The following is a 57,671-nucleotide window of genomic DNA, read 5'->3' on the forward strand; positions in this document are numbered from 1 at the left end:
CCTCAGCCAAGGCAGTCGTGCCAATCTTGATTTCTCCTAAGTCCATAAAATCTGTCAATTCTGAGAGACGATCCTGCAAATCCGTTTCAACAGCTGCTACATCAACCGTTTCGGGATAGTAAGCAGTCACCACGATTTCTTCCTGTTGCTCGACCTCAGGGAAAATCTCACCGAAGCGGTCCACATTTCCCACATAGTCCATACTGTCTTCGATTGCAACCCCTTGAGCGCCTAACTCGATCAAGAGATTAGAGACTAGCTCCTCACCCTCACGCTTCACTGTAACTTTTAACTCTTGCCATGTTTCCATCATTAAGATACCAAGCCCATCAAACACAAAGCCAAAATAGGAAACTCTCTAAAGACGTTTGTGTCTAAGAGAAGTTTATCTTTTTGGCACCGTGTTTAGGGCGGGTTCAGTTTAGAAATTTAACCGAACCATCCTTTCTATTTCTCTATCAATTTTTTCATGTAGACCATATCCATGCCTTCTTTTTCAGGTTCGATATGGGTTTGTTGGTAGCCATTCTTCTCGTAGAAGGCGACCATGCCTGCATCCTGTAATACCGTACACAAATCCCATTGTCTAACGGTTGAAAATTCCTCTTCTAGCAAGCGTAATCCTTCAGATCCATACCCTTTTCCCTGATACGGAGGCAAAATCGCTGCCGTTCCCAACCAAGCTTTCGTTAACTCGGCATTGGTCTGAACTCGTAAAAATCCGATGTTTTCTTCATCTTCTTTTACAAAGTAGTAATAGCTATTGGGACGCTCCACTAATTTCCACTTAATTCGTTCGCGGTCCTCGAGATAAGGGTCATATTCATCATGGTATTTTTCATAAACAGCCTTAAAGCTGGCTCTCTGAATTGCAATAATAGTTTCTAAATCCTCTGCTCCCGCTCGAACAAGTGTTATCATAAACTTTCCTCCATATAATCTCTCACTCTATCCTGCAACTGAGGGACAACTTGACTGGAACTAAGAAATTCCTCGACATTCATGAGCTGATAGCTCTGTCCTTCATCTCCAAAGGTGATACTGTCAAACTGATCCTGTGTCAACTGGCCGACTAGAAATACAGATTGTTTATCCGCAAAAAGCATACTTGGATAAAACTTACTCCAAAGCAGACAATCCTCAGTCAAATGAATTCCCAGTTCTTCATAAACTTCACGCGCCGCACACTCAAAAGGACTTTCATTACCTTCGCGTCCACCACCGGGCAGTTCCCACATATTGGGCCAGGGAATGCTTGCCTTATCATCGCGTAAGATAGTCAAGAGCTTATCCCCACAAAACAAAGCAATCTTGCAGCCTGTGAAATCAGAAATTTCTAGTTCCATATTAGACTCCTTCGGTTAATTCCTTTTCCAGCTCGGCTAACCAGTTTTGATAATAGCTTTTCTCATCCCGTAACATCCGGCTGCTATTCATTTTCTGTCTAGCAAGCTTCATAGCCTTGTGAGTTTGAACTACATCTTTCTTTACTTTAAATTGATACCAAGCTTGAATGACCTGCATATCTGCTGTTTTTAGAGATAAAAAGGATTTGACCCCTCGAATACTTGCATATTGGTCCGCTTTCTTATTATCTCCTTCTATCAGAGCAATTTGAAGAAGGTATAATTGAGAAATAGTTTTAGACATTGGATTATCTGTTTTCTCTAACACAGACTGAAGCAGTTGCTTTGCAAGCTCCATATTATCATCCAATATGAATACCAATCCCTGAAGAGTCTGAACACTTTCTGCAAAACTCCCTCTCGCCCGTTCATGAACAGGCATAATAAAGTCTTTCAAGTCATACTCTTGAGGAGCAAGCAAAGTTTGGGCAGAATGTCTCAATACCAAGTAGGCGTATTTGGTATTTTCAGGGTGTTGTCGCAATTCCCAAATTTTCGCTCCATCGGTGATCCCGACTGGCAAAGCATTGTTTAGGAAGAAAGACAAATTCAAAAAAATCCAAGTGCCTGCAAAATACCAGCTTCTTGTCAAAAATCCAAACAATATCGCCAATAACATCAAGCCGAGATGAACCAGCAAACCTCCTGATAGCATCAGGATGATTCTTTGATCGCTTTCATCTTCTTTCAGTCCAATATACTGAGCACCAACATTTTTCAGAACGGCTGTTCGACTAAGATGAAACCTACCTGACTTTTTGGTCAAAAGAAAATGTCCTAATCCAAAAGCCACCAGCCGATAGCCTGTCAAGTAGCCACAAAAAGCATGACCCAACTCATGAAGAATAAAGATTACATACATGCTTAAAAGAGCGAAGGCATAACCAAAAGTAAAGACTAAAACTGCGGAATACCCCAACTCTGCAAATGCGATGGTTCCACAAGCAAAAGCCAGCATAATAAAGACAAAAGCTAGCACATAGATCAAATAAGTCCCAATTTTTTTCATAAAATCTCCAACCAACTCCTAGTATCTCGGATAAGGATAAAACTCTCCCTCTTCCAAGCCAACTTTTCCTTCTTCAAAGACTTCTTGGTTCCATTCCATGACGAATTCTTCTGCTTCTGGGTCTTCCAAAAAGTCCATGAGGGCATCTAGTCCAACCTCGGCAGTGTCTTTAAGGAATAGAGCAAAATAAGCTAAAAATTCACGAGAAAAACCTTTTTTAGGTAGGTAAGGAATAACCGTCAAATAGTCTTCCTCATTGACTGTTGATTTGGCAGGATTGTAAAAAAGCACTGCTTCCTCAAAGAGAATGTCATCTGACGAAACCTCTCCGTCTTCATCTACCATCTCCACACCTGCAGCGTTTTGCGCTTCCAATAGAAAACTCACTTCAACCGCGTGGTTACGCTTGTCCCAACTAATCTCAAAGTCAAAGGGAAAATTCTTCTCCAACTCTTCCTCTAAAACATCTAAAAATCCGTATGTTGCCATTTTGTCCTCTTTCTATGCGACTCTTTAATCGCCCCGATTGCTCGGAAATATGCTAAAATAGATACTACCATCTTACCACATATACATCAGAAAATCCACGTTAGAAAGGACTGCTATGCCAGACAATCTCGCACTTCGCATGCGCCCTAAAACCATCGATCAGGTCATCGGTCAGGAACATCTGGTCGGACAAGGAAAAATCATCCGTCGCATGGTGGAAGCCAACCGCCTGTCCTCCATGATTCTATATGGACCTCCTGGAATCGGCAAGACCAGTATTGCTTCAGCCATCGCTGGGACTACTAAGTATGCCTTTCGAACTTTCAATGCGACAGTTGATAGTAAAAAGCGACTGCAAGAAATTGCGGAAGAGGCTAAATTTTCAGGTGGACTTGTACTACTCCTTGACGAGATTCATAGACTAGATAAAACCAAGCAAGACTTCCTCTTGCCTCTCTTGGAAAGTGGACTGGTCATCATGATTGGCGCTACAACTGAAAATCCTTTCTTCTCTGTCACTCCTGCCATTCGCAGTCGCGTTCAAATTTTTGAGTTGGAACCTCTGTCTAACCAAGAAGTCAAAGAGGCTCTACAGATAGCTCTAAGTAACCCTGAGCGTGGTTTTGATTTTCCAGTAGAACTAGATGAGGATGCGCTGGACTTCATCGCAACCTCTACAAACGGAGACCTGCGCTCTGCCTTTAACTCACTGGATTTGGCTGTTCTTTCTACCCCTGAGAATGATAAGGGCATTCGCCATATCACTCTAGACATCATGGAAAATAGTCTTCAGAGAAGCTACATCACTATGGACAAGGATGGAGACGGTCACTATGATGTTCTATCTGCCCTGCAAAAGTCTATCCGTGGCTCAGATGTTGATGCCAGTCTTCACTATGCTGCCCGCTTGATTGAGGCTGGGGATCTGCCAAGTCTCGCTCGTCGCTTGGCCGTTATCGCCTATGAAGATATCGGTTTGGCCAACCCTGAAGCCCAGATTCATACCGTGACTGCTCTGGATGCTGCCCAGAAGATTGGGTTCCCAGAAGCCCGCATTCTCATTGCCAATGTCGTGATTGATTTGGCCCTTTCTCCAAAATCCAACTCAGCCTATGTAGCTATGGATAAGGCACTTGCTGACCTCAAAACATCAGGGCACTTGCCTATTCCGCGACACCTGCGTGATGGACACTACAGCGGAAGCAAGGAACTAGGGAATGCCCAAGACTATCTCTATCCACACAACTATCCTGGAAATTGGGTCAAGCAAGACTATCTACCAGAAAAAATTCGTAATCATCACTATTTCCAAGCAGAAGATACTGGTAAATATGAACGGGCTTTGGCTCAAAGAAAGGAAGCTATCGACCGTTTGCGAAAAATCTGAAATCCTTTTCAAAAAATTGCACTTTCCTCTTGATTTTTTTTGAAAAAGTGGTATTATATAAACATAGAAACGCTGTGGTGTACGACTTCACACTTAAGTGTTGACCGACTATTTTTTGTATTATTAGGGAAACAAAAGTCTTCTAACAGCATGTAGGCCGTCTCACACGGAAACAGCTTCAGTTAGAGCGAGTTGCCCACCTGCTTAATTGCGCGGGTTCAATACAAACCGTGAAGTTTCGGCACCAATACAGCTTTTTTCTTTGCCTCCTTAGCTCAGCTGGCAGAGCAGCGGACTCTTAATCCGTGGGTCACAGGTTCGATCCCTGTAGGGGGCATCTAAATCAACAGGAGAAAGCCTTATTTAAAGGCTTTTTTTCTTATCTGTTCTACTTTTGTTCTACCAACGGATACTCACTTAAAAGATGTCGTATAATCTGATGTTCTTTTTCTTTCTTCTCTTTCAAAAGATGACCATACGTTTCTGTTACCTGTTTTATATTTTTATGGCCCATTACATGAGCAACTACCCAGATATCAATTCCTTTTGCAAGTAACATACTAGCATAAGTATGTCTAATACCCGTAGCTGTTAAATTATATGGAAAAATTTCTAGTTTTTTTAGTAGCGATTGCAAACTTTGATTTACTGCATTATTACTAGGAACTCCATACACAACATCATAGAAAAGGAAATTTTCTTTTTCCTTAATACCTTGATTCTTGTATACAAGCTTTTGTTCTTTCTTTAATAACTTCAAAACCTCAGATGTTTCTTCATCTATAGGCACATCTCTAACAGATGTATCCGTTTTGGGTGGTCTCCATTTATAATTATAGTATCGCCTATAAGTGTGGATGACTTGATTTTCAAAATCAATGCAATCCCAAGTTAAACCTAAAATCTCTCCGAAACGCATCCCTGTTTTAAAGGAAACAAACAAAAGATAAGGAATCACAGATTTACTGTAATTAAGATGACTTTTTAAATGAACTAAAATCTTATAATAGTCTTCAATATTGTCAATATATTTTTCGTCTGTTGTCTTGCTTTTCTTCATCCCTGAAATAATCGCACCATCAGTAAAATCAACTATATCTAATTGGTCACGTTGAGCAAACTGAATGACTTTTCGGATTTCTGAGTTTAGTCTTGCTACAGTATCTTTTGTAACCCTCTCAGCATATGAATTTAAAGCTCGTTGATATTGACTAAAACGAATAGAAGTTGCCGGTCTATCTTGAAAAAGTTCCTTTATCAAGTCTCCTCTCTTCTTATGCTTAAAAAGCGTTGATTCACTTTTTCCAAGTGGTCTTACAACAACATCAAACCATTCTTCCCATAACTCATATAAACTAGCTTGCGAATTAATTTTTGCACCTGACATCAACTTTAATTCAATAGCTAAAGCTTCTTTTTCTGCTTCCTTCTTAGTTCTGAAGCCACCTTTAAATGCAACAAGTTTTTTGTTATTATCTACAATTCTATAATCCCATGTGCCACCTTTTGTACGTTGTCTAAAAGTTGCCATTAGTTACCTCTTTCAATAGATAACCAAGGTTTTTGCCAAGGCTATTATACCATAATTTCTCTAAAGTTTTCTTCAAACCATTGTTTGGTTTTACTCGCCAAAAAGAAATAGCGTCCACCTTGGTTCTCAGGATATTTAACAAATCCGTTAGGATTTAATTCAACATCAATTTCTTTCCGAATTTTTGAGTTATTCAATACATTATCAAGTAACCACGGTCTTGAAACTGATAGAAGTTGTAGAACATCAGATAAGGACATATATCTACCTTGAGAAGAATTATGTTTTAAATTATCATATTCTTTTTTATCAACGATAATTTTATCTTCTGGCAATTGTATCTCTATATTGATTAAATCAACAGTAATTTTATTTATCTCAGTCATAGAAAATTCTCCTTTTTTATGAGATAATAGCTAGAGATGATGAAAATCATCCCTATACTATTTTTCAAACAATATTACTCTTTGTTTTTAGGTCGTTTCGGAGTGATATTGTTTTTTTGATAGAATAGCTTAAAACTATCTTCAAAATACTCTTTATAATTTAATTGAGAGAGTTCTGAGCTAAATTTGTTAAGCCATAGCTCAACATCTTGGTTTGGTATGTAGTTCCACTCATACTCTTGAATTAAACGAATAATAAAATGATTACGAGCTTCTACCCCCCATATTTCCTCAATCTTTTTTAACAATGGAAAGAAACCACTACCTTTCATAATATAAGAAACAGTAGCTAATAAATAGTTGTTTCTTGAAGAAAGAGATTCTAATTCAGGAAAATGACCTGAACCTACGAACAAATCTTTTGTAAAAGGAATAGGTAAACCATCTTCTGAATTGTAGAAACCATATTTATCAATCATCTTATTTACTATCAATTGACTAAGTTCATTTGCGTTACTAATAGTTAATAACAATGCCAAAATTTGATTACTATATGTTCCTTTATAGGAAGCTTCCATACGTATCCAAGAATCACACAGGTTCACAACGTGAACATAGCGTCCACGATTGTCAAGTTGTTCCTGGTATTTATTGTAAATGCGCAATAGAGTTTGTATATTTTTTTTCTTACTTCCTATATAGATAGTCTGAGCTACACCATTAACTTCTTGTGCAGAAATATTAGAGATGTTTTTTCTACCATTATGGTTTAAAATGAGAATTTGTTTATTTTTTATTCCTTGATAAAGCTCATTTACTGTCATATCGTAATTGAAATAATCTATTGCTAAGTCTATACGACTTAATCTAAGTTCCCAATACTCTTCATTTAGTAATTTAGCCATAATATTGACATCAATAGCCTCATTATAATATTCCTTATACACTTGCTTGTAGTGAGATAAAGCAGATGCAGAAAATTTTACAATAATACCCATTGTAAAATTTCTGTAATGCCAAGCTATAGAAAAGTAATACGGCATATTTTTAAAAGCAAAACCATCTGTATAACCTGCAGGTAGTCTTTGTTCTGGAGGCGAATAATCTCCTAGTAGTAATGGCAATTTAAGTTTTTCAGCGATTATCTCTGCAATCTGTGGAGCTGTTTGATTCCATCTTTCTGGATATTCACCTATTGTATCCTCGGTTGGTTTGATTACAAAGGTAACTTCATCAATACTGGTCATAATGACATTTCGTTTTGCATTGTCGGATAAAATTTTTTTAATTTCATAACTTGTGTACATAGTTATTCTACTTTCTATTTTTATACGGAACGTGGGTGATTACACTACCCACATTAAAGATATTTATCCAGTTGTCCCCACCTTCGCCTCACGGCTACAGTGAGACAACTGGAATTTTTTATTCAAAGTAACAATTGGATCGTTCAACTGCTTTTTTTATTAATCTCTCTATAGGTATTATCTTATAACTAGGCACTACTATAAGACGACTACTTTTCCCACCTATTTTCATATATCCTACTCCTCTAGGATTATTAGAGATTATGCTCTCTTTCTCATCTGAAAAAAGCATGGATATAGTTTCTTTAGATAGTTTCCCTAAAGCTATAACTGTGCCTATAGAATCTCTAGACAAGCTCAGAGAGTTTTTATGTGCATCTTGTTGGGCAACGACTACATAAATTTTAAACGAACGACCTAACTGTATCAGACGAGTATAATCTTTAATTGCTTGTTCACGAGCTTTTCTGTCCAGGCTGTTCTGCCAAGCATTAAATTCATCAAAACAAATCAAAATAAAATTACGAGAAATATCTTGACCTCTTTGTCGTTTCTCAAGAATCTCTAAACCCTTAAATAGGATTTCTGAGACAGTCTCAAACTTCTTAAAAGCTAGAGAACTTTCTAAGAACGCAAAATCTGAATCTGCCTTGTAATCAGCTATTAAAAATTGACTATCTGGGTAGGAATAAGCAAAGCTGGCGAGAAAAAGCTTGGTAGCAAATGTCTTGCCAGCTCCACTCGCACCAACTATCAAAGCGTGTGGGACTCTCTCTACAGGAATATCCCAATCAAATGAATATCCCTCGTCAAATAGTCTCTTGTCTTTAAAACACTTCACTTTTATACCACCTTTTAATTGTATAAGAACTCTAGTTGCAGATTGATATGATACTGATTGTTATATCGTAAAATATCTCCAAAAGTTGGATTGACTATCAGGCGGTGGTTCTTGTCTGACCATTGAGCCATGCAGTTTGTTCCCCTTATATACTTGTCAAGTTGAACTAAAAACACCTGCTGAATGTAGCCTTCTTCTTCGTTATCAGGCTTACTAGCTAGCATAATGGGAAAGCTCCAAACATGAGAATCTTGTGTTGCAGAACTTCCAATATTCCGAATATAGCGATTATTAAGCAGTAACTTCTGCCCTGATAAGGAAGCTGTCTTTTCTATAACCTGCTCTATGTCAGTTTCGATGTTACCTATATACAGATTGAGAATCTTTTCTTGTATATTCCTTTGCTGTACTTCAACGTATTTATAAAAAAGCCATAACAGACTGAGAATGATGGTGAATAAAATTGTATACATGGTTTACCTTCTTTCTGACAGAGGAAGTGAAAACTTCCTCTGTTATACTATAAATCAATGACCCCTTGCACTTCTGCATTCTTTGCTCTAATAGACAATACAGAGCGTGAACCCTGACTGTAAGCTGATACTGTGCAATCTGTCAGATCTAGTTCAATAATAGAATCAACATAAGATTCGAAATCTCGTGAATCAATGTTCTGAACCTTAATAGATTGCATTGCAAATCTACCGTTTGCAGTTCGAAAACCTAGGTCGAGAGTAGAACCAAATATCTCTTGTGTAGTATAGTCTTTCCATTCTCCGACACCTAGACATTGACCTTTAATTACCATTTTCGAAATTTCCATTTTTAAAAATCCTCAAAATTTCTATAGTTAGATGACAAAGCGAAATAATTTTTGTCAATATCTTTGCTACCTATTTCTTAGTACATGATAATCACCTACTTTCTTACTTGCTAAGAATCGAACAAGATTTTTTGTAAGAACTAGCTTACAGTATTATAGTAAATCATATAACCCATATCGTCACCCCTAACAAAAAAGCTTGATTTAATAGGCTTTTCAAAGCTTCCCTAATCGCTATTGACATTTCCTTTCAAAAATGCTACTGTGTGACAAATTTAATTTATTACAAGATTTTTTGTAAGAATTAGCTTACAGTATCATAGTAAATCATATAACCTGTATCGTCACCCCTAACAAAAAAACTTGATTTAATAGGCTTTTCAAAGCTTACCCTAACTGATATTGAAGTTGTCTCTCAAAAATGTTATCATGTGTACAATCTTAAATTATTAAGGAGTTCAATATGAAGAATAAAGAAGAATTATTAATCGCATGTGTTGTCTTGAATCTGGTAGAAGAACTAGATAGTTTTAAAGAATATCAAGAGTTAGAGGGAGAAACTGATACTTACCAAGCTGTCTTAAGATATGTAGAAGATGAATTGTATGGTGAAGTAGGTTTTAAAACTCTTGAAAAGATTTACTTTGGTATACCGACATCTGCTAAAGCATATATCAGTGAAAAATCTTATAATACTATCATGAAAAATGAAGAATTTGCTGAATTAGCTGAAAATATCTACCAAGCTATTCAAAAAAATGATTCTAAAATGATGGATAAAGTTTCAAACATCATTGAAAAACGTATTGAAAATAAAGAATTTCCTAAACTGCTAGAAAATATGAAAAAAGATAGCAATCGTCATTTTGCTTTACCTATGCTATTAGCAAATAAGAGCTTACTAACCAAAATTCTCGAATATCTACCTTTAGTTGAAAAGATCTTTGAATCCTTAGAGAACATTGAAATATTTTCTCAAGTAGCTAATCGTCTTGACACATTTAGGATTGCTGATGAGTACGAGGATTGGGATAATATAGAGAGCTTTATCAAGGACGTACGAGAGCGAAATGGATTTGATAACTACTTGAAATAGAATATAAAAAAGCCAAGTCATGCTATATGTGACTCGGCTTATTTTTCTATCTCATCTAGGAAATCAATCAAAAGTTTTGTGACCCTCTCTTGCTTACTAGGTGCTAATTTTTCCAGCTTAAACAATAATTGATTTATCAGCGGATTACTTTCTGTCAGAGAAATGTCAAAAAAACTTTCTATATTTGTATCCAGAGCATCCATGATTTTTTCAAGGGTCTTGATTTTGATATTTGGTTCAAGGTTTTCTAATTTATAAGTATATTTTAACGGTAAGTCCGCCAGCTCCTCTAGTTGCTGTTGGGTGATATTTTTTTGTAACCTCAATAGGCGGATTCGCTTGCTGATATAGGATTGTAGGTTCGTTTTTGTCATCTCAGTACCTCTTTAAATCCTATCATACTGAAATTTGTGTCCTTTAAAAACTACTTAAAAAGAGAAAAAACAGTTATATAGTTTTAAAATACTACAATGTGTGATAAAATAGGACTATAAAACTATCAAAAGGAGTTTATACGATGGAATCAAAGACACAAGGCCACGGAAAGAAATTACGCACAGGCGCAGTCGTTTCTACTTTAGCACTTACAGCTTTTGGGGTATCTACTGGGGTATCTGCTAGTGAGGTCGAAGTAGCAGTTAATGAACTTGCAACTAAAGTAGTTGCTAAGGACGAGGTAGTCCCTAAAGTTCCTAGCCAAGCTGATGTTGATAAGGCTAAGGCTGACTCAGATAAAGCTAATCAGGATGTAGCTAAGCAGAAAGAAGTTGTTTCAACTACTGAAGCAACGATTGCTAATGCTGAAAAGTCTATCGCTGATACTACTAAGAAAGTAGAAGAGGCTAAGTCTGTTACACCTGAAAAGGTAGCTGAGGCTAAGTCTGACGCTGACAAAAAAGCAAGTGAGCTTGCTACAGCTGAAAAGACTGTAGCTGACGCTGATAAGTCTGTATCTTACACTGCTGAAAAGGTTGCTGACCAAACTAAGGTAGTATCTAATGCTGAGAAAACTGCCACTGATACTGCTAACAAGGTAGCTGACGCTCAGAAAAAAGTAGATTCTCTTTCATCTACTACAGATGTTGCTCCCCTTGAAAAAGAGGTAGCTACGCTTACTAACAAAGTCAAAGATGATACTCAAGCCGTAGAGACTGCTCAGGCTAACCTTGATAACGGTAAAAAAGCTCAAACCGACAAAGTCCAAGCTATCAAAGACGCTCAAACTGGGGTATCTAGTGCTGAAGCCACTTTATCTCAAGCTACTACAGCCCTTGCCAACGCTAAAGCTGACCAATCTAACAAAGATGAGGTAGTCACTACAGCCCAAGCCGACCTTGACCGTGCCAAAGAAGAGCTTGCTAACACTGATGTTGCAGTCAACACTATCACTCTAAGCCAAGAGTATATGTCACTCCTTAAAGAGTACCTAACTACTGGCAAACCAGAAGCACTTTCTCAAAAATTGAAAGAACAAGGTATTAAGGAGTTGCAAAAGGCAGGTAAAGTAACTCTAACTAAAGATGGTGAGATTTACCGTTTTGACTTACCATTTAACTCTACTAAGAAAGACCAAAACACTAAAGTTGACATAAACAATCTTGACTCGGCAGTCGAGGAGGAGTTATCTCTATTCGCAGCCGACCTTATTAACCAGATCCGTCAACAGTTTGGTACAGATCCTGTAAAAGTAACTAAGGGTGCAATTAAAATTGCTCACGAAGTTGCTAGAACATCTAAAGAGATTGATTACCACGATGTAGAAAATCTTGATCGTGTAGGGGAAGAAAACAAAGTTCTTCTTTCAGAACTTATTGGTAATGATATTCACAAACTTACTACGGTTGCAGAAATCAAGGAAGCTATCTACAACGACGTATACTCTATGCTTTACTGGGACTCTCATGCTAGTTGGGGGCACGCAAAACAGTTGGTTCGTTATCAACCAGAGCCATTTATGTCATCTATCCAATATGTAGGTGTAAGCACTCATTATATCGAAGGTGATGTAACAAAAATTCACTACTTGGGTACTTCAGACAATGTAATCTCAGATGGCTCAACTTTTGACAAGACAGTAGTATCTGCCCCAAGCACAGCCGAAAAAGTTGCCAAACTCCAAGAAAAACTAGACTTGGCTCAATCAACTTATGACAACGCACTCAAAGCCTCTCAAGAAGCTAAATCAGTAGTCAAGTCAGCCCAAACTGATTACACCAACGCTGAAACAGCTCTTGCTAATGCCCGTACTCATCTATCTGATTTGCTAGGTAACAAGATTGATGTTCCAGCGCTTGAAAAGGCTCTTGCTGATGCTAAAGACAAACTAGCACAGGACACTAAAGCTTTGCAAACTGCTAAGGAATCACTTGCTCTAGCTAAATCAAATGCTACTGATAAGGCTAAGGCGCTTGCTGATGCTAAGTCAGCTCTTGAGACTGCTAAGGCTGAACAATCTACTGCTGACCAATCTCTTGAAACTGCCAAAGGTGAATTGGAAGTCCTTACTAAGGCTCATGATGTAGCAGTCTTGGCTCGTAAGTCAGCTGGTCAAGACCTTGCTCGTAAACGTGAAGCATCTAAAGAGGCTACTGATACTCATACAGTACTCGAACTCGCTCTTACTGAGCGTGATAAAGTCCTTAAGGTTTTGGACAAAGAGTTTACTGACGCTAAAGCTAAACTTGGTGTACTCCGTGCTGAGTTGGAGACTGCTAAGGAAGAGTTGGCTCGACTTGAGAGTATCGCAGAATCTAAGGCTCGTAGATATGAGAACTTCAAGCAACTTAAAGCCGACCATGACGCATACCTTGCTGAACAACAACGTTTGCAGGCTTTGAAAGACAGAGCAGAAGAAATCCGTAACGCAGGTGGTCAACCAAAAGAAATTACTAACGCTGACGGTAAAGTAGTTGATGTTGTGGATGCTAAGGCTCAGAACAAGGTTGTTAATGTAGCCACAGTGGGAACTAAAGACGATAAAACATATCAAGCTCCTGCAAAAAATACAAATGTACAAGCAGAATCTAAGAAGCAACTTCCAAATACAGGAGAAAAGCGTACTAATACTGCTACTCTTGCGATTATCACAGCTTTATCTTCTATCGGTCTTGTATACCGTAAACGCAAAAAATCACAATAAAAAATAAATCTCCTTACTAGCGTAGGGAGATTTTGTGATAAAGAAGAAAAATAATAATCTGTTCTACTTTTGTTCTACCTTTTATTTTAACATACGATTTAGAGAGTGGCAAAACCTTGATTTATCAATATTTTTGTTACTCATTTTTACTTATTTTAACTCTAAATCGACTGTAGGGGGCATCTAAATACAACAGGAAAAAGCCTTGTAAATCAAGGCTTTTTTTGCTTGTCTATAACTGATTTACCCCATCATTTGTCCCACATTTTAAATCTATCTTTTCTTTTTGAATCAAATTACATCTTTACAAATAGTGTAAAGCCAGTTACTTTTGCTTTGATGCCATACAATATTTTCATGTAGAGAAGACAAATTTTATCTTCTCTTTTTATTTTCAAAATAATAAAAACTGATTTTCTTTTCATAAATCAGACTGAAACTTCCAAATTTTCCATTTTGTTTATTGATATTTCCTCTAAAAAGGTGTATAATATTTTTATTATCAAACTATACTATATAGGGGGTATTGAAATGAAATTTTCTAATCGTTTATCGCTATTCCTTGCAGGAGTTGTTTTTGTCCTTTTAGGACTTTTCCTATTTACAAACCCAGTAGCTAATCTTGTTGCTTACAGCTGGTGGATTGCATTTGGTTTACTGGTTTCTTCTATAGCAGCTATTTTAGGCTATTTCTCTGTACCAAAAGAGCTTCGCTCACCAGCTCATCTTTTCCAAGGGATTGTTAATCTTCTCTTAGCTCTTTACCTCGTTGCCTATGGCTTTGTGACGCTGCCAGTTGTCATTCCAACTATTTTAGGAATTTGGTTAATTGTAGAAGCCATTATAGTTTTCTTTAAAGGCAATCGTCTGGGATTGATTTTCCCTATTATTGGCAACCATATCATGTGGATAGCGTTGCTTGCATTTTTACTAGGTCTAGTGATTTTGTTCAATCCAGTAGCTACAAGTGTCTTTGTCGTTTATGTCGTTGCCTTTGCATTTTTAATTGTTGGTTTCACCTATATCCTTGATGCCTTTCGTAAATAATCTAGCTGCCATTTTGGGCATATTAAAATAGCTGGGAAGTTACATTCTCAGCTTTTTCTGTTGCCTCCTTAGCTCAGTTGGTAGAGCAGTAGACTCTTAAGCTATGGGGCGCAGGTTCGAGCCCTGCAGGGGGCACATCTAAATCAACAGAAATAAGCCTTGAAACCAAGGCTTTTTTTAACGTCTAATAGCTTTTTGTAGAAAAGTATTTAAAAATAAAAGAGAAGAGAATCTTTCACTCTCTTCTTAGTATATCTTATTAAATTCAGTCTTTCTCAATCTACCTGATTTTCCTTTGCAACGACAAATTCTTTAACCAGTCGATAGATAACAGCAAATACGGGGGTAAAGAATATTATTCCAAGTAGTCCGAAAAGATTCCCTCCAATACTAGCAGCCGCAAGCGTGAAAATAGCTGGTAAACCAATAGACTGACCTACAACTTTTGGATAAATAAGGTTTCCTTCAATCAGCTGTATAACTTGATATAGAAGAAGAGAAAGTAAGGCTTGAGTAGGACTCACTGTGAAGATAAAAATCGCTCCCACAACACAAGCAATCATAGGCCCTACATAAGGAATGAACGATAGCACTCCTGCAAAGATACCTGTCATTACTCCATAGGGTATCCCAAACATGCTGTAACCAACCGCTATCATAACTCCTATGATAACTGCTTCAATCAGCTGACTCATCAAAAATTGGTCATAAGTCTCTAGTGCTACTTGTCCAATGTAAGTCAACTTTATCACCACCTTCTCTGGAAGAAAAACTTTTAGAAGTCGACTCGTCATCGCTGCCAAATGTTCCTTACTGGATAAAAATGAAAAGGTGAAGACTATAATCAAAAAGGCATTCATCAAACTTGAAAAAATATTGCCGATATTACTAGTCAGACCTGATAAAAAACCTATCAAAGCTTGGCTAATAGAACTAGATTGTCCCTGTATGCCTGATACGATAGTTGACAACATGTCTTTGGTTACAAATTCCGAGCTGCCTAGAAATTTCCCAAGTTGAGTAAGGACTGTTGAAAGGACTGTTCCCAGCTGACTAATAGTCTGGGCTAGGGTTGGCAGCACCAAAACCAAAAGAGCAATCACGATTAAGATAAGAGCTAGGAAAACAAGTACCATGGCAATCGGACGACGCAACTCTGCCTTTACCTTCAATTTAACTAAGTACTGTTCAATTTTTTTCATAGGAACATTAAGCACAAAAGCAATAACAGCACCATAAATCAAGGTTGATATTACATCAAAGAGAGAGATTGCTCCTGATATAAAGCTCGATGCATTCAGAATTACAAGAGCAACCAGCCCTATAAAAAGGATTAACGGAGTATATTTTTTAACTAAGTTCATAAATTCTCCTTAATAAACATGTTTAGATACGACTATACTATTTGGTTTTTCAAACTCTCGATTAAGGTAGGCTTGGTAAGTTCCTGGAGCGATAAATCCTTTGGGTGAGAGGATATCGGTGCCAGCCTGACCGACTATGGTATCAGCCAAGAGCACACAGTTTGTAGATAAGACAAAGTAGGATTTAAACTTAGATTTGATAAATTTATAAAGTTCCCCATCTGTCTCATGTCTGATTTTATAAGCGTAGGTGTAGTCTTCCTTACCATCACCTGTCATGATTTTATCTGCACTTGGCTCCCATGGAATCGTCAGTTGTTTCAATTCAGCCAACTTTTTCTGAACTGCTTTTTCCATTTCAGGCGTCAAATCTATCCCATAACCAAAAAGCGTTTTTTGACTCTCACGTTTACATAGGTCAATGTACTTGTCACGATCACAGAAATATAAGACACCATCTCCTACCATGCCAAATAAGGTCTCAGAAGACGGATCATAGTTGCCATAAGAAATAACACGGCCTTGATAGCAGATATCCACATGACCAATTGCCGAAAACAGAGAGGTCTCAGCTGTATGAACAAAAATTTCAAGCTCCGCTGTCTTACCAGACTTCACCATTCCAAGATGGATATCCTCTCTCTCATCAGCATTTTCCTGCATGAATTTGTTGATTTTTGCTAAAGTACTTGCAGGGATGAGAGCGGCTAGGACAATAGGTAAGCTCATTCTTACACGACGTTTGAGATGGTTTTTCCCAATTTCCTCCTCAAACAAGAAACCATCACGGATATTGGACAGACCATAAAGGAAAAAATAAGCCCCTAATACAAAGAGTTGAAAGACAGAATTTCCTGTAGAGGACAAAAGACTAGTCCCACCAAGAAAAACTAGTACGAGTCCATCTAGTAAGAGACGAAAACGAGGTCGAATTTTGTTTTTGCGGTAGAGAACATAGGTGACAAGGTTAATACTAGCATGAAAAATCTGATAAACTCCAATCACAAGAGCCAAAATATAAATCGGCACATCCGTCGCAAGATTGGAGCCAAGCAAATATCCCAGCACTAACAATTTAACCAGTGCAACTCCCAAGGTGTCCGTTGACTGACTTTTTTTGAAAATACGTAATACTAAATCTAAGACCGTTGCTATCCAAGCTAAAAACAGAACCAGTCGAATAACCTTTACTGGCAACCAAGTCCCCGTGACCATCAAGATGAGACCTAGCAGAACAAACAAGAACCCCTGAGCAAGTAATTTCTTACCTGTCAGACCTAAAGAAAGAATTTTTTCCATAAAAGACCTTTCAAAAATAATAATTAAGCCCTTTGATCAAATTGACTGGTAAATAGCTGACGGCACAAACAGCCTGTGCCAGCAAGACATGGCGACTGACTGTAGCAATGTCACCATCTTGTCTTTTGCACTTCTGAAATTTGTTTTATTGAGTCGAAATCAGAGCTTTTAAAAACTAGCTAAACTTGAAAGCTAACCATAATTGCTAGATAAAAAAGGTGCAACCAATCCTTCTTGTAAAGGTAGGAAAGAATTATATCCATTCCATTAATTATTTATATATTACCTATTATGACACAATACTCACTATAATTCAACTTTTTACTTATTTCAATAGTTTTGATTATTTTCAACATGAAAACTCTTCAAAAATTATGCAGGGGCATCTAATCAACAGAAAAAAGCCTTGAAATCAAGGCTTTTTTTCGTATCTGTTCTACTTTTGGTCAACCGGCTACTTAAAGGTTTTTTACTTGTCAAATCAATCTCATCCATACTTTTCACCACTCAAAAAGCGAGCCGTCGATTTGGCTCACTTTTTCTTTTTTCATTCTTAATTACGGTAAAAATGACTATCTTTGTCGCTTGGTGATTGGCCGATTGCCAAGACGTCTTGGCTGCCATCCGTACCAGTCAATTCATTTGCTACGCCTGCTGGGGTAAAGATCAGGCGTGCACCTTCTCCACCATCGACAAGATGGATTCCTGTTGAGTAGTAGCCATCTTTTTCCTCTACTTGGCCCATTTCATACTGGAAGGTTCCTTTTGAACTTTGAATGGTCACGATCCCATCAGCAGTGACTGTAGCAGTTGTTCCAGCATAGTTTTCCCACGTTCCAAGGAATTTTGCGTAAGCTTCTGGCGATTTTTTCTTTTCTTCCTTCTTATCCGTTTGAGTGCTTGCGGAACTTGATGGGCTCGTCTCAGACTTCTGCTCCTCTTTTTGACTAGCTTCTTTTTTACTTGATGACTCCTTAGTTACTTTAGAGGATGAGGCCTCTTTGCTTGAAGATGCTGTAGTTTTTTCAGCATTTCCTCCACAAGCAGCAAGTGTCACAGCAGCCAACAAGGCAAGAGCTGAAAGACTGGTGTAGCGCAATGTTTTTTTCATGATAATCTCCTTTTAAAATGATGATACAGTTTCATCTGTATCTAAAATGCCTAGCCTGAAATTACATATATTTTTGAAGGCTAAGCTGTAGTTTTCAGTGTATCATTTATTTCCATATAATTCAATAGCTATTGACATCAAAAAAGGCTAATCCAAGTAGGAATTAGCCCTTCTATTTTTAATAGATAAACATGGCATCACCAAAGCTAAAGAAACGGTATTTTTCATCGATAGCATGCTGATAGGCTTCGAGGACCAATTCACGGCCTGCAAAGGCAGAAACGAGCATAACCAATGTTGATTTAGGCAAGTGGAAATTAGTAGAAAAAGCATCCACCACTTTCCAATCATAGCCAGGCTTGATAAAGATATTGGTCCAGCCAGAATCGGCCTGGATTTGGCCGTCAAACTTGCTTCCGATAGTCTCTAGTGTACGGATAGAGGTTGTCCCCACAGCAATGACACGGCCACCATTTTCCTTGACCTGTCGCAAGGTCGCTGCAGCTTCCTCAGACAATTGGTAAAACTCTGAGTGCATCTCATGTTCATCCAAATTATCTACTGAAACAGGTCTAAAGGTCCCAAGCCCAACGTGCAAGGTCAAGTAGACTAGGTGAACCCCTTTTTGCTGGATTTCTTCCAGTAATTCCTTTGTAAAATGCAGGCCTGCAGTCGGCGCCGCAGCTGAGCCACTCTCCTTAGCATAGACTGTCTGGTAACGTTCACGGTCATCCAACTTTTCATGGATATAAGGAGGCAAGGGCATTTCTCCAAGACTTTCAAGTACTTCTAGGAAAATTCCTTCATACTCAAAACGGACAATACGGCCACCATGAGTTAATTCCTCGGTCACAACTGCGCTTAGTCGACCATCACCAAAGACAACACGGGCGCCGACCTTGAGACGTTTAGCAGGTTTTGCCAACACTTCCCATTCGTCTCCTGCTATATTTTTCAAGAGCAAGAGCTCAACGTGACCACCTGTTTCTTCCTTTTGGCCATGAAGTCGAGCTGGTAATACACGGGTATCATTCATCACCAGGGCATCACCTGGCTCTAGCATTTCAATAATGGAGTGAAAATGGCGATCTTGAAATTCTCCAGTCTGGCGATTGACCATCAAGAGCTTAGAGGCATCGCGCTTTTCCAGAGGTGTTTGTGCAATCAACTCCTCAGGCAAGTGAAAATCAAAATCATTTGTATTCATTGTAGTCATATTTCCTTTTCTTTTCTAATGTACTTACGATTAGCTATCAAAACGAACTTCTTCAAGCAAATACTCGATGAAGCGTTCACCCATCTTAGACAAGCTAGTCTTTTCATGCTGGATATAAACTAGCTCAATCGGATCATCAATATCTAGAGGAATAGAAACAATATTGTCTCCATTAAGATTACTATTAAGGATACCTGTCGCGATGGTATAGCCGTCCAAACCAATCAAGAGATTGAACAAGGTCGCACGGTCACTAACCACGATAGATTTCTTGTGGTGTTCTTGTGACAAAATCTCTTCTGAGAAGTAGAAGGAATTATGGGTTCCTTGGTCATAGCTCAAGTAAGGGAAGTCTTCTAGGTCTGCCAACTGCACCTTATCTTTTTTGGCAAGTGGGTTAGACTTGCTGACAAAGATATGGGGCTGCGCTGTAAAGAGAGGATGGGCCACTAGATGATTGTCATCCAACATCTTCGAAAGAACATCTCGGTTATAGCTATTTAAAAAGAGGACTCCTACTTCACTGCGGAAGTTCTTGACGTCGTCGATAATCTCCCAGGTTCTGGTTTCACGCAAAAAAAGCTCATACTTTTCCATATCGCTCTTCTTGAGCAAGGAAACAAAGGCATTGACCACAAAAGCATAGTGTTGCGAAGACACACTAAAAAGCTCGCGATGAGCGATAGGGTTTTTATAACGTTCTTCTAGAAGTTGAGTTTGCTCAACAACCTGACGAGCATAAGATAGAAACTCCATTCCATCACGCGTGAGGGTGATTCCCTTAGGATTTCGGATAAAAATCTCAATCCCCATCTCATTTTCTAGGTCACGAACTGCATTTGACAGACTAGGTTGCGTAATGAAGAGTTGCTTGGCAGCTTCATTCATCGAACCAGTCTCTACAATTTTGATAATATAGTGTAATTGTTGAATTCTCATGCTTTTATTGTACCATACTTGAGGCAATATAAAAAGAACCAGTCACTGAAAGCTCTGTTGCTAAGCTTAGATGAGTGCTTTTAAAGGACTTTATAGAGCGACCTAAAAAGAGAGAGTGGGACAGAAATCGGTAATTCGTTAGAATTCGATTTCGTCGTCCCACCTCCGCACAGTTGAGTAGGGCTGTAAAAGCTGATGAAATCAGCGTAGTAGAGGCCACTCAACCACTGCGTCTTGATCGACAATCCAAAGACAATTGAGAGGCTAGGACTTTTGTCCCAGCCTCTCTCTTATTCTTTAAAGTTAATCTGCCTTCTAAAGCGAAACTTAGCTTCCTCTTTCCCAGAAGATGGCTAGCAAAATCATGGCACCGAGAACTGATGGGATAATGGCTGTACCGCTTAGGCTTGGTCCCCAAGAACCAAAGAGTAACTGTCCTAGAAAGGCACCAATCCAGCCGAGAAACATTTTCCCGAAGCATCCCATACGTTCGCCACGATTGGTGATAGCTCCTGCTAGTAGTCCGATTAAAAGACCGACAAACATACTTCCAAGCATAGATTCTCCTTAAATTGCCCAATCTCCATTGCGGAAGAGTGGTACGCGTGTTCCATCCTCACGGATACCATCGATATCCATTTTGTTAGAACCAATCATAAAGTCAACGTGAACATCTGAACGATTAAGACCTGCAGCTTCCAGCTCTTCTTCGCTCATCTCAGCTCCACCAACAACGCTAGTTGCGTAAGCTGCACCAATAGCCAAGTGGTTAGAAGCATTTTCATCAAAAAGGGTGTTAAAGAAGGTAATACCTGACTGAGAAATTGGGCTTGGATCTGGTACCAAAGCACATTCACCCAAGGCACGCGCACCAGCATTCTTAAAGACGAGGTCCTTCATAACCTGGTCACCCTTTTCAGCTGTAATATCAACGATTTGACCATTTTCAAAGGTCACCTTGATGCCTTCGATGATATTTCCATTGTAGCTAAGAGGTTTTGTAGACGTTACATAACCATCTGCACGACGGAAGTCAGGGGCTGTAAAGACTTCTTCTGTTGGCATATTTGGCAAGAAACCTTCGCCTTGAGCATTGATCGCTCCGGCAGATTCCCAGACATGGTTCTTAGGCAAGCCAAGTGTCAAGTCAGTTCCAGGAGCAGTGTAGTGAAGGGCTGAGAATTGCTCTTTATTCAGCATTTCCGCCTTGCTCTTGAGGATAGCTGCATGTTCTTCCCAAGCCTTAACTGGATCTTCTTCGTAGATACGGCAAGTCTTGAAGATTTGGTCCCAAAGGAGATCCACTGCTTCTTCGTCGCTTGCAGCATTTGGAAAGACCTTCTTGGCCCACTCGAGTCCAGCTGCAGCAGCAACCGTCCAGCTAACCTTGTTGGATTGAGTTGCGATACGCATTGGCTTCATGGCAATTCCCATAGCTTTAGCAGAAGCTGAGAGCTTTTCAGCATCTACTCCGTTCAAGGCACCTGGATCAGAAGAACGAACACCGAGACGACTTGCTTTGTTTTCAAGAAGGTAGTTCATCTCAGCGATCTTGTATTCTGGTACATTGTCCAAACGCTCCATCGGCGCGTGAAGGAATTTCTCACGGTTTACAAAGTCATCTGCCCATTGAACGATAACTTCGTGCGCTCCAAGTGCATAGGCTTCTTTAACGATCAAGTGAGCCAACTCACGTTGCTCCACATCGATTGAGAGAGCCAAAGTGTGACCAGGTTGCACGTTCACTCCATTTGCAACCAAAAGCTTAGCGTATTTTTCTAGATTTTCTTTAAAATTTGGTAAAACCATGTTATTTCTCTTTTCTATATTTTTTAGTTTTTATGTAAAGCAGAGAGTAGCCCTGCTAGTGCAATAGCACCTGACAAGAGTGCTGTAGACAAAAGAATTGTCTGATCAGCAAGTTCCAATTGATATTCAAATACCTTCTCAGCTGGCTTGTCTTCCGCAAAAATTCTTAGTTTCATGAGAACCCCCTTAAAATTCATTAAAATAAATCACTATGACTTCCTGTCCTCAGCAAGTTTAAAATCAATTCCGACTTGTCTATTTTATAGACCAAAAGCCAATCTGATTGGATATGACACTCACGAACCCCTTTAAAATGTTTGGAGGTCGTCAATTGATGATCGCGGTATCTAGCAGGAAGTTCTTTTTCTTGAACTAAAAAATTCAATACTTCTTCTAATAATTCTGCCTTCAACCCACGCTTCATAGCCAACTTAAAATCTTTTTTAAACTGTTTATGGTAACGAATCTTAAGCACGCAAGTCCTCCATCAAGTCTGAGACTGATTCAAAAGACTGACTTATATTACGATTTTGGTCTAAATCCGTTAGTACTTGGAGCAATTTCCGATTCTCATCAAGCCTAACAGCAAAAGGCAAACCCTGATATTGAATTGCCTGACGAAGGAAAATATTGATAGCTGTTGTCATATCCATTCCTAAATGATTAAAAACCTGTTGGGCCTGCTCCTTAATCTCACTATCCAGACGGATGCTCATACTCGTCTTTGGCATATTCTCACCTTCTTTCTATTTATTATTTTAACAAAAAAGACGGCTAATGTAAACTCATTGGATATACAATGGATAGCTATAAGCTAAAATATAGTAAAGAAATAAAATTAATGTCCCAAATATGGGAGATCTCAGCCTGAGTTTTAGTTTTAGAATATAATGTTGCTATCATAGATTAAGAGGTGAAAAATATGAACCAGATTACGAAACAATATAAATTACTATATTTCTTGCTTATTTTATTAAGTCTGACAAGTGCTCTTTTAATGACACTCTTCTCTCTGCAATTAGGAAGAATACTTGATAGTATATCTAATTCAAATAGTGGATTACTCTTTCATATCACTATTTGTGTAAGTTCGATTTTACTGTGGTTCTTGATTTCTTCTTCCTATTCCTATCTTAAAAACCAATATGTAAAAAAAGTTATTTTAGATCTAAAAAGGCGTCTCTTATTACATTATTTATCGCGTGAATTTAAGCAAATTGACAACCGTAACCATTCAGATTTCTTAAATAATATCACCAAAAACAGTGACCTTATTCAAGAAAATTTATTGATTCCTAGAATCTCTCTAATCGCAAATTTAGGGAGCCTTATCATGAGTGTGGTTGCTATTATTTATATAGAATGGCGATTAGCATTAGTCTTTCTTTTATTGTCTAGTATAACGATTTTTCTATCTCAAATTCCTGGAAAGTTAATGACTAAAGCAACTAATAATTATTCCCTACAAAATAATCACTATTTATCAAAAATGACAAACTTTATTGATGGTTTTGAACAAATTAAGTTATTAAATGTTCAAAGCTGGATTCAAGAAAAAATTCAGGGAATCAGTTTAGAATTTGAAGAGTCCAGAAAAACTTATCAATTTTTAAAAGACATAGCTTCAACTACTGGAACCTTACTAAGTTTTTGCTCTCAACTATCCTGTATGGTTGCTGGTATCTTTTTTGTAAGAAATAACTTACTGACTATTGGATTACTCGTAGCAAGTATTCAATTATTAAACGGTGTCTTTGCTCCTTTACAATCTATTCTTTACAATAAAAATTTAATCAACAGTTGTAAGTCCATTATTGATAATATCCAAGAAAATCTATATGAGACGAATCATGAAATTTTTCATAAAACAACTACAATTAATTGTGATAATATTTCGACCATTTCTATTAGCCAATTATATTATGAAATTGAAAATAGAATATTATTTGATCATTTTTCCTATGAATTTAAAAAAGGCAAGCGCTATGCGATTATCGGTGCTTCAGGAACTGGGAAAACAACTTTAGTAAAATTAATACTAAATTATTATCCAAAAAATCTTTATGATGGAGAAATAAAAATCAACGGAAAACAGAATATTGATATTCCCTCAGAGGAGTTATATAAAGATATTGCGTTTGTGCAAAAAAATGACTTTCTGATTGAAGGCAATATTCTAGAGAATATCAAATTGGCTAGAAACCTTCATTTAACTGAAAAATTAAGAAAAGCCTTAGGCTTTAATGAGGAATTTCTTAATAAGAATCTATCTCAATCAAATCAAACTATTTCAGAAGGGGAAAAACAACGAATTGATTTAGCTAGGTTTTTAGTCAAAACATATTCTGTATATATATTTGATGAACCTACAAGCAACCTTGATCCAATAAAAGCCAAAGCAATGATGGACTACATTCTATCCATTAGAGATGCAATTGTTATTGTCATTACTCATGATCAAAGTCCAAAAATATTGGAAGAGTTTGATCACGTTATTACCTTATAGATAAATGGCCTAGTCTACTAAATGAATGATGTGTTTCTCAAAGTATTGTTTGTAATTTTTGTAGATTGTTTTATTGAAGAGTTCGAAAATTTTTAAAGCTTCTTCGATTTTTAAAAGTGATTTTTGATTATGATAGAATTTCAGTTCCAAATATCCATCTAAATATAGCAAAATAGTTTGTTCAAAAAAATCTGTGGAATCCGCTAATATATTCTTCGTAGCCTGTTTTAAAAATAAAGATTCCTCATATAAGTCGTTCTCAATCATTATAATCAAAGAATTGAGAAGTAGTTGAATGAGAGATTGTCTATTTCTAGGTATAGGACTATACAACTTCCCTTTTTTGAGCGCCTCTTTGGCATATCTAAATAATAAATCTGGAGATAGAACACGACAGCAATTTCCAAGGATGAGCGTTTCGTAATAACCCCAGTTTTCAACGGAAAATAAATAGTTTGTAAGATAAGAGGCGTCTTGACGACTCAATTGATGATTCTTATCCATTCCCGAAACAATACTTTCGATGAAAATAGCATTTAATTTATGGTAATGAGAATTTGTCTCATGAAAAAGTTCTATTTCTTTCTCTACCATATCTAGTAATGCTTGAGCATCTTCATTATATGCGGCCTGTTTAACAGAAGCTATTAAGGTATTAAAATCCGAAGGTTGATAATGATTACAGATAAGCAGAAATTCTTCTAGTGTTACTCCTATTCTTTCAAGAAGATACAATAACTTAAAGACAGAAATCTCTGTTTCTCCTAATTCAAATCTAGATATTTGAGATTTTGAAATTTCAGCACCTGCTAATGAAGAAATAGAAATCCCCTTTTCTTCTCTTATTTTCCTATAAGTTTCACCTAAAATCATACTTATCTCCATTCCATATCGAAAAGTTATTAAGGTATAGCAAACACTACTTCCATTAAGCTTACTCTTGTTTGAGAGTATCATTATTAGTAATTTATAGCAATCATTTTTGATAATTTCAATATATAGCTTCCTAAAGTTTTAGTCTTTGGATAAAAACTTACTTATATTCTATCATATCTAAAAACCAGTAGAAATGAAAATCATAAAAAATCATCTCTACTGGTTTTACTGTTAAGTCCTAATTAGATGAAACTTAGTCGGCTTATTTGAACAAGTTGACTTTAAATCAAAACAAATCATCAAACAGACTCAACTGGTTGTCCTCTGGCATATTGCCGAGAATGCCCATTTCATCCATCTTTTCAACCAAGGTTGATGAGAGTCCACCACGCTTGCGCAATTCTGTTTTAGAGAGGAATTCTCCCTCTTCACGCGCTCGCACTAACTGCTTGGCAACATTCTCTCCCAGACCATCCATTGCTACAAATGGCGGAATGAGGGTATCCCCATCGATGAGGAACTCTGTCGCCTGACTACGATAGAGATCGAGTTTTCCAAACTTGAAACCACGTTCCCACATTTCATTAACAATCTCAAGAGTTGTATAGAGGTCAATCTCCACATTAGAGGCTTCATTGTTCTTCCGTTTTTCAGAGATTTCTTCCATTCTGCGCTTGATAGCATCCAAGCCTGCACCCATAGTCTTGATATCAAAAGCCTTAGCGCGGATTGAGAAGTAAGCACAGTAATAATAAATAGGATGGTGAACCTTGAAGTAGGCCACACGCAAGGCCATCATAACGTAAGCTGCCGCATGGGCTTTAGGGAACATGTACTTAATTTTCCCACAGGATTCGATATACCACTCTGGCACCTTATTAGCCTTCATGGCTTCAATATAACCATTGCGTTCCTCTTCGGAAATCTTGAGCCACAAGCCCTTACGTACCCGTTCCATAATGGTAAAGGCCATCTTAGGCTCAAGGCCAGCATGCATGAGGTAAACCATGATGTCGTCCCGACAACCGATAACGGTCGACAGGTCCGCAATTCCTTGCTTGATTAAATCCTGGGCATTGCCAAGCCAAACGTCGGTTCCGTGAGACAACCCTGACAACTGAAGCAATTCTGCAAAAGTCGTCGGATGCGTTTCATCTACCATCCCTCGGACAAAGTTGGTTCCAAACTCTGGAATCCCCAACATCCCCGTAGGCGTTCCAATTTGTTCAGGTGTTACCCCAAGCACATCAGTCCCAGAAAAGAGAGCCATAACGCCTTCATCATCCATAGGAATTTCATTGGGATCAATACCAGACAAGTCCTGCAGTTTTCGAATCATAGTCGGATCATCATGTCCCAGTACATCGAGTTTGAGGACGTTCTCGTCGATATCATGGAAGTTAAAGTGAGTCGTTTGCCATTCAGCCGTCATGTCATCCGCTGGATACTGGACAGGCGTAAAGTCATAGACATCCATATAGTTAGGAATAACTACGATTCCCCCTGGGTGCTGACCGGTCGTCCGTTTGACACCGGCAGCTCCTTGGGCTAGGCGCTCTACTTCAGCCTCACGGTAAAACTTGCCATAGTCACGCTCGTAACCCTTAACAAATCCATAGGCGGTCTTAGCAGCCACCGTTCCAACCGTTCCTGCACGGAAAGCATATTCTTCCCCAAAGATATCACGAACATCCAAGTGAGCACTAGGCTGATCTTCTCCCGAGAAGTTCAAGTCAATATCGGGAACCTTGTCCCCATCAAAACCAAGGAAGGTCTCGAAAGGAATATCCTGTCCATTCTTGCTGAGTTTGTGGCCACAGTTTGGACAGTCTTTATTTGGCATATCAAAACCTGAACCGTAGGAACCATCCGTGATAAACTCACTGTACTGACACTGACCACAGACATAGTGAGGAGAGAGAGGATTGACCTCTGTAATCCCAATCATGGTCGCGACGAAACTGGATCCAACAGACCCACGGGAACCAACCAAGTAACCCCGTTCGTTGGAACGGTGCACTAGCATCTGTGAAGCCAGATAAATCACGGCGAAACCATTCCCTAGGATAGAAGTCAATTCTTTTTCAATCCGCAAATCAACGATATCTGGGAGTGGGTTTCCATAGATTTCAAAGGCTTTTTTATAGGTTAATTCAGCAACTGTTTCTTCGGCTTGGTCAATGAAAGGTGTATACAAGTCACCTTTAACGACCTCAACAGGCTCAAAGATTTCTGCTAAAGAATTGGTGTTTTCAATGACAATTTTACGAGCCAAGTCTTCCCCTAGAAAGGCAAACTCATCCAACATTTCATTAGTCGTTCTAAAATGCGCTTTCGGTAGCGGAGCTGGTTGGGCAGCTTCTCCGTGACCAATCGTTCGGTTAATCATGGCTCCCTGACCTAGACTGCGGACGATGATTTCTCGATAAATTTCATCCTCAGGTTCGAGATAGTGGACATTTCCTGTCGCAAGAACTGGCTTGTCTAGACGTTCTCCAACCTCTATCAAGCTCTTGATAATGGTTTGGAGCTCTTCCATGTCCTTGACCTGCTCTTTGGCAATCAGAGGTGCATAGATAGCAGGAGGCATCACCTCGATAAAGTCATAGTATTTAGCAACTTCGACTGCCGCATCTACACCTTGTGATACGACTGCATCAAAGACTTCCCCTTCTGTACAAGCAGAACCCAAGATTAAACCTTCTCGATGGGCATCTAGTACTGTACGTGGAATCCGTGGAACTCCTTCAAAATACTGGGTATTTGACAGAGAAACCAGCTTAAAGATATTTTTCAAGCCCACCTGATTTTTCACATAGATGGTCGCATGCTTGACTCGAGCTTTTTTATAAGAATCTGGACTGATTAAATCAAGGTTTAATCGTGCCAAATCTGTCACACCGTGTTTTTCTGCCACTTCCTTGATAAAAATAAAGAGCAAACGGCCAGTTGCTTCCGCATCGTAGTTGGCCATGTGGTGGTGTTCTAGAGCAACACCAAAACGTTTAGTCAAAGGTCCTAGACCATGACGTTTATACTCAGGATAGAGATTTCTTGCGAATTCTAGCGTATCGATGACGGGTTGAGTGATTTTTGGCAGACCGTGACGCTCGTAGTTGGCATTCATAAAGCCAACGTCAAAGGTTGCATTGTGGGCTACAAGAACGGTATCCTTACAAAACTCTTGGAATTCTTTCAGAACTTGAACCAAGGGTTTGGCATTTTTCACATGCTCATCCGTAATTCCTGTCAATTCAGTAGTAAAGGCTGATAAGGGGTGACCAGGATTGATAAATTCATCAAATTCAGCTACGATATTGCCCTTATACATCTTGGAAGCCGCCACCTGAATCAAGTCATTATAGATAGCAGATAGACCAGTCGTTTCCACGTCAAAGACTACATAGGTAGCTTCAGAAAGATCCATCTCCACTTCGTTATAGACGATAGGAACACGATCCTCAACGATATTTGCTTCCATTCCATAAATGAGCTGAATACCAGCTTTCTTGGCTGCCTTATAACCATGAGGGAAGGATTGAACATTCCCGTGGTCTGTGATTGCCACTGCCTTGTGTCCCCATTTGGCTGCTTTCGCAACGAGTTCTTCAACTTCAGGTAGAGCATCCATGGTCGACATATTGGTATGTGCATGGAACTCAACCCGACGTTCTCCCTCTGGCATCAAGTCTTTCCGTTCATAGTGGACGACTTCCTGGACATCTTGCACATTCATGGTCAAATCACGCGTGAAATTATTGACCTCAACATTCCCACGAACACGGAGCCAAGAGTTTTTCTTGATCATGTCAAACTTCTGCGCTTCTTCTTCATTCTTGACCCATTTTTGCATAGAGAAACTGGAAGTATAGTCCGTCATCTTGAAGTTAATCAAGACACGACCTGTTCTAGTCACCTTATGCTCAACATCAAAGACAACTCCTTCAAAAACCAATCTATTTTCTTCGGTATTGACCTCGATCATAGGAGTAATCTCTGCCTTATCAAGTTTTGGCTTTGCAGCTGCCTTTTTGGCTTGAAAATCAAATACAGGTTTGTCCTCAACTGGAGGAGGCGGGGCCATCTGTTCTAACTGTTCCATAGCTCGAAGAGTTTCTTCATTGGCTACTTGAATAATCATTTGATTTTCCGTCTGAAAGGCTTCTTGTTCTTCCCTTGTGAGATCTTCATTTTTTTCTAAGATGCAAGAAAGTTTAGGAAAACCAAAAAATTCCAGCTGTTTGCTAAGATTTGGAAGATGATTTTTTCTAAAATGCTCAGTATCTGCTGCTTCAGAAGCTTCAATGATTAACTGGTCATTTTCAAAGCGAACCTGAAAATTCTGATATATAGAACGAAAACCTTGACTAGCGCAAGGACCATCCGAAAAAGCCTCTCGATAGTAGGCTTGTAAAAGTTCTCTAGAAAATTCCTGATTTCTCGTTTTTATCTCAAAACTAGCCTGATTTCCAGTTTTTGAGAATTCTTCTTTCAAGCCCCTTTTCAACTCTAGAAAAAGTTCAAAAGGCAAGATATTTTCAAAAACAAAACGAAACTCCCAAACTTTGCTTCTTTTATGAACAATAACTTGTTCTATTTCAGCCTGAGAGAAGGCCTCATGATTTCTCATTTCAGCGGGTATTCCCAACTGATTCATTAAAATTTCAAAAGTGGTTGACATCCATTTTCCTCACAATATACTCCTTCTATTTTACCATATTTGAGGCACTTTTACCTATTTCTACCAAACAGAAAAAGAAGCCACAAAGTGACTTCTTTTAAAGTGTCGATGAATTATTCTTCACCTTTGTTTTTCTTAATGATTTCTTCTTGTACTGACTTAGGTACATCTTCGTAGTGGTCAAATACCATCATGAATGTACCACGTCCTTGAGATGCTGAACGAAGAACTGTTGCATAACCGAACATTTCAGCAAGTGGAACGTAAGCACGAACGATTTGGCTGTTACCGTGTGCTTCCATACCATCTACACGTCCACGACGAGCAGTTACGTGACCCATAACATCACCAAGATTTTCTTCTGGAACAGTGATTGTTACAAGCATCATTGGTTCAAGGATAGCTGGTTGTGCAGTCTTAGCAGCTTCTTTAAGTGCAAGAGATGCAGCGATCTTGAAGGCAGTTTCAGATGAGTCGACATCGTGGTATGAACCATCGTAAAGCTTAGCTTTAACGTCAACCATTGGGTAACCAGCAAGAACACCGTTAGCCATAGATTCTACCAAACCTTTTTCAACCGCTGGGATAAATTCACGAGGAACCACACCACCGACGATTGCGTTTTCGAATTCGAATCCTTTTCCTTCTTCGTTTGGAGTAAATTCAATCCATACATCACCGAACTGACCTTTACCACCAGACTGACGTTTGAAGAATCCACGTGCTTGAGTAGAAGCGCGGAATGTTTCACGGTAAGATACTTGAGGAGCACCTACGTTCGCTTCAACTTTGAACTCACGACGCATACGGTCAACAAGGACGTCAAGGTGAAGCTCACCCATACCAGAGATAACTGTTTCACCAGTTTCAACGTTAGTTTCAACGCGGAATGTTGGATCTTCTTCAGCCAATTTTTGAAGGGCGATACCCATCTTGTCTTGGTCTGCTTTAGATTTAGGCTCAACCATCAATTGGATAACTGGTTCTGGAACGTTGATTGACTCAAGGATGATTTTAGCTTTTTCATCTGTCAATGAGTCACCAGTTGTAGTATCTTTCAAACCAACGGCAGCAGCGATATCACCTGAGTAAACAGTGTCGATTTCTTGACGGCTGTTAGCGTGCATTTGAAGGATACGTCCGATACGTTCACGTTTACCTTTAGAAGTGTTCAATACGTAAGAACCTGATTGAAGAACACCTGAATAAACACGGAAGAATGTCAAACGACCTACGAATGGGTCAGTCATGATCTTGAAGGCAAGAGCTGCAAATGGCTCTTCATCAGATGCAGGACGAGTTTCTTCTTCATCTGTATCTGGGTTGATACCTTTGATCGCTGGGATGTCAAGTGGGCTTGGAAGGTAGTCGATAACCGCATCAAGCATCAATTGAACACCTTTGTTCTTGAAGGCAGAACCACACAATACTGGGAAGAATTCTACGTTGATAGTCGCTTTACGGATACCAGCTTTCAATTCTTCGTTAGTGATTTCTTCACCTTCGAGGTATTTCATCATCAATTCTTCGTCAGTTTCAGCAACTGCTTCGATCAATTTTTCACGGTATTCTTGAGCTTGGTCAAGGTATTCAGCTGGAATATCTTCTTCAAGGATATCTGTACCAAGGTCATTAGTATAGATTTCAGCTTTCATCTTGATCAAGTCGATGATTCCACGGAAGTCATCCTCAGCACCGATTGGCAATTGAATTGGGTGTGCATTTGCTTGAAGACGATCGTGAAGTGTGCTTACTGAGTAAAGGAAGTCAGCACCGATTTTATCCATTTTGTTGGCAAATACGATACGAGGAACTCCGTACTCAGTTGCTTGACGCCAAACTGTTTCAGTTTGAGGCTCAACACCTGATTGTGAGTCAAGAACTGTAACCGCACCGTCCAATACACGAAGAGAACGTTGTACTTCGATAGTGAAGTCCACGTGTCCTGGTGTGTCGATGATGTTTACGCGGTGGTTGTTCCATTGAGCTGTTGTCGCAGCAGATGTGATAGTGATACCACGTTCTTGCTCTTGCTCCATCCAGTCCATTTGTGACGCACCTTCGTGAGTTTCACCGATTTTGTGGATTTTACCAGTGTAGTAAAGGATACGCTCAGTTGTAGTTGTTTTACCAGCATCGACGTGAGCCATGATACCGATATTACGAGTTTTTTCAAGTGAAAATTCGCGTGCCATGAGGTTTGTTTCTCCTATATTTTTTATTTCTATTCTATTATAACACGATTTCAATAAAAACGGATAGGCAGGACCCACCCGTTCTCAATGTTTTCATGTTATTGTTGGTTTCAACTTACGAAATGGTAAGTTGAGTTGTAGCTAAGAGCTGACCGAGCTAAATTGAACCCGGGCTAAAAGCTCGGAAAATAGATAAGCTTTCCTAGAATCGTTGATTCTTCGTCAAGCTTCCTAATTTTCAGTCGCTTTTTTAACGCCCTTAGTATCTTAATCTTACCAACGGAAGTGTGCGAAGGCACGGTTAGCTTCAGCCATACGGTGAGTGTCTTCACGTTTCTTAACTGCTGCACCAGTGTTGTTAGCAGCGTCCAAGATTTCTTTTGCAAGACGGTCTTGCATTGTGTGTTCACCACGAAGGCGAGCGATTGTTACCAACCAACGAAGTCCAAGTGTTGTACGACGTTCTGGACGAACTTCAACTGGGACTTGGTAGTTAGAACCACCAACACGACGTGCACGTACTTCAAGTACAGGCATGATGTTTTCCATAGCTGTTTCAAATACTTCAAGTGCATCGTTACCAGTAACTTCTTTGATTTGTTCAAAAGCACCGTAAACGATTGAAGCAGCTGTACCACGTTTACCGTCAAGCATAACGCGGTTGATAAGACGAGTAACTAATTGTGAATTGTAAAGCGGATCTGGCAATACGTCACGTTTTGGAGCTCTATTTTTACGACTCATTTCTCTTTATCCCCTTTCCTTATGCTTTTTTCGGACGTTTAGTACCGTATTTAGAACGGCCTTGTTTACGATCGTTAACACCTGCAGTATCAAGTGCACCACGGACGATATGGTAACGTACCCCTGGAAGGTCTTTTACACGTCCACCGCGAAGAAGCACCACACTGTGCTCTTGCAAGTTGTGTCCGATACCTGGGATGTAGGCAGTAACTTCGATAAGGTTGCTCAAACGTACACGAGCAAATTTACGAAGGGCAGAGTTAGGTTTTTTAGGTGTCATTGTTCCAACACGAGTTGCAACACCACGTTTTTGTGGTGAAGAAACGTTTGTTTGAACTTTTTTATGACTGTTGTAACCAACGTTCAAAGCTGGTGATTTAGATTTTTCTACTTTTGATTTACGCGGTTTGCGAACCAATTGGTTAATTGTAGGCATCTACATTCTCCTGTGTTTTTTTATTTTTGGTGATGATACACTTGGTGACAGCTATCATCTGTGTGTACTTTTGCAACATTTGTCAGCACGTCCCTGTACACTCTTGAGAGACCAAAAGTAAAAAGTACCGTCTATTATTGTACCACGTTTTTTCTATTTTTGTCAATATATTTCTTCTTATTTTTTGACTTCTTTGCTCTTAAATTTAGTTGAAAACGCTCGCCTACCAGATAGACTCTTCAACCGACCACATAGACAAAGCTTCTTGTAATTGTCAACAAAATGATGTTTAATAGATTTGTAAGCAAGAGATCTCTATTACAAATTTATAAAGGAGAAATTATGAAAGTTAGACTTGACATTGATCAACAATACGCCGAAGAACAAATCATCATAGAAGCACCATCTTTGTCACCTAGAGTTCAAAAAGTTCAAAACTTTGTTCAATCACTGGATCAAAACGAAACTCTGAAAGGAAAATTCCAAGATCAGGTTTACCTGATTCAGATTGGTAAGATTCAACGAATCTATATTGAAAATCGGAAGGTCTTAGCCGAGACTGATCAGCAGACATATACTCTTGATATCCGTCTCTATCAAGCAGTTGACATTTTGCCTGCTTCCTTTATCCAAATTTCCCAATCTGAAATTGTCAACATTGATGCTATCAACCATCTAAAACTAACCTCTAACGGCTTGATTGAAATCTATCTAAAAAATGACAGTTTCACCTACTCATCTCGTCGTTACCTCCAAACCATAAAGGAGAAATTAGAACTATGAAAAAACAAATTTTCCACGATGCCACAACTGGTATCCTCATCGGCCTCATCCTATCTATTATCTTTTCTTTTATCTATTCACCAAGCAACTACGCACCTCTCAGCCCTGAATCTCCCGTTGGTCAATTCATGAGAGAGCATCAAGCCCATGGTTCTCTGGTCTTACTCTACTCTACGATTATCTGGGCAGCTATCGGAGTCCTCTTTAGTTTTGGTAGCCGTCTCTTTGCCAAAGACTGGAGCCTTCTTCGTGCGACTGTCACTCACTTCTTCCTCATGCTATTAGGTTTTGTTCCTCTAGCAATTCTGGCAGGTTGGTTTCCACTTCGCTGGACTTTCATCCTTCAACTCATCCCAGAGTTTGCCATCGTCTATCTCATCATCTGGGCGATTCTCTATAAAAGAGAATCAAAGAAGGTTGCCCATATCAACCAATTATTGGCTCAGAAGAAATAGTACAACAGAAACCCACTCACAGGACTGAGTGGGTTTTGATTTATAATTTTTGTTTCCATTCTAACAATAGATTCATGGCCTGCATCGGTGTCATATTGTACACATCTACTTTAGCCAATTCTGCTAGAATAGGATTTTCTTCCGCCGAGTCAAATAGGGAAATTTGTTCAGAAACTGCATGTGTTTGTTTCATTGGAGCAGGACTTTCCTGACCTTGGTTCTCTAATTGCGTTAATATTGCATCTGCCCTTACTAGCAAATCTGTCGGTAAACCTGCAATCTTAGCTACGTGAATACCGTATGATTTATCAGCTGGTCCTGCTTCGATCTTGTGAAGGAAGGTAACCTGTCCATTTTGCTCAAGCGTAGCCACGTGGACATTAACCAGATGTTCCAGACTAGATTCTAAGCTAGTCAATTCATGATAGTGAGTTGCAAAGAGGGTCTTGGCTCCGATGTGCTCATGGATATATTCGATGATGGACTGAGCTAAAGCCATCCCATCATAAGTTGCAGTTCCCCGTCCTAGCTCATCAAAGAGAATGAGGGATTTCTCAGTCGCATGCGCAATGGCATTATTGGCCTCCATCATCTCGACCATAAAGGTGGACTGACCAGACACCAAGTCATCTGCTGCCCCAATACGGGTAAAAATTGCATCAAAAATTGGCAAGTGGGCGCGTTCTGCTGGTACATAAGAACCCATCTGGGCCATAACTGCTGTCATAGCTAGCTGACGCATATAGGTTGACTTCCCGCTCATATTAGGCCCTGTAATCAGCTGGATGCTAGTATCTTCACCCATTTGGATACTATTGGGAATATAGGTTTGGGCTCCCATGACCTTCTCAACGACAGCGTGACGACCTTTTTGAATGTCAATTCGCGAATCCTGACCAAACTCTGGGCGGATCAAGTGCTGATTTTCTGCTACCACCGCTAGTCCTTGTAAGACATCGACAGTAGCGATTCCTTGGGCCAGGGCTTGTAGACGTTGGATATACTTGCCAACTTCTTCACGGATACGCATAAAGATTTCATATTCAAGGCTGGCTGACTTCTCACGCGCCTCTAACATTTCTCCCTCGATACGCGCCAACTCCTCTGTCCCAAAGCGTTCTGAATTTTTCAGCGTAGCCTTACGGAAAAAGTGGGCTGGTACATTACCTAGCTGCGAGTTGGTGACATGGAAATAGTAACCGTCTTTTTTATTGTAGTCAATCTTGAGCGTACTGATGCCAGAGTTTTCTCTTTCCTGAGCCTCAATTTCAGCAATCCAGCTAGTTCCTTCTCTCAGTACCCGACGATACTTGTCCAAGGTCTCATCAAAGCCCGTCCGAATAATGCCACCTTCTGTAATGACATGAGGAGCTTCAGGCGCAATGGCTGCGCTAATAAGACTTTCCAACTCAGGGATAGCATCCAGTTGTTCAATCAGATAAGCTAGAGCTGGTTGCTCCATTCCTTCTAAAATTGTGCGAATCCTTGGAACACTGGCCAAGGTAGTCGCTAATTGCAAGAGGTCTTTAGGATTGCTTTTCCCGAAAGAAACGCGACTGGCCAGACGCTCGATATCGTAGACTCCCTTGAGGCTTTCCGTCAAATCACTACGCTCAAAGAAATAATCCAGAAAGACCTGTACAACCTCCTGACGTTCAAGGATACGATCCTTATCAATCAAGGGACGGTGGATCCAAGAACGTAGGAGTCGCATCCCCATGGCAGTCTTGGTTTCATCTAGTAACCAGAAAAGACTCCCTTGTTTCTTGCCAGAACGAGCATTTTCTACTAGATCTAAACTTGCCTTGGTTGCATAATCCATCTGCAAGAAATCCTTAATTTCATAACGGACAACTGGCTTCAAGTGGTTGAGCTCTCTCATCTGAGTCCGATGAACATACTGAAGAAGCTTACTGCTGGCAGATTGTTCAATAGGCGCCAAGCATGGATCCAGTAGATGGATGTCTTCAAATGATTCTTGCTCATAGGAAAGTACCAAATTCATTTGACGGCTGAGAATCTGTTCTTCCTCTTCAGTTAAAGCATAGCCAATGACAACTTCTCTGGCCTTAAGATTTCGGATTTCACCACAGACCAGGGTAAAATCCAATAAACCTGTCACATAGAAATCACCCGTCACTAGATCCATGTATGCCAAACCAAATTGCTGACCGTCACGGTCGATAGCCACCAAAAAGTTGTTTTGACTATCTGGTTTACTGCTGTCAACGACTGTACCAGGGGTAATCACCTGCACAACCTCGCGCTTAACAACCCCTACTGCCTGCTTAGGATCCTCCATCTGCTCAGCAATGGCAACCTTGTAGCCACGCTCCACTAGGACATCAATGTACTGTTGTGCTGAGTGATAAGGAACTCCAGCCATGGGAATAGGATTGTCAGCATTCTTATTGCGACTGGTTAGTGATATTTCTAGTATCTGGGCAGCATTGACTGCATCTTCGTAAAATAACTCATAAAAATCACCCATACGAAAGAGCAAAAAAGCATCTGGATATTGTTTTTTGATATCCACATACTGTTGCATGCCAGGTGATAATTTTTCTGTCATCATCCATTCTCTCCTTGTTAAAAATAGAGAGTGGGACAGAAATCGGTAATTCGTTAGAATTCGATTTCGTCGTCCCACCTCCGCACAGTTGAGTAGGGTTGTAAAAGCTGATGAAATTAGCGTAGTAGAACCCACTCAACCACTGCGTCTTGCTCGACAATCCAAAGGCAATTGAGAGGCTAGGACTTTTGTCCCAGCCTCCTTATCTATCCTTCATCAAATCTAACAAACGATCTTCCATGAGTTTAGCAACATGCTGATCTCGGCAGATTACCAAGAGAGTATTGGCACCCGCAACTGTTCCTAAAATCCATTCATCCTTGTTGGCATCGACAACATTGGCTAAAACTGCGGCTTCACCCAATTTAGTGTGCAAAACTAAGGTAAACTCAGCTCTTGCTACACCTTCCAAATGATGGGACAAAAACTCAACCAGGTCAATCTTCTCTGTCTCATTTGCTAGTACATAGTAGACCTTATCATTTTTCTTAACCTTGGTCAAGCCCAGTTCGCGAAGGTCACGCGACAAGGTCGTTTGCGTCACAAAAACATTGCGTGCTTCCAACCGATCCTGGATCTCTTTTTGAGTCCCTAATTTTTCCTCAGTGATCATCTGCTTGATCAACTGATGACGTTCTCTTTTTCTCATAACATCCTCTCTAGTGAATATTTATAACATTTTACAACTATTTAATAAGAACATTATACCAAAAAAACTGAATATTTCAAAAAAAATTCTTATCATTCCTCAAAATTGTGATAAAATAGAAGAAAAGTCCAAAGGAGTTTATAATGAATACAAAACAATTGATCGCTAGCGAATTGGCTAGCGTCATTGACAGTCTGGATCAAGAGGCTATTTTAAATTTACTGGAAACCCCTAAAAACTCAGAAATGGGAGACATTGCTTTCCCTGCTTTTTCACTTGCAAAAGTCGAACGTAAAGCACCTCAAATGATTGCGGCTGAACTGGCTGAAAAAATTAACAGCCAAGCCTTTGAAAAGGTTGTTGCAACAGGACCTTACGTCAACTTTTTCCTTGATAAATCTGCCATTTCTGCTCAAGTATTGCAAGCTGTTATCACTGAAAAAGAACACTATGCTGACCAAACTATTGGCAAACAAGAAAATGTTGTTATCGACATGTCTAGTCCCAATATCGCTAAACCATTTTCTATTGGCCACCTACGCTCAACTGTTATCGGAGATAGCTTGTCACATATTTTCCAAAAAATCGGTTATCAAACAGTCAAGGTCAACCATTTGGGAGATTGGGGTAAACAGTTTGGAATGCTGATTGTTGCCTACAAAAAATGGGGCGACGAAGAGGCTGTAAAAGCTCATCCAATTGATGAACTTCTTAAACTCTACGTTCGTATCAATGCTGAAGCTGAAAATGACCCAAGTTTGGATGAAGAAGCACGCGAATGGTTCCGTAAACTGGAAAATGGAGACGAGGAAGCTCTCGCACTTTGGCAATGGTTCCGTGATGAAAGTTTGGTGGAATTTAACCGCCTTTACAATGAATTGCAAGTCGAATTTGACAGCTACAACGGGGAAGCCTTCTACAATGACAAGATGGATGCAGTTGTAGACATTCTTTCTGAAAAAGGACTTCTTGTTGAGTCAGAAGGGGCCCAAGTTGTCAATCTTGAGAAATACGGAATTGAACATCCAGCCCTTATCAAGAAATCTGATGGTGCAACTCTCTATATTACACGTGACTTGGCTGCAGCCCTTTACCGTAAAAACGAATACCAATTTGCCAAATCTATCTATGTCGTTGGTCAAGAGCAATCTGCCCACTTTAAACAGCTCAAAGCTGTCTTGAAAGAAATGGGCTACGACTGGAGTGAAGACATTACTCATGTTCCTTTTGGTTTGGTTACAAAAGAAGGGAAGAAACTCTCTACTCGTAAAGGGAATGTCATCTTACTAGAGCCTACTGTTGCAGAGGCAGTTAGCCGTGCCAAGGCCCAAATCGAGGCTAAAAATCCTGAACTGGAAAATAAAGACCAGGTAGCGCATGCTGTTGGGGTTGGAGCCATTAAATTCTATGACCTCAAGACCGACCGTACAAATGGATACGATTTCGACCTAGAGGCTATGGTATCCTTTGAGGGGGAAACTGGACCTTACGTTCAATATGCTTACGCTCGTATCCAATCTATCTTACGCAAAGCAGATTTCAAACCAGAAACAGCTGCCAACTATAGCTTGAATGATCCTGAAAGCTGGGAAATCATTAAACTCATCCAAGATTTCCCACGTATTATCAACCGTGCGGCAGATAACTTTGAACCTTCTATCATTGCTAAATTTGCAATCAACTTGGCTCAAGCCTTCAATAAATACTACGCTCACACTCGTATTTTGGATGAAAGTCCAGAACGCGACAGTCGCCTAGCTCTTAGCTATGCAACAGCAGTTGTCCTCAAAGAAGCACTTCGTCTGCTGGGTGTAGAGGCACCAGAGAAGATGTGATTCGTTACAAGAGACTGGAACTAAAGTTCCTAGTCTCTTGACGGCAATCGCTATATGGCGAATTGCCTAAACGCTTCACTAATTCACCTAACCAAATAATATCGATTTGGTTAGGCTCATGTCGTAGGCTTTTAATCACTTTATTGTAATGCAGTCTAAATAACTAACGCCAAATCCTATAAGGGATTTGGCTAGGCGCTTCACTAATTCATATAAACAATAACATCGATTTGGTTAGGTTCATGTAGCAATCTTAATGTTACTGAATTGCAGAGCGATCTAAGCAACCGATCCTAAACCTCTACGGACTTTTATTTGGTACTAGGGGCGGAGTTCATTACATCTACTATTTTAGATTAGCGATCACTTGCCTAATTTCTATATTGTCATTACTTGAAAAGCGAAAAATCTTTTTCGCTTTTCTCTTGCTATTAATTTCTTTATCACTTAGGGAGAGATTTTATGAGCCAATATGCTTATATTTTAGTTGTCATCAGTCTTGTCGCTCTTTTTCTCATCAACAAATACGAAAAGGAAAAACTACAAAGACTTCTACAAGAACAGCTGTTAAAGGATGAATCTTTTCGCGCTACTATCAAGGAAAAGATTCAAACAACAGAAAACATCAACGATGTCATCGACTACATCAATAAAGGATATCGTTTGGGAATTATGATTTCAAAAGAAATTGTTGAAGACATCAGAAAATAAAAAAAGGATTCGAGATGCATTTCTCGAGTCTTTTTATTTATTTCTGACAGCTAAGATTTCTACCAGGATAACAATCCCTAAGGATACCATGGTTCCAAATGGTGCTGCATCTTCATCAAAAATTTTCTCAGAGAACAGTAGCAGAGCAATCGCTAAGAGTAGCAAAGCACTGCAAAGCATAATATCCTTGAAGCTTGGTTTGCGTTTTATATACTTTAAAAATGATTTCTGTAGTTTACTCATTTCGATTGTCCCCTTTTTAAGTAAATCCTTTATTCATGGAATAAAACTCTTCCTCAGAAAATCTAGCCTCTTACAAAACTTCTAATTCATAGAGTTCCGCGATAATTCCTGCAACCTTTTTAATATCTCCCAGCATTCCACGCATCTCAAAGTCAGCTAGAACAGGGAAACCAAAGCGTTGGCTGTATTGTTTAGCCGTCAAACAGTACTGGTTGTTAAAGTTCCGATTGCCTGATCCTACGACACCAAAACACTTGCTGGCATTGTCACCGTAAGCGATAAAGTCGCCTACTGGAGTGGTCAAAATCTCCACATCACCATTGTCAACTCCATTGCCACCTTCTAGATAAGTTGGTAGAAAAGCGACATATGGATTGGTCATCTCAAAGAAATTCTCTCCCTCCTTGACCAAATCTTTAATATGGATCTTTTCCACTTCAATGTTCCCATACTGTTCTAAAAGGTATGCCTTCAGACGTGTGACGAAACTTTCGGTATTCCCACTCAGACTGATATAGACTAAGGAAATTTTTTTCATGCTCTCCTCCTTCTTTTTTGAATTCAAAAAAATAACTACCAAGATTGTATCTTGATAGTTATCCTTTGTCAACTCTTAGGCCAGTTCTTCCTCTTCTTGAGCTTCTGTTAATTCTTTTTGCTGACGCCACATTTTATAGAAGACGATTGCTAGGAAGATAACATTGAGTACGATCCCAAAAATGGCTGAACCTTTGGCACCAAGCTCCGCTCCCATACGGATGTTAGGATCTGTAAAAAGTGAAACCGCATCCTGAACGCCGATAAAGTTGTAGATAGAACCAACGATGGCAACGAAGATATAACCAAGATAAGTGTAGTTAGCCAATTGAAGGTTTTTACGAATAAGGAAAACCAAAGCCACAACAACTAGAATAACAGATAAGACAACCAAGAGAATGCTGAAGACAGAATGGCCATGCTCCGATACCTTAATGGTGTAATCAACGAGCTCCTTAGCATAAGTAGCATTAACACCTGATGCTGATGTTTCTAGATTGCTCATACCCTCCGCAGTAGGTACTGGAGATATGATTCCAAATAGTGACATTGCTGAGAGTAAGGCTGAAAAAATCAGTAATACCCATAGATAGATTGGTTTCTTTTTCATCAAAGCAACCCCCTTATGTTTTTTAGTTTATTATAGCATATTTTAACAAGCAAAACAAATCTTATAAGTTTGCTTCCACCTGTTTACGGTAGGCTTTAGGAGACTTCCCACACAGCTTTCGAAAGACCTTATAGAAATAACCAACATTACTGTAACCAACCGTATAGCAAATATCCTCGATACTATCATTAGTAGATAGCAAGAGCTGCTGGGCAGCCTTAATGCGTTGCTTATTGAGAAGCTCAGCAAAGGTGGAATTGGTTTCCTTCTTGATTAGCTGTCCCAAATAAACGGGATTGATAAAGAGATCCTTACTGATATCCTTGAGGGAAAGTTCTTTTTTGTAGTCTCTACCAATGACTTCAAGCACACTAACTACATTTTCATTCATGCGGTATTGACCAAAGAAGGATGTCAAGGTCTCCTTGGTATAAGCGACTAAATCCTCAAAAGTTGTAATAGCATGAATGTTCTTGACAATATCTGTCATGTCGTCTGCTTTCAGATGTTCAAAAAGATGGAAAACATCCATGACAAACTGGGTAAAGAGCTGCTTGGTAATGGATACCCTTGGTGTATTTTCAAGGACAATCTTCTCAAGCAAGGTCAATTCATCAATAATCTGCTGAAGATTTCCCTGGATGATCACTCGATAAATGGGTTCGTAGTAAGAAAAGAGACTTTCAGACTGATCTAAATTGACCGAACCATAAAAGAGTGTCTTTTCAACATCACGCTTCCATTTTTCAAAGTTGGCTTGATAAAGGGCTTCAAAAGGCATGAGCAACAAGCCCTCAAATTCCTGATCTGCAAGGATAATTTGCCAATCTTGCCCCAGAACGTAGTAAGGAATGACAAAATTCCCTTGTTTTTCCTTGGAAAGTCCGATCCACCAATTTTCTTTTTGGCTGAGATGAGCCTTGAATGCTTCTTCATCTAGTTGCTGACTCAATATTTCTGGCTCATGAGATTGTTCACCAAGCTGACTGGCAATTTTTTCAAGCAAGCGTTCAAGCTCAACCTTATCGACTGGTTTGACCAGATAATCAACGACATTGAGATTCATGGCTTTTTTTACATAGTCAAATTCTTGATAGCCTGAAAGGAGGATATAGTAAGCATTTGGCAACAACTCCTTCATCTCCCCAATCATCTCAAGCCCTGTCTTGTCAGGCATGTTGACGTCAGATATCACAATATCCACAGGATGTTCTCGGACATAGTCAAGAGCGTCGTCAGCATGATTGGCTGTAGCGACGACTTCCATATCCCATTTATCAAAAGGAATCAAACGCTTGAGACCTTCGGTAATCATGTACTCGTCGTCCACTAATAGTACTTTATACATCTTTATCCTTTCTCCTCATCCTGAATAGTAATTCGATAACGAACACCTTCTTGTTTAACTGATTCTACATTGATATCATAGCGGTCGCCAAAGTAGAGTACAAAGCGCTCATGCACATTGACAATCCCAATGGACTGGCGTTTCCCACTATAATCCACCGTATGTTCAAAGGTTCTCTGAGCTAATTTGTCCTGGATCTCTGCTAGCTTATCAGCAGGCATTCCACGCCCATTATCGGTTACCAAGATTTCGACATATCCTTCTTTTTTCAAAGCCTTGATACTGATCACATTATCTGTACGTCGATGATCGACTCCGTGGGCAAAATAATTTTCCACCAAGGGTTGGAGGGTGAATTTTGGAATGCGCATTTCTTCCAATCCAGGGTCAATCTTAAATCCATAAGCAATGGATTTTGGATAACGCACCATACAGAGATAACTGTACTTCCGACAAAATTCCACTTCTTGCTTTAATGTTGTTTCTCGTTCGTCAGAGATGTTGTTACGCAGGAGACTACTGAATTCGTAGATAATATCCGCTAGTTCATTTTGGTTTTCCATGACCGCGTACATCCGTAGAAACTCCAGAGTATTATACATAAAATGTGGATTTATCTGAGCTTGTAGGGCGCGCATATTTGCATCTTTTTGGCTCAGCTCCAGCTGGTAAATATCGTGGATATTTCTCTCCAGTCGGTCCAACATGTCATTTGTCGTTTCAGCGATTAAAAGTAATTCCTGATCTTTCTTCTTAAGATCAATTCTTTTGCCTTGTTCCCCCTCCGCAATATCATGGATTGTTTCCACTAGGTCAACAACTTGGGTTTGATACTTCGAAAATGTTTTTTTCAAGGTTACATATAAAATAACGATAAAGAGGAGACTCAAAGCAAGAATAAAAATCGAACTAGAGATACTCCCACTAAGGACATAATCCCTCGGAACTGCAACCTGAACCTGATAACCATGAGCTGTCTCATCTTGCAACCATTCCTCTCGATTACTTTTTTCACCTTGGTGAAACATATCCGTTTCAAAAGGAGAGGTGATGCTCACAGCAATTGGGATATTTCCTCTGGTATTGTCAATAGCCTTATAAAAAACATCGGAAGATACAGAGACATAAATAACACCAAGAGCTTGATCCGATACTGGATCGGATACGGGAATGGCGAAACTATTGGCATCTGGCTTAAAGGCATCTGCAGAAACCTTGTAACCACTACGATTGTCCCTCTTCGATACATAAACTTCTGTTGAGTCTTGCAAGACAAAGGCTACACCCGTTACAAAATCATTGCGCACATAGAGGTCATCGATATTTTCATAAATGGATACCGAAATATAGGGCGATGCTTTACGCTCCAGTTGCCAGTAGAAATAATCCGGTGTACTGAGGCTAAAATACTTATAGATTCCCTCGATTCGCGCTTGATTATCTACTAAACTTTGGGCTGAACGCGCTGATTCTCGATAGTAATACTCAACCTCACTCACTGTCCGAGTCAAGACCCGCTGGGAAACCTGTCTTGCTTCTTTTTCTCGACTATCCCAGTTCACATAGGAAATCAACAGGGCAAAACTAGCAATGATGACAATCATCACCCAAGTATAGGTTCGAAGGAGTGAATGAAGCCAAAACTGTTTCATCCTATTTGGACGCCAATTTTTCATGAATGCTTTCATAAACAGGCTCCAATAAATCACTAATAAAGAAATGCCACATACCAATCCCTACAAAAATGATAAGGGCTGGCATATAAAACCCAATAATGGCTAACAAGACGCTACCAAGAAGAACTTTAGCCACTGCTGATAAGCTCATAAAAATTCCGATAAAGGCAAGCTTTAAGGTATTTTGATAGGATAAGTCAAAATAAACTTGTAATTTTAGAGAAACTGTATAAGCCAAAAATACCAGGGCTACCAAAAAAATATTTAGAAAGGTTGCTGCCAAGTGGATAATGGTCTGATGCGGCAATTGGATCATGAGATACAAACCATAAATCAAGATCAAGTCAAGTCCCATAAAGGTGTAGAAACTGAGATTGCTTTTTACAAAATTGCTCTTATAAAGAGTCCAAGCCTCTTTAAAACCATAGGCACGGTAAGAATAGCCATGTTCTGCAAATAAACTCATGATAGTCGCACTAGCTGGTGCTATACCAAAAACCACACCTCCTGCTAGTGTCAATAACCAAAAATAAGCCGTTGCAATCATCCCCAAAAAGAAACGATGAAAGACTAGCTCAATAAAATTTCCCACGGTTTGCCTCCAAAAAAATAATCTAGAACTATTATAACATATTTCAAGCGCTCTCAAAAAAGAAGAGGATAGAAAAGGTAGTGAGAGTTGAACTTGCTACCTTTTTAGTAGCAAGTCCGAAGTAAGCATCCATCCTTGTCAAAGGTGTACAAATGAATAAGTATATAGTTGTTTAATAAAGGTATTTGTACTATAATAAAGATAGATAGAGAAACCGATTAATAATCAAAGAATAAACCTTTCTCCAGGACAGATGGACATATTTGAAGATTAGTTCATTGCTATTCAACTTAATTATTGGCTTGGTAAAATAACGAAAGGAGTATGGACCATGACTATTTTTATTTTAAGAACTACCGTGTTTTGGATTGCTCTTATTTTGAGTCTTTTCTCTGATAAATTGTTCAAACAACATGCAAAAGTCGGAAAAATAATTTGCACTATAATAGCATTAATTGCGGCATTGTCATTTCTGTTCTAAGTTATTTTAGGAATACAGGAATTAGTTCGTCCTGTGTTCTTTTTTTCTGCCAAATGTACATTGATAAAATAAATAACAAGTTACTAAAATTTATATGCGTTCTTAAAACAACACAAAAACGCTCTAGTCATATTGTCTAGAGCGTTTCTCTATATATCCGAACATCTAATTTATTTCACAAAGAATGTAGTTTTTCGGTTAATTTTTATTGCAATACATCGAAATTTTAAAATTCAAGAATCGCGTTAAATCACGGTTTTTAAACATCTAATAATATGCTTTTCTTTTATTTTAAAGACTTTTTGCCCGACCTCATTTCATTGTGAGACTTGTTATCTACACTATTTGCCTTCTTCTTTTGTCAAGCAATAGGTGAGGCCCACTGATGAAATTGCTGACATAAGAATTCTCCTTTTAATTTTTTTCTATTTTTGTTTATCATATATTTTAATGTTTGTCTATCAGTCACACATTCGTAATACACATTTATACAAAAAAGCTTTTTGCTTTGGAAGCCTTTAATAATAACAGTTTACATTAATGATTATTTCCCATTTAATACTATTTTACTGTATGTACTAATTTCAAATATCTTTTTCATGCATTGTACCCTTTATTTATCACATCCTTAACTGTCTATAAAAATCAGCATTCATTTCTAACAATTCTTTAAAGGGAACTATTTTTCTATCTGCACCTGATGGAGTGTACTCCATTGACCAAATAAAAGGATAGGTCAAAACAACTTCATTTGATTCAAGCGATAAATCTAATGTGAACAAATCTGGTACTATCAGTTCTTGATAAAATGTGTCTAACTGATTTGTCGTCACCCAAAATAAAAAGTCCTTATAATCTATCTCCAAATCCTCCCATTCTAATGTATCGGGAGCGAAATATTCTATTGCATTTAATTTTTCAATATTTATTGCAAATAGACCACCCAAGATATCATAAGCTATCAAACAACGACTCGAGTTATAACATTTTGAAAACAATTCATTACAGTAGCTGAATCCATTCTCTGAATCATTCCCCAAGATTTTTAAATAACCATTCACAGTTACATAAGAAAAATGTTCTAAGATAAACTTCAGTTCTTGTGGTCTTTCTATACTATCCGTTAGTTTTTTGTTAAATTCAAGGAATTTAATATCATTAGAACTTTTATCAAATTCTGCAATAATCTTTTTCGTAGTTAACATTTTATTCGTCTACCCTATCCCATTCAATTTTTCACTCTTGCTTCATTTTTATTTATATGCACAACATTAAAGAAGCTCAATCGCAGATACTTCATTATCTAAATCAACAGATTCAAACTTCTCAGGATATTGCAGATAATCAATACATTTTTTAAAAACATGAAAAAACTCAGAGAAACAATGTTAAAATCATCAAAACATTTGATTTCTCTGAGATAAAATTTGCTGATTGTACTCGAAACCTAGATCGTTCTTATCTACGATACTGCTTCAAGAAACGGGTCATCTTTTCTTGGATTTGGGCTAACTCATCTACACGTGGCAGATAAACGATACGGAAGTGATCTGGCTCTTTCCAGTTAAAGCCTCGTCCGTGAACCAAAAGTACTTTTTCTTGCTTCAAGAAATCAAGAACAAACTGTTCATCATCATCGATACGATACATATTGCGATCAATTTTAGGGAAGATATAAAGACCCGCTTTAGGTTTAACCGCTGACAAACCAGGAATATCTTGAATGGCATTATAAATGAAATTTCTTTGCTCGTAGATACGACCACCTGGCAAGAGCAATTCGTCCACCGATTGGTGACCACCGAGTGAAGTTTGAACAACCTGTTGAGCCAAGACGTTGGAACAAAGGCGCATGTTTGAAAGCATGTTGAGACCTTCAATATAGCCCTTTACATGATGTTTAGGTCCAGACAAGACCATCCAACCCACACGGAAACCAGCGATACGGTGCGATTTAGACAGACCATTCATGCTAACACAGAAAAGGTCTGGAGCCAAACTAGCTACTGGTGTGTGGACATTGCCATCCATAACCATACGGTCGTAGATTTCATCTGCAAAGATAATCAAGTCATTTTGACGAGCAATCTCAATAATATCTAACAAGAGTTCTTTGGGATAGAGGGCTCCCGTTGGATTATTTGGATTGATTAAAACGATAGCCTTAGTATTTGAACTAATCTTAGACTTAATGTCATCTAGGTCTGGATACCATTCAGCTTCTTCATCACAGACGTAATGAACGGCATTTCCTCCAGCCAAGCTAACTGCAGCTGTCCAAAGTGGGTAGTCAGGCATTGGAACCAAGACTTCATCGCCATTGTCCAAGAGACCTTGCATGGACATAACAATTAGCTCACTAACACCATTTCCAAGATAGATATCATCAATACCTACATTTGGGAATTTTTTGAGCTGACAGTACTGCATAATAGCTTTGCGGGCTGAAAAGATACCTTTTGAATCTGAATAACCTTCACTATCACGCGCATTCATAATCAAATCATGGATAACCTCATCTGGTGCGGTAAAACCAAACTCAGCTGGGTTCCCTGTATTCAAACGGAGGATTTTTTCTCCATTTGCTCGCATACGCATGGCTTCCTCAAGAACTGGTCCACGAATATCATAAGCCACATGCTCTAATTTGATTGATTTGTTAAATTCTTTCATTTGAGTTCCTCAATTCATCAGGATAGTTAATATTATACCACTTGATAGAAAAATCGTAAATCGCCCACTACTATTCCACAAAAAAACCTTGCTTAACGCAAGGTAAACAGAGCAAGGTCGATTTCTTTCTATTTTTGGGAGAAGAAAGAGAAAAATATGCACCTCTAGTAAGACATACATCTAAATCTAAAGTCTCGCATATAAACTTCGAATCGAAAACGAAGGCATCGTTATGGATGATAGTTGCATGAACTCATGAATTTCTTCCTGTGTCCAGCAAAACGCAAAGAAAAAATAAGTCGACTCAACAAACAACATAGACGATGTCTGGGCTAATTCGAGTCTGTTTGTAAAGAATTTTACCATATCACTGACTTCTTTCCCTTGCCCTGTCACTTAGTATTATACACTAAAACTTTTGCATTTTCAAATAAGTACATATAAAAAGAACTCTTTTTAAAGCGTCACTTAAAAATTTATACTCAATGAAAATCAAAGAGCAAACTAGGAAGCTAGCCGCAGGTTGCTCAAAGCACGGCTTTGAGGTTGCAGATAAAGCTGACGTGGTTTGAAGAGATTTTCGAAGAGTATTAATTAAATATGATTCTGCTTTGGCAATAGAAAAGAGAGAACCATGTGATTCTCTCAGTTTTTACTTCTACAAATATCTAGAACGAAATTTAATTTCGCCAGATTATTTCGCAATTTCAGCCAACATTTTTTCAATGTGTTGGATTGATTTTTCACGTCCAAGCAAGTAGATGGTATCTGGCAATTCAGGACCATGCATCTCACCTGAAACAGCGATACGGATTGGCATGAAGAGATTCTTCCCTTTGATACCTGTTTCTTTTTGGACTGCTTTGATTTGTGGGAAGATATTTTCTACCACAAACTCGTCATCTGACATAGCTTCAAGCTTGGCTTTGAAGGCTTCAAGTACCGTTGGCACTGTTTCACCAGCCATGACTTCTCGTTCAGCTTCTGTCAATTCTGGGAAGTCTGAGAAGAAAAGGTCTGTCAATGGAACGATTTCGTCAACTGACTTCATTTGTGGTTTGTAGAGTTCCACCAATTTTTTAGCCTTGTCTGTCAAACGTCCTGCTTTTTCGAGGAATAGCTTAGCCATTTCAAAGATAGTCTCAAGGTCCGCATTCTTAATGTACTCATTGCTCATCCAGTCCATTTTCTTCTGGTCGAAGGCTGCTGGAGACTTGCTGAGGCGGTTTTCATCAAAGAGCTTAATGAGTTCTTCACGAGAGAAGATCTCGTCTTCTCCACCAGGGTTCCAGCCAAGAAGAGCGATAAAGTTAAAGACTGCTTCTGGCAGGTAGCCTTTCTTACGATAATCTTCGATGAACTGAAGGGTGTTGGTGTCACGTTTAGACAACTTCTTACCAGTTTCAGAGTTGATGATCAAGGTCATATGACCGAACTCTGGAGCTTCCCAACCAAGTGCCTCATAAACCATAAGTTGTTTTGGTGTATTAGCAATGTGGTCATCTCCACGAATAACATGAGAAATTTGCATATCGTGGTCATCGATCACAACGGCAAAGTTGTAAGTTGGGTAGCCATCTTTCTTTTGGATAACCCAGTCCCCACCGATATTGCCACCTTCAAATTCGATATCACCTTTGACCATATCATGCCACTTATAGATACCAGACTCATTAACTGCCAAACGAACAGTTGGGATAATACCTGCGGCTTCACGTTCTGCGATGTAAGCTGCTTTTTCTTCTTGGCTCATACCAAGGTATTCATTGATGTAGCGTGGTGTTTCGCCAGCTGCTTCTTGGCGTTCGCGTTCAGCTGCCAACTCTTCTTCTGTAACATAAGATTTGTAGGCTTTTCCTTCAGCTAGCAATTGGTCGATGTATTTTTGATACAAGTCCAAACGTTCAGACTGGCGGTAATTTTCATGTGTTTCTGGGCTTTCATCCCAATCCATGCCTAACCAGCGAAGGTTTTCAAGCTGTGAACGTTCTCCATCTTCGACGTGGCGCTTACGGTCAGTATCTTCGATACGGATAATAAAAGTTCCACCATGATGACGTGCATAAAGGTAGTTAAACAATGCTGTACGGGCATTACCGATGTGTAATAGTCCTGTTGGACTTGGTGCATAACGCACACGAATATCTTTTGACATATTTTCTCCTATAAAGTCTCTAGGCGTCTGCCTTTTTGCTCTCTATATTATATCACAAGTCGTGCCAGAGTCCAATTTCTCTTTTCGAGAAAAAGCAAAAAGAGTGGTAAAACCACCCTTTTTATATCCTATTATAGACGAGCGTTGAGTTCTTTACTCAATTCTTCAAATCCTGGTTTACCAAGAAGGGCAAACATGTTACGTTTGTAAGCTTCAACACCTGGTTGGTCAAATGGGTTGATGGCATTCAAGTAACCTGAAAGGGCGATAGCCAATTCGAAGAAGTAGATTGTGTAACCAAGAGTGAAGGCATCTTGCTCAGGAAGAGTTACGTACATGTTTGGTACGTCACCATCAGTGTGGGCAAGAAGAACACCGTCAGTCGCTTTTTTGTTTACGAAGTCAACGTCTTTTCCTTGGAGGTAGCCAAGTCCATCAAGATCTTCTTCCAAAGTAGGGATAATCACGTTCTTACGTGGTTTGTCCACACGGACAACTGTTTCAAACATGATACGAGTTCCTTCTTGGATAAATTGACCCAATGAGTGCAAGTCTGTTGAGAAGTTAGCTGAAGTTGGGTAAATTCCTTTTTGGTCTTTTCCTTCTGACTCACCAGCCAATTGTTTCCACCATTCTGAGAAGTATTGAAGTGATGGCTCGTAGTTTACCAAGATTTCAGTTGCATAACCTTTACGGTAAAGGATGTTACGCACTGCAGCATATTGGTAAGCTTCATTTTCAGAGATTTTATCTGAAGTGTAGTCTTTACGAGCTGCGTTAGCACCTTCCATAAGGGCTTTGATGTCTGCACCTGAGGCTGCGATTGGAAGCAATCCAACTGCTGTCAATACTGAGAAGCGTCCACCGATATCATCTGGAACAACAAATGTTTCCCAACCGTTAGCATCTGCTTCAACCTTAACAGCACCTTTTTGGCGGTCAGTTGTTGCGTAGATACGTTTGTTAGCTTCTTCTTGTCCGTATTTCTTAACCAAAAGTTCTTTGAAGACACGGAAAGCGATCGCTGGTTCAGTTGTTGTACCTGATTTAGAAATCACGTTTACTGAGAAATCTTTATCTGAAACGTACTCTACCAAGTCAGCAAGGTAAGTAGATGAAATTGAGTTTCCAGCGTAAAGGATTTGTGGAGCCTTACGTTCTTCTTTTGTTTGCAAGTTTGCAAAATGGTGGTTCAAGAAGTCAATTGCTGCTTTAGCACCAAGGTAAGATCCACCGATACCGATAACAACCAAAACATCGCTGTCTGATTTGATTTGCTCAGCAGCTTTCAAGATGCGGTCAAATTCTTCGCGGTCGTAGTTTTCAGGAAGGTCCAACCAACCCAAGAAGTCGCTACCAGCACCAGTTCCTTTACGGATCAATTCGTCTGCTGCTGTAACTTGTGCTTGCATGTATTCCACTTCATGTGGTGCAACAAATTTGTCTAATACTTTTGAATAATCAAATTTAATATGTGACATAGTATTCCTCCAAAATTTCTTCTTTTCTATCATAACGCTTACTAACAATTTTTTCAAGTTTTTATACTAAAAATTTCCAATTTTTATCACAATTCAAACGTTTGCGTAAAAATACAATTCTATAAAGATTCGTAAACTATGAATAAAAAAACGACTAAATTTCTAGTCGTTACAATTCATTCAATAAATACTCAAATAATTCTAAGTTGCCATCTTCTTCATTGACCAAGAATTCTGGATGCCACTGGAGACCAATAATACGGTGCTCATCAATGGATTCAATTGCTTCAACAGTTTGATCACGTGGATCCACAGCTGTCACACGGAAATTGGGTGCCAGATCTTTAATGCTCTGACGATGCACTGAATTAACCTGACTTTCTTTACCAAATAATCTAGACACTACACTGCCATCCACTGTCTCAATGGAATGTGAAGTCCCAAAAGGTAGGCCTTGCCAATGACCTTCAATATCCTGATTGAGTGTCCCACCAAAGGCAACGTTGACAAGCTGAACACCACGGCAAATGGCTAAGATTGGCTTGTTCTGACGCAAGGCTTCTTGTAGAAGAGCTAGCTCAAACTCGTCGCGAGTTAGGTTATAGTCCTCGCTATCAATTGTTTTTTCCTCACCATAAAACTGAGGATGAACATTTTGTCCCCCAGTCAAGATGAGTTTATCAATCATTTCTACATAGTCATGGACCACCGACTCATCACCAACCGGAATGACCAAAGGAAGTCCGCCAACCTGACGAATACTCTCAGCAAATTTACAAGAGACTGATGAATGAATATTTTTTCCTTCTGCGTCCACAGGACATAGGTTTGCCGCTACTCCAACAACTGTTCTTGCCATCACTGATTTCCTTTCCTTGTCCATTGATAATCTTATCTTATCATCCTTGCCCACTCCTGTCTAATATGTATTTTTTAAGTCCGTGATAAAATTTTTTTATCAGAAAAAGTTGCCCAAAATTAGGACAACTTTTTTGCTTATACTCAATGAAAATCAAAGAGCAAACTAGGAAGCTAGCCGCAGGTTGCTCAAAACACAGTTTTGAGGTTGTGGATAGAACTGACGAAGGCAGCTCAAAATACTATTTTGAGGTTGCAGATGGACGCTGACGTGGTTTGAAGAGATTTTCGAAGAGTATTATTCAAATACAAATTGATTGTGATACAGTTCGGAGTAAAAGCCTCCAAGCTTGAGTAATTCGTGATGATTTCCTTGTTCGATAACCTCACCATCCTTAAGAACAATAATCTGATCCGCATTGAGAATGGTTTTCAAGCGGTGAGCAATCACAAAACTAGTTCTTCCTGCTACAATTGCTTCCATGGCATTTTGAATCTTGCTTTCTGTTACAGTATCCACGTTTGATGTTGCCTCATCCAAGATTAAGACCTGTGGATCTGTCATCAAGGTACGAGCAATAGAAATCAACTGCTTCTGACCGGTTGAGAAGACGCTCTGGTCATCATTAATCAAAGTATCATACTTATCTGGCAGGCTTTCGATGTAGTCATGGATGTGTGTAGCCTTAGCTGCTGCTTCGACCATTTCCTGACTGGCATCTGGTACTCCAAATCGAATATTGTCACGAATAGTTCCGCTAAACAAAACAGAATCCTGTAGAACAATTCCCACCTTGCTTCGCAAACTGTCTAAATCAAACTCGCGAATATCTGTTCCATCAAAGCTGATACTACCTGCATCCACATCATAAAAACGATTGATTAAGTTCATGATGGTTGTTTTCCCTGACCCTGTCGGACCAACAACCGCAATCATCTTCCCTTTTGGCGCTGAAATGCTGACATCTTTCAAAATGGGTTTTCCTGGCAGGTAGGAAAAGTCTACCTTGCGAATCTCCACACCCTCTCGCAATTCTGTGAAAACTGGAGCATCTTGAGGACGAATTTCTTCTTCTGCATCAAACATTTCTTGGATACGTTCTGCACCTGTAAAGGCCAGTTGCAAACTTCCCCAGCTCGCCGCTAATTGGATAATGGGTTGGTAATATTGCTGAGAAAACTGGGTAAACATGACAATCAAACCCAGAGCAGTTGCTGTCTCGATATTCTGATCATTTAGTAAGACAGCTGAACCGACAAAAATAACAATAGCTGTGTTGACCAAGCTCATTCCGTTCATGACAGGAAAGAGAATTCCTGAAAACATTCTGCCCTTAAAGGCTGCTTTACGGACACGCTCGTTTTGCTCAACAAAACCTGCAATCACATCATCTTGAATACCTTGAACAATAACGGCTTTCTGACCCGAAATACTCTCATCCATATAAGCATTGAGCTTCCCAACTTCTTTCTGTTGGAGATTGGTATATTTTCTTGCCAATTTCAAAATGACAATCAACATAATAACAGCTATCGGAGTGCTAGCAATTGTAATCAAAGCAAGAGTGACATTTTTTACAAACATGACAATCAGCAAGCCAATAAAAAGGGCAATATTTGTCATGACAGACACTAAACTTTCGTTGAAAGCTTGGAGAATATTATCTAAATCACTGGTAAAACGTGACAGGATATCCCCATCTTGATGGCGGTCAAAGAAAGAAACCGTCAAGCGAGAAAGCTTGCCAAAAAGTCCCTTACGCATCTCATTTGTCGATTCGGCAATAATGCGGCTCATCAAGACCATATAGATAAGACTAGAAACTACTAAAACGATTAAAATATAGGCAAGATTGACCATGAGTCCTAGGAGACTTTGCCAAACCATATCTGGGTTACCATTTTGATAGGCTATAACCAAGTTAGCCAGCTCTGTGACTGTTTGACCTGCAAATACTGGAAAGAGGGCTTGGGCTACCGTTGCAATGATAATCATAGCAATGACAACGATAAAGGATGTCTTGTAAACTTTAAAATAGTTCCAAAAAAATTCAAATGTCTTCATCCTACTCCTCCTTTCCTTTTTGCGTTTCGTAAATTTCACGATAGACTGGGTTTGTTGCAACCAAGTCAGCATGTTTACCTTGACCAATCAAGCGACCTTGGTCAAGCACTAAAATTTTATCAGCATGCACAACAGAGCTAATCTTTTGTGCGATGATAATCGTAGTCGTCCCCTTCAAATCCTTGTTGAGGGCTTCTTGAACCAAACGTTCCGATTTGGCATCAAGTGCAGAGGTTGAATCATCAAAAATCAAGATACGAGGATTGCTGACAATCCCACGCGCAATAGACATTCGTTGCTTCTGTCCACCAGAAAAGTTAGTCCCACGTTCCTCAACTGGACTTTCAAAGGCCAAGTCCATACGACTAATAAATTCACTGGCCTGGGCGATGCGAGCCGCGCGTTCCATTTCTGAAACTGTCGCATCTCCCTTACCTTGTCTGAGATTATCTGCGATGGTTCCACTAAAGAGAATGGCTCTTTGTAGGACGATAGAAACCGTCTTACGAAGCGTCCCTTCACTAACTGTCCGAATGTCCTTTCCACCAATCTTGATCGAACCTTGCTGAGGATCAAATAATCGTGGAATCAACTGAGCCAAGGTTGATTTCCCTGCACCAGTTGCTCCGACAACCCCAACCATTTCACCAGCTGCGATATCGAAGGATACATCTTTTAGGATAGGTTCTGCATCATTTGGATAGGTGAAGGTCACATTTTCAAAACTGAGACTTCCTTCCAATTCTTCATCTTCCACATCCTTGAAGGTCATAGCCGGTTCTGTATCCAGGATTTCACGAATACGACGGAAGGAAATCATGGCACGAGTGACTGAATTCCCCAAAAATCCAACCATGACGATGGTAAAGATAATCTGACTCAGATAGTTCACAAAGGAAGCAATGGAACCAACTACCGATGGATCTGACTCTGCCATACCGGCTACAAGCCAGATTGAGAGAAAAACAGCCCCGTAAGAAATCAACATCATTGCAGGTTGCATAACAGAAAAGGCATAACCGATATAAAGGTTTTCTCCCAACAATTCATCTGACACCTGCGTAAATTTATCAAACTGATCTTTTTCTCGGACAAAAGACTTAACCACACGCACACCACGCAAATTTTCTTTAGCAATGGCATTGATACGCTCTAGTAAGGTCTGGAATTTTGCAAAGCGTGGTCCCACAACTCCCATCATAAAACCCATTATGACAACAATCAGAACGACCATGAGAACTAGCACCCACCATAGAGAAGGTAGGGTGACAACTGCTAGAATAAAGGAACCGATAAACAAAAGTGGTAGTCGAAAGAGAATTTGGAAGGTCATCATGACTACGTTTTGAATCTGGTTGATGTCATTGGTCATACGAACAACAAGGTTCCCTGCGTTAAATTCCTCAATATTAGCGTATGAAAAAGTTTGAATCTTACGAAAGGCATCTTCACGCAAGTCAGACGAAACTCCTTGAGCAATGTAAGCTGCTAACACAACATTGATGCCACCTGCAATCAAACCAATCAAGGCAACAAGAATCAACCAAAATCCGATAGTATAAATAGCTTCATTATCACCCGTTAGCAGTGCCTCTAAAACCTCCTGCAAATAACGTGGTTGCAAGAGTGAACTCGTTACCATTAGACCTGTCATGACCAAGGAAGCCAGTGCCTGCCATTTATAAGTTTTTATTTTCTGAAACAGCATATTTCCCCCTTCTAAGATAGACAAAAGGGAACGACAACTCTGTCAGTCCCTTCTTATGCTTTCATGTTGATGCTATTCTAACAAAAAAGAATGCTATTGTCAAAGCACTCAGCTCTCGCAAGCTTATGCAAGCACGACATTAGCATTCTATCAATCCTTTAAAAATTCTTCTAAATTTAGTGCTGAATTTTATTGTTCTGAACTAGCTTGCTCGTCTAATTGAGCTCGTCCAATTTCACGGTAGCTACGGTCCCCAACAATCTTGACTGAGAACTGACCATCTTCGTACTCTAGAATCGTCACACTTCCGTTATCCAGACCATGTGGATGCATGCCGTTAATGAGGTAAACAATAGTTCCAATTGTCATTCCATGACTGACAACGAGAGCACTTCCTCCACCATTGGCTTCCATTTCCTTGGCAATGGCTTCAAAACCTTCCCAGATGCGATCACTTAGTTTTTCCCAGCCTTCAGCCCAGCCTGCAGTATCCACTTCTACCAAGCCTTCAGCTAGTTCCGCATAGGACAAACGATGCACATGATCGACATTAAAGATACGAGGAATGATGCCCATAAATAGGTCCCCATCATAAGCACCAT

General features: G+C 39.3%; 52 protein-coding genes and 2 tRNA genes (2 of these 54 cut by a window edge). 11 read left to right on the forward strand and 43 right to left on the reverse strand.

Annotated features, from left to right (window positions below):
- The 5 genes from prmA to O3611_RS07280 all read right to left on the reverse strand — a co-directional run.
- Positions 1 to 310, reverse strand: the start of a protein-coding gene (gene prmA, locus O3611_RS07260) for a 50S ribosomal protein L11 methyltransferase (protein WP_371608249.1). 641 nt of this gene lie to the left of the window's left edge; the window shows 310 of its 951 coding nt (coding positions 1-310); the start codon lies at positions 308 to 310; its stop codon lies off the left edge, out of view.
- A 137-nt stretch (positions 311 to 447) separates the two neighbouring features.
- On the reverse strand, positions 448 to 921 hold the full coding sequence (locus O3611_RS07265; protein WP_371608220.1) for a GNAT family N-acetyltransferase: 474 nt from the start codon (positions 919 to 921) through the stop codon (positions 448 to 450).
- The gene (locus O3611_RS07270; RefSeq protein WP_371608221.1) at positions 918 to 1,346 is read right to left on the reverse strand and encodes an NUDIX hydrolase; all 429 of its coding nucleotides are present in this window, start codon (positions 1,344 to 1,346) and stop codon (positions 918 to 920) included. The genes O3611_RS07265 and O3611_RS07270 overlap by 4 nt, the downstream gene beginning before the upstream one ends.
- A gap of 1 nt (position 1,347) precedes the next feature.
- Positions 1,348 to 2,415, reverse strand: coding sequence for a site-2 protease family protein (locus O3611_RS07275; RefSeq protein ID WP_371608222.1), 1,068 nt, complete (start codon positions 2,413 to 2,415; stop codon positions 1,348 to 1,350).
- Between the two features lie 18 nt (positions 2,416 to 2,433).
- Positions 2,434 to 2,904: a DUF3013 family protein gene (locus O3611_RS07280; RefSeq protein WP_000257122.1), complete on the reverse strand. Its 471-nt coding sequence runs from the start codon at positions 2,902 to 2,904 to the stop codon at positions 2,434 to 2,436.
- Positions 2,905 to 3,019: 115 nt separating this feature from the next.
- Between O3611_RS07280 and O3611_RS07285 the strand changes: the two genes are divergently transcribed.
- Positions 3,020 to 4,291, forward strand: coding sequence for a replication-associated recombination protein A (locus O3611_RS07285; protein ID WP_371608223.1), 1,272 nt, complete (start codon positions 3,020 to 3,022; stop codon positions 4,289 to 4,291).
- Between the two features lie 264 nt (positions 4,292 to 4,555).
- Positions 4,556 to 4,628: transfer RNA gene (locus tag O3611_RS07290), tRNA-Lys, on the forward strand.
- Between the two features lie 51 nt (positions 4,629 to 4,679).
- Here the strand turns inward: O3611_RS07290 and O3611_RS07295 are convergent.
- From O3611_RS07295 to O3611_RS07320, 6 genes are all read right to left on the reverse strand, one after another.
- Positions 4,680 to 5,822 carry a tyrosine-type recombinase/integrase gene (locus O3611_RS07295; RefSeq protein WP_371608224.1) on the reverse strand — a complete coding sequence of 381 codons (1,143 nt, stop codon included), beginning with the start codon at positions 5,820 to 5,822 and terminating at the stop codon, positions 4,680 to 4,682.
- A gap of 44 nt (positions 5,823 to 5,866) precedes the next feature.
- On the reverse strand, positions 5,867 to 6,208 hold the full coding sequence (locus O3611_RS07300) for a DUF771 domain-containing protein (RefSeq protein ID WP_261053147.1): 342 nt from the start codon (positions 6,206 to 6,208) through the stop codon (positions 5,867 to 5,869).
- Positions 6,209 to 6,282: 74 nt separating this feature from the next.
- Positions 6,283 to 7,515, reverse strand: a complete 1,233-nt coding sequence (locus tag O3611_RS07305) for a replication initiation factor domain-containing protein (protein WP_371608225.1) — start codon at positions 7,513 to 7,515, stop codon at positions 6,283 to 6,285.
- Positions 7,516 to 7,633: 118 nt separating this feature from the next.
- Complete coding sequence (locus tag O3611_RS07310; RefSeq protein WP_371608226.1) at positions 7,634 to 8,356, reverse strand: cell division protein FtsK; 723 nt, start codon at positions 8,354 to 8,356, stop codon at positions 7,634 to 7,636.
- A gap of 14 nt (positions 8,357 to 8,370) precedes the next feature.
- Positions 8,371 to 8,829 carry an RNA-binding protein gene (locus tag O3611_RS07315; protein ID WP_371608227.1) on the reverse strand — a complete coding sequence of 153 codons (459 nt, stop codon included), beginning with the start codon at positions 8,827 to 8,829 and terminating at the stop codon, positions 8,371 to 8,373.
- Between the two features lie 47 nt (positions 8,830 to 8,876).
- A complete protein-coding gene (locus O3611_RS07320) occupies positions 8,877 to 9,179 on the reverse strand; it encodes a hypothetical protein (RefSeq protein WP_261143849.1) in 303 nt (100 codons plus the stop codon).
- A 463-nt stretch (positions 9,180 to 9,642) separates the two neighbouring features.
- Here O3611_RS07320 and O3611_RS07325 point away from each other — a divergent pair, with 463 nt between their 5' ends.
- Complete coding sequence (locus O3611_RS07325; protein WP_371608228.1) at positions 9,643 to 10,275, forward strand: epsilon-antitoxin; 633 nt, start codon at positions 9,643 to 9,645, stop codon at positions 10,273 to 10,275.
- Positions 10,276 to 10,313: 38 nt separating this feature from the next.
- Here the strand turns inward: O3611_RS07325 and O3611_RS07330 are convergent, their stop codons facing one another.
- Positions 10,314 to 10,649: a helix-turn-helix domain-containing protein gene (locus O3611_RS07330; protein WP_049530007.1), complete on the reverse strand. Its 336-nt coding sequence runs from the start codon at positions 10,647 to 10,649 to the stop codon at positions 10,314 to 10,316.
- A 143-nt stretch (positions 10,650 to 10,792) separates the two neighbouring features.
- Between O3611_RS07330 and O3611_RS07335 the strand changes: the two genes are divergently transcribed.
- The 3 genes from O3611_RS07335 (at position 10,793) to O3611_RS07345 (ending at position 14,596) form a co-directional block, all read left to right on the forward strand.
- Entirely contained in the window at positions 10,793 to 13,414 is a 2,622-nt protein-coding gene (locus O3611_RS07335) for an SEC10/PgrA surface exclusion domain-containing protein (RefSeq protein ID WP_371608229.1), read from the forward strand.
- Positions 13,415 to 13,945: 531 nt separating this feature from the next.
- On the forward strand, positions 13,946 to 14,461 hold the full coding sequence (locus O3611_RS07340) for a DUF308 domain-containing protein (protein WP_000672744.1): 516 nt from the start codon (positions 13,946 to 13,948) through the stop codon (positions 14,459 to 14,461).
- A 62-nt stretch (positions 14,462 to 14,523) separates the two neighbouring features.
- Positions 14,524 to 14,596, forward strand: a tRNA-Lys gene (locus tag O3611_RS07345).
- 140 nt (positions 14,597 to 14,736) lie between these two features.
- Here the strand turns inward: O3611_RS07345 and O3611_RS07350 are convergent.
- From O3611_RS07350 to O3611_RS07395, 10 genes are all read right to left on the reverse strand, one after another.
- A complete protein-coding gene (locus O3611_RS07350) occupies positions 14,737 to 15,825 on the reverse strand; it encodes an AI-2E family transporter (RefSeq protein WP_371608230.1) in 1,089 nt (362 codons plus the stop codon).
- Between the two features lie 9 nt (positions 15,826 to 15,834).
- On the reverse strand, positions 15,835 to 17,124 hold the full coding sequence (locus O3611_RS07355; protein ID WP_371608231.1) for a DUF308 domain-containing protein: 1,290 nt from the start codon (positions 17,122 to 17,124) through the stop codon (positions 15,835 to 15,837).
- A gap of 553 nt (positions 17,125 to 17,677) precedes the next feature.
- Entirely contained in the window at positions 17,678 to 18,235 is a 558-nt protein-coding gene (locus O3611_RS07360) for an ABC transporter substrate-binding protein (protein ID WP_311522845.1), read from the reverse strand.
- 178 nt (positions 18,236 to 18,413) lie between these two features.
- The gene (queA, locus tag O3611_RS07365; protein WP_371608232.1) at positions 18,414 to 19,442 is read right to left on the reverse strand and encodes a tRNA preQ1(34) S-adenosylmethionine ribosyltransferase-isomerase QueA; all 1,029 of its coding nucleotides are present in this window, start codon (positions 19,440 to 19,442) and stop codon (positions 18,414 to 18,416) included.
- A gap of 39 nt (positions 19,443 to 19,481) precedes the next feature.
- Complete coding sequence (locus tag O3611_RS07370) at positions 19,482 to 20,390, reverse strand: LysR family transcriptional regulator (RefSeq protein ID WP_075229761.1); 909 nt, start codon at positions 20,388 to 20,390, stop codon at positions 19,482 to 19,484.
- 327 nt (positions 20,391 to 20,717) lie between these two features.
- Positions 20,718 to 20,948, reverse strand: a complete 231-nt coding sequence (locus O3611_RS07375) for a GlsB/YeaQ/YmgE family stress response membrane protein (RefSeq protein ID WP_045763100.1) — start codon at positions 20,946 to 20,948, stop codon at positions 20,718 to 20,720.
- A gap of 9 nt (positions 20,949 to 20,957) precedes the next feature.
- The gene (locus tag O3611_RS07380) at positions 20,958 to 22,199 is read right to left on the reverse strand and encodes an aminopeptidase (protein ID WP_371608233.1); all 1,242 of its coding nucleotides are present in this window, start codon (positions 22,197 to 22,199) and stop codon (positions 20,958 to 20,960) included.
- 23 nt (positions 22,200 to 22,222) lie between these two features.
- Positions 22,223 to 22,375 carry a hypothetical protein gene (locus O3611_RS07385; RefSeq protein WP_247935615.1) on the reverse strand — a complete coding sequence of 51 codons (153 nt, stop codon included), beginning with the start codon at positions 22,373 to 22,375 and terminating at the stop codon, positions 22,223 to 22,225.
- 20 nt (positions 22,376 to 22,395) lie between these two features.
- A complete protein-coding gene (locus O3611_RS07390; RefSeq protein ID WP_322741471.1) occupies positions 22,396 to 22,674 on the reverse strand; it encodes a type II toxin-antitoxin system YafQ family toxin in 279 nt (92 codons plus the stop codon).
- Positions 22,667 to 22,930: a type II toxin-antitoxin system RelB/DinJ family antitoxin gene (locus O3611_RS07395; protein ID WP_371608234.1), complete on the reverse strand. Its 264-nt coding sequence runs from the start codon at positions 22,928 to 22,930 to the stop codon at positions 22,667 to 22,669. Before O3611_RS07395 ends, O3611_RS07390 begins: the two co-directional genes overlap by 8 nt.
- 191 nt (positions 22,931 to 23,121) lie before the next feature.
- Between O3611_RS07395 and O3611_RS07400 the strand changes: the two genes are divergently transcribed.
- Entirely contained in the window at positions 23,122 to 24,705 is a 1,584-nt protein-coding gene (locus O3611_RS07400) for an ATP-binding cassette domain-containing protein (protein WP_371608235.1), read from the forward strand.
- Positions 24,706 to 24,714: 9 nt separating this feature from the next.
- Here O3611_RS07400 and O3611_RS07405 read toward each other — a convergent pair whose 3' ends face one another.
- The 5 genes from O3611_RS07405 to rpsL form a co-directional block, all read right to left on the reverse strand.
- Positions 24,715 to 25,578 (reverse strand): helix-turn-helix domain-containing protein, encoded by an 864-nt coding sequence (locus O3611_RS07405; protein WP_000600261.1) that lies wholly within the window; start codon positions 25,576 to 25,578, stop codon positions 24,715 to 24,717.
- Between the two features lie 289 nt (positions 25,579 to 25,867).
- On the reverse strand, positions 25,868 to 30,262 hold the full coding sequence (locus tag O3611_RS07410) for a PolC-type DNA polymerase III (protein ID WP_371608236.1): 4,395 nt from the start codon (positions 30,260 to 30,262) through the stop codon (positions 25,868 to 25,870).
- Between the two features lie 113 nt (positions 30,263 to 30,375).
- Positions 30,376 to 32,457 (reverse strand): elongation factor G, encoded by a 2,082-nt coding sequence (fusA, locus tag O3611_RS07415; RefSeq protein ID WP_000090332.1) that lies wholly within the window; start codon positions 32,455 to 32,457, stop codon positions 30,376 to 30,378.
- A 273-nt stretch (positions 32,458 to 32,730) separates the two neighbouring features.
- Positions 32,731 to 33,201: a 30S ribosomal protein S7 gene (rpsG, locus tag O3611_RS07420; RefSeq protein WP_000087876.1), complete on the reverse strand. Its 471-nt coding sequence runs from the start codon at positions 33,199 to 33,201 to the stop codon at positions 32,731 to 32,733.
- A gap of 19 nt (positions 33,202 to 33,220) precedes the next feature.
- Entirely contained in the window at positions 33,221 to 33,637 is a 417-nt protein-coding gene (rpsL, locus tag O3611_RS07425) for a 30S ribosomal protein S12 (RefSeq protein ID WP_001142333.1), read from the reverse strand.
- A 342-nt stretch (positions 33,638 to 33,979) separates the two neighbouring features.
- Between rpsL and O3611_RS07430 the strand changes: the two genes are divergently transcribed.
- Together O3611_RS07430 and O3611_RS07435 are read left to right on the forward strand one after the other, a co-directional pair.
- Positions 33,980 to 34,420, forward strand: coding sequence for a LytTR family DNA-binding domain-containing protein (locus O3611_RS07430; RefSeq protein ID WP_371608237.1), 441 nt, complete (start codon positions 33,980 to 33,982; stop codon positions 34,418 to 34,420).
- Positions 34,417 to 34,875 carry a DUF3021 domain-containing protein gene (locus O3611_RS07435; RefSeq protein ID WP_371608238.1) on the forward strand — a complete coding sequence of 153 codons (459 nt, stop codon included), beginning with the start codon at positions 34,417 to 34,419 and terminating at the stop codon, positions 34,873 to 34,875. Before O3611_RS07430 ends, O3611_RS07435 begins: the two co-directional genes overlap by 4 nt.
- Before the next feature lie 40 nt (positions 34,876 to 34,915).
- On the opposite strand, the gene mutS is transcribed toward O3611_RS07435, so the two are convergent.
- Both mutS and argR read right to left on the reverse strand, forming a co-directional pair.
- A complete protein-coding gene (mutS, locus tag O3611_RS07440; protein WP_371608239.1) occupies positions 34,916 to 37,450 on the reverse strand; it encodes a DNA mismatch repair protein MutS in 2,535 nt (844 codons plus the stop codon).
- Positions 37,451 to 37,649: 199 nt separating this feature from the next.
- A complete protein-coding gene (gene argR, locus O3611_RS07445) occupies positions 37,650 to 38,096 on the reverse strand; it encodes an arginine repressor (protein ID WP_001231485.1) in 447 nt (148 codons plus the stop codon).
- A gap of 143 nt (positions 38,097 to 38,239) precedes the next feature.
- Between argR and argS the strand changes: the two genes are divergently transcribed.
- A complete protein-coding gene (gene argS, locus O3611_RS07450; protein ID WP_311522980.1) occupies positions 38,240 to 39,931 on the forward strand; it encodes an arginine--tRNA ligase in 1,692 nt (563 codons plus the stop codon).
- 462 nt (positions 39,932 to 40,393) lie between these two features.
- The gene (locus O3611_RS07455; protein ID WP_000084856.1) at positions 40,394 to 40,642 is read left to right on the forward strand and encodes a hypothetical protein; all 249 of its coding nucleotides are present in this window, start codon (positions 40,394 to 40,396) and stop codon (positions 40,640 to 40,642) included.
- A 33-nt stretch (positions 40,643 to 40,675) separates the two neighbouring features.
- Here O3611_RS07455 and O3611_RS07460 read toward each other — a convergent pair whose 3' ends face one another.
- The 14 genes from O3611_RS07460 to O3611_RS07525 all read right to left on the reverse strand — a co-directional run.
- Complete coding sequence (locus tag O3611_RS07460; RefSeq protein WP_000040887.1) at positions 40,676 to 40,885, reverse strand: hypothetical protein; 210 nt, start codon at positions 40,883 to 40,885, stop codon at positions 40,676 to 40,678.
- Positions 40,886 to 40,955: 70 nt separating this feature from the next.
- A complete protein-coding gene (gene nrdI, locus O3611_RS07465) occupies positions 40,956 to 41,423 on the reverse strand; it encodes a class Ib ribonucleoside-diphosphate reductase assembly flavoprotein NrdI (protein WP_371560255.1) in 468 nt (155 codons plus the stop codon).
- Between the two features lie 75 nt (positions 41,424 to 41,498).
- Positions 41,499 to 42,032, reverse strand: a complete 534-nt coding sequence (locus O3611_RS07470; protein WP_371560253.1) for an ABC transporter permease — start codon at positions 42,030 to 42,032, stop codon at positions 41,499 to 41,501.
- 61 nt (positions 42,033 to 42,093) lie between these two features.
- On the reverse strand, positions 42,094 to 43,380 hold the full coding sequence (locus O3611_RS07475; RefSeq protein WP_371560251.1) for a response regulator: 1,287 nt from the start codon (positions 43,378 to 43,380) through the stop codon (positions 42,094 to 42,096).
- A gap of 2 nt (positions 43,381 to 43,382) precedes the next feature.
- Positions 43,383 to 45,056, reverse strand: coding sequence for a sensor histidine kinase (locus O3611_RS07480; RefSeq protein ID WP_315640450.1), 1,674 nt, complete (start codon positions 45,054 to 45,056; stop codon positions 43,383 to 43,385).
- Positions 45,034 to 45,648 (reverse strand): YesL family protein, encoded by a 615-nt coding sequence (locus O3611_RS07485; protein ID WP_045763088.1) that lies wholly within the window; start codon positions 45,646 to 45,648, stop codon positions 45,034 to 45,036. Before O3611_RS07485 ends, O3611_RS07480 begins: the two co-directional genes overlap by 23 nt.
- A 1,101-nt stretch (positions 45,649 to 46,749) precedes the next feature.
- Positions 46,750 to 47,334, reverse strand: coding sequence for a DUF2625 family protein (locus tag O3611_RS07490; protein WP_315640449.1), 585 nt, complete (start codon positions 47,332 to 47,334; stop codon positions 46,750 to 46,752).
- Positions 47,335 to 47,587: 253 nt separating this feature from the next.
- The gene (locus O3611_RS07495; RefSeq protein WP_045762715.1) at positions 47,588 to 48,802 is read right to left on the reverse strand and encodes a pyridoxal phosphate-dependent aminotransferase; all 1,215 of its coding nucleotides are present in this window, start codon (positions 48,800 to 48,802) and stop codon (positions 47,588 to 47,590) included.
- 694 nt (positions 48,803 to 49,496) lie between these two features.
- Positions 49,497 to 50,957: a glutamate--tRNA ligase gene (gene gltX / locus O3611_RS07500; protein WP_371608240.1), complete on the reverse strand. Its 1,461-nt coding sequence runs from the start codon at positions 50,955 to 50,957 to the stop codon at positions 49,497 to 49,499.
- A 131-nt stretch (positions 50,958 to 51,088) separates the two neighbouring features.
- Positions 51,089 to 52,438, reverse strand: coding sequence for a glucose-6-phosphate isomerase (locus O3611_RS07505; RefSeq protein ID WP_006155638.1), 1,350 nt, complete (start codon positions 52,436 to 52,438; stop codon positions 51,089 to 51,091).
- Positions 52,439 to 52,607: 169 nt separating this feature from the next.
- Positions 52,608 to 53,297: a gamma-glutamyl-gamma-aminobutyrate hydrolase family protein gene (locus tag O3611_RS07510; protein ID WP_371608241.1), complete on the reverse strand. Its 690-nt coding sequence runs from the start codon at positions 53,295 to 53,297 to the stop codon at positions 52,608 to 52,610.
- Positions 53,298 to 53,594: 297 nt separating this feature from the next.
- The gene (locus tag O3611_RS07515; RefSeq protein WP_371608242.1) at positions 53,595 to 55,361 is read right to left on the reverse strand and encodes an ABC transporter ATP-binding protein; all 1,767 of its coding nucleotides are present in this window, start codon (positions 55,359 to 55,361) and stop codon (positions 53,595 to 53,597) included.
- A 1-nt stretch (position 55,362) separates the two neighbouring features.
- Positions 55,363 to 57,069: an ABC transporter ATP-binding protein gene (locus O3611_RS07520; RefSeq protein WP_371608243.1), complete on the reverse strand. Its 1,707-nt coding sequence runs from the start codon at positions 57,067 to 57,069 to the stop codon at positions 55,363 to 55,365.
- A gap of 189 nt (positions 57,070 to 57,258) precedes the next feature.
- Positions 57,259 to 57,671, reverse strand: the 3' portion of a protein-coding gene (locus O3611_RS07525; protein WP_315640440.1) for a histidine phosphatase family protein. Its footprint extends 289 nt past the window's final position; only the last 413 of its 702 coding nucleotides appear in the window; its start codon lies off the right edge, out of view; it ends in the stop codon at positions 57,259 to 57,261.

Origin of the sequence: Streptococcus sp. 27098_8_91 (assembly GCF_041432385.1) — a bacterium.
Taxonomy (GTDB): domain Bacteria; phylum Bacillota; class Bacilli; order Lactobacillales; family Streptococcaceae; genus Streptococcus.

Coding starts and splice junctions, on each gene's coding strand:
- O3611_RS07265 (WP_371608220.1), bottom strand. CDS start 921: ATGATAACACTTGTTCGAGCGGGAGCAGAGGATTTAGAAACTATTATT.
- O3611_RS07270 (WP_371608221.1), bottom strand. CDS start 1,346: ATGGAACTAGAAATTTCTGATTTCACAGGCTGCAAGATTGCTTTGTTT.
- O3611_RS07275 (WP_371608222.1), bottom strand. CDS start 2,415: ATGAAAAAAATTGGGACTTATTTGATCTATGTGCTAGCTTTTGTCTTT.
- O3611_RS07280 (WP_000257122.1), bottom strand. CDS start 2,904: ATGGCAACATACGGATTTTTAGATGTTTTAGAGGAAGAGTTGGAGAAG.
- O3611_RS07285 (WP_371608223.1), top strand. CDS start 3,020: ATGCCAGACAATCTCGCACTTCGCATGCGCCCTAAAACCATCGATCAG.
- O3611_RS07295 (WP_371608224.1), bottom strand. CDS start 5,822: ATGGCAACTTTTAGACAACGTACAAAAGGTGGCACATGGGATTATAGA.
- O3611_RS07300 (WP_261053147.1), bottom strand. CDS start 6,208: ATGACTGAGATAAATAAAATTACTGTTGATTTAATCAATATAGAGATA.
- O3611_RS07305 (WP_371608225.1), bottom strand. CDS start 7,515: ATGTACACAAGTTATGAAATTAAAAAAATTTTATCCGACAATGCAAAA.
- O3611_RS07315 (WP_371608227.1), bottom strand. CDS start 8,829: ATGTATACAATTTTATTCACCATCATTCTCAGTCTGTTATGGCTTTTT.
- O3611_RS07320 (WP_261143849.1), bottom strand. CDS start 9,179: ATGGAAATTTCGAAAATGGTAATTAAAGGTCAATGTCTAGGTGTCGGA.
- O3611_RS07325 (WP_371608228.1), top strand. CDS start 9,643: ATGAAGAATAAAGAAGAATTATTAATCGCATGTGTTGTCTTGAATCTG.
- O3611_RS07330 (WP_049530007.1), bottom strand. CDS start 10,649: ATGACAAAAACGAACCTACAATCCTATATCAGCAAGCGAATCCGCCTA.
- O3611_RS07335 (WP_371608229.1), top strand. CDS start 10,793: ATGGAATCAAAGACACAAGGCCACGGAAAGAAATTACGCACAGGCGCA.
- O3611_RS07340 (WP_000672744.1), top strand. CDS start 13,946: ATGAAATTTTCTAATCGTTTATCGCTATTCCTTGCAGGAGTTGTTTTT.
- O3611_RS07350 (WP_371608230.1), bottom strand. CDS start 15,825: ATGAACTTAGTTAAAAAATATACTCCGTTAATCCTTTTTATAGGGCTG.
- O3611_RS07355 (WP_371608231.1), bottom strand. CDS start 17,124: ATGGAAAAAATTCTTTCTTTAGGTCTGACAGGTAAGAAATTACTTGCT.
- O3611_RS07360 (WP_311522845.1), bottom strand. CDS start 18,235: ATGAAAAAAACATTGCGCTACACCAGTCTTTCAGCTCTTGCCTTGTTG.
- queA (WP_371608232.1), bottom strand. CDS start 19,442: ATGAATACAAATGATTTTGATTTTCACTTGCCTGAGGAGTTGATTGCA.
- O3611_RS07370 (WP_075229761.1), bottom strand. CDS start 20,390: ATGAGAATTCAACAATTACACTATATTATCAAAATTGTAGAGACTGGT.
- O3611_RS07375 (WP_045763100.1), bottom strand. CDS start 20,948: ATGCTTGGAAGTATGTTTGTCGGTCTTTTAATCGGACTACTAGCAGGA.
- O3611_RS07380 (WP_371608233.1), bottom strand. CDS start 22,199: ATGGTTTTACCAAATTTTAAAGAAAATCTAGAAAAATACGCTAAGCTT.
- O3611_RS07385 (WP_247935615.1), bottom strand. CDS start 22,375: ATGAAACTAAGAATTTTTGCGGAAGACAAGCCAGCTGAGAAGGTATTT.
- O3611_RS07395 (WP_371608234.1), bottom strand. CDS start 22,930: ATGCCAAAGACGAGTATGAGCATCCGTCTGGATAGTGAGATTAAGGAG.
- O3611_RS07400 (WP_371608235.1), top strand. CDS start 23,122: ATGAACCAGATTACGAAACAATATAAATTACTATATTTCTTGCTTATT.
- O3611_RS07405 (WP_000600261.1), bottom strand. CDS start 25,578: ATGATTTTAGGTGAAACTTATAGGAAAATAAGAGAAGAAAAGGGGATT.
- O3611_RS07410 (WP_371608236.1), bottom strand. CDS start 30,262: ATGTCAACCACTTTTGAAATTTTAATGAATCAGTTGGGAATACCCGCT.
- fusA (WP_000090332.1), bottom strand. CDS start 32,457: ATGGCACGCGAATTTTCACTTGAAAAAACTCGTAATATCGGTATCATG.
- rpsG (WP_000087876.1), bottom strand. CDS start 33,201: ATGAGTCGTAAAAATAGAGCTCCAAAACGTGACGTATTGCCAGATCCG.
- rpsL (WP_001142333.1), bottom strand. CDS start 33,637: ATGCCTACAATTAACCAATTGGTTCGCAAACCGCGTAAATCAAAAGTA.
- O3611_RS07430 (WP_371608237.1), top strand. CDS start 33,980: ATGAAAGTTAGACTTGACATTGATCAACAATACGCCGAAGAACAAATC.
- O3611_RS07435 (WP_371608238.1), top strand. CDS start 34,417: ATGAAAAAACAAATTTTCCACGATGCCACAACTGGTATCCTCATCGGC.
- mutS (WP_371608239.1), bottom strand. CDS start 37,450: ATGATGACAGAAAAATTATCACCTGGCATGCAACAGTATGTGGATATC.
- argR (WP_001231485.1), bottom strand. CDS start 38,096: ATGAGAAAAAGAGAACGTCATCAGTTGATCAAGCAGATGATCACTGAG.
- argS (WP_311522980.1), top strand. CDS start 38,240: ATGAATACAAAACAATTGATCGCTAGCGAATTGGCTAGCGTCATTGAC.
- O3611_RS07455 (WP_000084856.1), top strand. CDS start 40,394: ATGAGCCAATATGCTTATATTTTAGTTGTCATCAGTCTTGTCGCTCTT.
- O3611_RS07460 (WP_000040887.1), bottom strand. CDS start 40,885: ATGAGTAAACTACAGAAATCATTTTTAAAGTATATAAAACGCAAACCA.
- nrdI (WP_371560255.1), bottom strand. CDS start 41,423: ATGAAAAAAATTTCCTTAGTCTATATCAGTCTGAGTGGGAATACCGAA.
- O3611_RS07470 (WP_371560253.1), bottom strand. CDS start 42,032: ATGAAAAAGAAACCAATCTATCTATGGGTATTACTGATTTTTTCAGCC.
- O3611_RS07475 (WP_371560251.1), bottom strand. CDS start 43,380: ATGTATAAAGTACTATTAGTGGACGACGAGTACATGATTACCGAAGGT.
- O3611_RS07480 (WP_315640450.1), bottom strand. CDS start 45,056: ATGAAAAATTGGCGTCCAAATAGGATGAAACAGTTTTGGCTTCATTCA.
- O3611_RS07490 (WP_315640449.1), bottom strand. CDS start 47,334: ATGTTAACTACGAAAAAGATTATTGCAGAATTTGATAAAAGTTCTAAT.
- O3611_RS07495 (WP_045762715.1), bottom strand. CDS start 48,802: ATGAAAGAATTTAACAAATCAATCAAATTAGAGCATGTGGCTTATGAT.
- gltX (WP_371608240.1), bottom strand. CDS start 50,957: ATGTCAAAAGATATTCGTGTGCGTTATGCACCAAGTCCAACAGGACTA.
- O3611_RS07505 (WP_006155638.1), bottom strand. CDS start 52,438: ATGTCACATATTAAATTTGATTATTCAAAAGTATTAGACAAATTTGTT.
- O3611_RS07510 (WP_371608241.1), bottom strand. CDS start 53,297: ATGGCAAGAACAGTTGTTGGAGTAGCGGCAAACCTATGTCCTGTGGAC.
- O3611_RS07515 (WP_371608242.1), bottom strand. CDS start 55,361: ATGAAGACATTTGAATTTTTTTGGAACTATTTTAAAGTTTACAAGACA.
- O3611_RS07520 (WP_371608243.1), bottom strand. CDS start 57,069: ATGCTGTTTCAGAAAATAAAAACTTATAAATGGCAGGCACTGGCTTCC.